At 41.9% G+C, this 57,671-nt stretch carries 63 protein-coding genes and 1 pseudogene (1 of these 64 running past the window's edge); 47 read left to right on the top strand and 17 right to left on the bottom strand.

Annotated features, from left to right (window positions below; genetic code table 11):
- The 46 genes and pseudogenes from Q5866_RS14450 to Q5866_RS14225 all read left to right on the top strand — a co-directional run.
- A protein-coding gene (locus tag Q5866_RS14450) for a GNAT family N-acetyltransferase (protein WP_099289773.1) crosses the window boundary here: on the top strand, window positions 1-87 show its final stretch. 528 nt of this gene lie to the left of the window's left edge; only the last 87 of its 615 coding nucleotides appear in the window; its start codon lies off the left edge, out of view; its stop codon occupies window positions 85-87.
- Between the two features lie 107 nt (window positions 88-194).
- Window positions 195-1,253, top strand: coding sequence for a serine hydrolase domain-containing protein (locus Q5866_RS14445; protein ID WP_176554840.1), 1,059 nt, complete (start codon window positions 195-197; stop codon window positions 1,251-1,253).
- 4 nt (window positions 1,254-1,257) lie between these two features.
- Window positions 1,258-2,400, top strand: a complete 1,143-nt coding sequence (locus tag Q5866_RS14440) for a TDP-N-acetylfucosamine:lipid II N-acetylfucosaminyltransferase (RefSeq protein WP_186977561.1) — start codon at window positions 1,258-1,260, stop codon at window positions 2,398-2,400.
- Between the two features lie 64 nt (window positions 2,401-2,464).
- A complete protein-coding gene (locus Q5866_RS14435) occupies window positions 2,465-3,199 on the top strand; it encodes an SDR family NAD(P)-dependent oxidoreductase (RefSeq protein ID WP_186977560.1) in 735 nt (244 codons plus the stop codon).
- A 26-nt stretch (window positions 3,200-3,225) separates the two neighbouring features.
- Window positions 3,226-4,263, top strand: a complete 1,038-nt coding sequence (locus Q5866_RS14430) for a ketoacyl-ACP synthase III (protein WP_255469578.1) — start codon at window positions 3,226-3,228, stop codon at window positions 4,261-4,263.
- A gap of 7 nt (window positions 4,264-4,270) precedes the next feature.
- Window positions 4,271-5,200, top strand: a complete 930-nt coding sequence (gene fabD, locus Q5866_RS14425) for an ACP S-malonyltransferase (RefSeq protein WP_186977558.1) — start codon at window positions 4,271-4,273, stop codon at window positions 5,198-5,200.
- 1 nt (window position 5,201) lies between these two features.
- A complete protein-coding gene (locus Q5866_RS14420) occupies window positions 5,202-6,446 on the top strand; it encodes a hypothetical protein (protein WP_186977556.1) in 1,245 nt (414 codons plus the stop codon).
- A gap of 30 nt (window positions 6,447-6,476) precedes the next feature.
- Window positions 6,477-6,707, top strand: coding sequence for an acyl carrier protein (locus tag Q5866_RS14415; protein WP_222621205.1), 231 nt, complete (start codon window positions 6,477-6,479; stop codon window positions 6,705-6,707).
- 12 nt (window positions 6,708-6,719) lie between these two features.
- The gene (locus Q5866_RS14410; RefSeq protein ID WP_099289779.1) at window positions 6,720-6,944 is read left to right on the top strand and encodes an acyl carrier protein; all 225 of its coding nucleotides are present in this window, start codon (window positions 6,720-6,722) and stop codon (window positions 6,942-6,944) included.
- Between the two features lie 4 nt (window positions 6,945-6,948).
- A complete protein-coding gene (locus Q5866_RS14405) occupies window positions 6,949-7,707 on the top strand; it encodes an SDR family NAD(P)-dependent oxidoreductase (protein ID WP_303180949.1) in 759 nt (252 codons plus the stop codon).
- A gap of 5 nt (window positions 7,708-7,712) precedes the next feature.
- The gene (locus Q5866_RS14400; protein WP_303180948.1) at window positions 7,713-8,471 is read left to right on the top strand and encodes an SDR family NAD(P)-dependent oxidoreductase; all 759 of its coding nucleotides are present in this window, start codon (window positions 7,713-7,715) and stop codon (window positions 8,469-8,471) included.
- Window positions 8,472-8,475: 4 nt separating this feature from the next.
- A complete protein-coding gene (locus Q5866_RS14395; protein WP_303180947.1) occupies window positions 8,476-9,876 on the top strand; it encodes an AMP-binding protein in 1,401 nt (466 codons plus the stop codon).
- Between the two features lie 10 nt (window positions 9,877-9,886).
- Window positions 9,887-10,126 (top strand): acyl carrier protein, encoded by a 240-nt coding sequence (locus Q5866_RS14390; protein WP_099289801.1) that lies wholly within the window; start codon window positions 9,887-9,889, stop codon window positions 10,124-10,126.
- Window positions 10,127-10,139: 13 nt separating this feature from the next.
- Window positions 10,140-11,198 (top strand): ketoacyl-ACP synthase III, encoded by a 1,059-nt coding sequence (locus Q5866_RS14385; RefSeq protein ID WP_099289783.1) that lies wholly within the window; start codon window positions 10,140-10,142, stop codon window positions 11,196-11,198.
- A 15-nt stretch (window positions 11,199-11,213) separates the two neighbouring features.
- Complete coding sequence (locus Q5866_RS14380; protein ID WP_303180945.1) at window positions 11,214-12,410, top strand: ATP-grasp domain-containing protein; 1,197 nt, start codon at window positions 11,214-11,216, stop codon at window positions 12,408-12,410.
- A gap of 18 nt (window positions 12,411-12,428) precedes the next feature.
- On the top strand, window positions 12,429-13,469 hold the full coding sequence (locus tag Q5866_RS14375) for a hypothetical protein (RefSeq protein WP_303180944.1): 1,041 nt from the start codon (window positions 12,429-12,431) through the stop codon (window positions 13,467-13,469).
- Window positions 13,470-13,479: 10 nt separating this feature from the next.
- The gene (locus tag Q5866_RS14370) at window positions 13,480-14,331 is read left to right on the top strand and encodes a polysaccharide deacetylase family protein (RefSeq protein WP_099289786.1); all 852 of its coding nucleotides are present in this window, start codon (window positions 13,480-13,482) and stop codon (window positions 14,329-14,331) included.
- A gap of 65 nt (window positions 14,332-14,396) precedes the next feature.
- Entirely contained in the window at window positions 14,397-15,026 is a 630-nt protein-coding gene (locus tag Q5866_RS14365) for a sugar transferase (protein ID WP_099289802.1), read from the top strand.
- Window positions 15,023-16,042 (top strand): hypothetical protein, encoded by a 1,020-nt coding sequence (locus Q5866_RS14360; RefSeq protein WP_186977545.1) that lies wholly within the window; start codon window positions 15,023-15,025, stop codon window positions 16,040-16,042. The genes Q5866_RS14365 and Q5866_RS14360 overlap by 4 nt, the downstream gene beginning before the upstream one ends.
- The gene (locus Q5866_RS14355; RefSeq protein WP_186977543.1) at window positions 16,039-17,100 is read left to right on the top strand and encodes a GNAT family N-acetyltransferase; all 1,062 of its coding nucleotides are present in this window, start codon (window positions 16,039-16,041) and stop codon (window positions 17,098-17,100) included. Before Q5866_RS14360 ends, Q5866_RS14355 begins: the two co-directional genes overlap by 4 nt.
- Window positions 17,101-17,132: 32 nt before the next feature.
- A complete protein-coding gene (locus tag Q5866_RS14350; protein ID WP_303180941.1) occupies window positions 17,133-17,726 on the top strand; it encodes an MBL fold metallo-hydrolase in 594 nt (197 codons plus the stop codon).
- A 9-nt stretch (window positions 17,727-17,735) separates the two neighbouring features.
- Window positions 17,736-18,905, top strand: coding sequence for a DegT/DnrJ/EryC1/StrS aminotransferase family protein (locus Q5866_RS14345; RefSeq protein ID WP_099289790.1), 1,170 nt, complete (start codon window positions 17,736-17,738; stop codon window positions 18,903-18,905).
- 31 nt (window positions 18,906-18,936) lie between these two features.
- A complete protein-coding gene (locus Q5866_RS14340; protein WP_099289791.1) occupies window positions 18,937-19,710 on the top strand; it encodes a polysaccharide biosynthesis/export family protein in 774 nt (257 codons plus the stop codon).
- Between the two features lie 24 nt (window positions 19,711-19,734).
- A complete protein-coding gene (locus Q5866_RS14335; RefSeq protein WP_303180939.1) occupies window positions 19,735-22,080 on the top strand; it encodes a polysaccharide biosynthesis tyrosine autokinase in 2,346 nt (781 codons plus the stop codon).
- 10 nt (window positions 22,081-22,090) lie between these two features.
- A complete protein-coding gene (locus Q5866_RS14330; RefSeq protein WP_303180937.1) occupies window positions 22,091-22,801 on the top strand; it encodes a tyrosine-protein phosphatase in 711 nt (236 codons plus the stop codon).
- Window positions 22,802-23,008: 207 nt separating this feature from the next.
- Window positions 23,009-23,215: a DUF6132 family protein gene (locus Q5866_RS14325; protein ID WP_186977537.1), complete on the top strand. Its 207-nt coding sequence runs from the start codon at window positions 23,009-23,011 to the stop codon at window positions 23,213-23,215.
- A gap of 1 nt (window position 23,216) precedes the next feature.
- A complete protein-coding gene (locus Q5866_RS14320) occupies window positions 23,217-23,564 on the top strand; it encodes a MarR family transcriptional regulator (RefSeq protein ID WP_099289795.1) in 348 nt (115 codons plus the stop codon).
- Between the two features lies 1 nt (window position 23,565).
- Window positions 23,566-24,603: a TQO small subunit DoxD gene (locus Q5866_RS14315; RefSeq protein ID WP_303180932.1), complete on the top strand. Its 1,038-nt coding sequence runs from the start codon at window positions 23,566-23,568 to the stop codon at window positions 24,601-24,603.
- A gap of 772 nt (window positions 24,604-25,375) precedes the next feature.
- Window positions 25,376-25,897 (top strand): UpxY family transcription antiterminator, encoded by a 522-nt coding sequence (locus Q5866_RS14310; RefSeq protein ID WP_303180931.1) that lies wholly within the window; start codon window positions 25,376-25,378, stop codon window positions 25,895-25,897.
- Window positions 25,898-26,008: 111 nt separating this feature from the next.
- Complete coding sequence (locus Q5866_RS14305) at window positions 26,009-26,758, top strand: hypothetical protein (protein WP_303180930.1); 750 nt, start codon at window positions 26,009-26,011, stop codon at window positions 26,756-26,758.
- 19 nt (window positions 26,759-26,777) lie between these two features.
- Window positions 26,778-28,088 (top strand): UDP-glucose/GDP-mannose dehydrogenase family protein, encoded by a 1,311-nt coding sequence (locus Q5866_RS14300; protein ID WP_303180929.1) that lies wholly within the window; start codon window positions 26,778-26,780, stop codon window positions 28,086-28,088.
- The gene (locus Q5866_RS14295; RefSeq protein ID WP_303180927.1) at window positions 28,089-29,105 is read left to right on the top strand and encodes an NAD-dependent epimerase; all 1,017 of its coding nucleotides are present in this window, start codon (window positions 28,089-28,091) and stop codon (window positions 29,103-29,105) included.
- Between the two features lie 58 nt (window positions 29,106-29,163).
- A complete protein-coding gene (locus tag Q5866_RS14290) occupies window positions 29,164-30,477 on the top strand; it encodes a flippase (RefSeq protein WP_303180925.1) in 1,314 nt (437 codons plus the stop codon).
- Window positions 30,478-30,536: 59 nt separating this feature from the next.
- On the top strand, window positions 30,537-31,379 hold the full coding sequence (locus tag Q5866_RS14285) for an ATP-grasp fold amidoligase family protein (protein WP_303180924.1): 843 nt from the start codon (window positions 30,537-30,539) through the stop codon (window positions 31,377-31,379).
- Between the two features lie 9 nt (window positions 31,380-31,388).
- A complete protein-coding gene (locus tag Q5866_RS14280; protein WP_303180922.1) occupies window positions 31,389-32,363 on the top strand; it encodes a glycosyltransferase in 975 nt (324 codons plus the stop codon).
- A complete protein-coding gene (locus Q5866_RS14275) occupies window positions 32,360-33,646 on the top strand; it encodes a hypothetical protein (protein ID WP_303180921.1) in 1,287 nt (428 codons plus the stop codon). Before Q5866_RS14280 ends, Q5866_RS14275 begins: the two co-directional genes overlap by 4 nt.
- Window positions 33,618-34,394, top strand: a complete 777-nt coding sequence (locus tag Q5866_RS14270) for a glycosyltransferase family 2 protein (RefSeq protein ID WP_303180920.1) — start codon at window positions 33,618-33,620, stop codon at window positions 34,392-34,394. Before Q5866_RS14275 ends, Q5866_RS14270 begins: the two co-directional genes overlap by 29 nt.
- A gap of 53 nt (window positions 34,395-34,447) precedes the next feature.
- Window positions 34,448-35,656: a glycosyltransferase family 4 protein gene (locus tag Q5866_RS14265; protein WP_303180919.1), complete on the top strand. Its 1,209-nt coding sequence runs from the start codon at window positions 34,448-34,450 to the stop codon at window positions 35,654-35,656.
- Complete coding sequence (locus tag Q5866_RS14260) at window positions 35,649-36,263, top strand: sugar transferase (protein WP_303180917.1); 615 nt, start codon at window positions 35,649-35,651, stop codon at window positions 36,261-36,263. The genes Q5866_RS14265 and Q5866_RS14260 overlap by 8 nt, the downstream gene beginning before the upstream one ends.
- 3 nt (window positions 36,264-36,266) lie before the next feature.
- Window positions 36,267-36,920, top strand: coding sequence for an acetyltransferase (locus Q5866_RS14255; RefSeq protein ID WP_303180916.1), 654 nt, complete (start codon window positions 36,267-36,269; stop codon window positions 36,918-36,920).
- Window positions 36,921-36,941: 21 nt separating this feature from the next.
- Window positions 36,942-38,102: pseudogene (locus Q5866_RS14250) on the top strand (DegT/DnrJ/EryC1/StrS family aminotransferase).
- A gap of 118 nt (window positions 38,103-38,220) precedes the next feature.
- Window positions 38,221-38,499, top strand: coding sequence for a hypothetical protein (locus Q5866_RS14245; RefSeq protein ID WP_099289814.1), 279 nt, complete (start codon window positions 38,221-38,223; stop codon window positions 38,497-38,499).
- Window positions 38,429-38,836, top strand: coding sequence for an RteC domain-containing protein (locus Q5866_RS14240; protein ID WP_141560852.1), 408 nt, complete (start codon window positions 38,429-38,431; stop codon window positions 38,834-38,836). Before Q5866_RS14245 ends, Q5866_RS14240 begins: the two co-directional genes overlap by 71 nt.
- 153 nt (window positions 38,837-38,989) lie before the next feature.
- Window positions 38,990-39,622 carry a hypothetical protein gene (locus tag Q5866_RS14235; protein WP_303180914.1) on the top strand — a complete coding sequence of 211 codons (633 nt, stop codon included), beginning with the start codon at window positions 38,990-38,992 and terminating at the stop codon, window positions 39,620-39,622.
- Complete coding sequence (locus Q5866_RS14230) at window positions 39,619-39,756, top strand: hypothetical protein (RefSeq protein WP_227217287.1); 138 nt, start codon at window positions 39,619-39,621, stop codon at window positions 39,754-39,756. Before Q5866_RS14235 ends, Q5866_RS14230 begins: the two co-directional genes overlap by 4 nt.
- Complete coding sequence (locus tag Q5866_RS14225; protein WP_303180913.1) at window positions 39,753-39,890, top strand: hypothetical protein; 138 nt, start codon at window positions 39,753-39,755, stop codon at window positions 39,888-39,890. Before Q5866_RS14230 ends, Q5866_RS14225 begins: the two co-directional genes overlap by 4 nt.
- A gap of 51 nt (window positions 39,891-39,941) precedes the next feature.
- Here Q5866_RS14225 and Q5866_RS14220 read toward each other — a convergent pair whose 3' ends face one another.
- The 16 genes from Q5866_RS14220 to Q5866_RS14145 all read right to left on the bottom strand — a co-directional run bounded on the left by Q5866_RS14220 (window position 39,942) and on the right by Q5866_RS14145 (window position 56,552).
- Entirely contained in the window at window positions 39,942-40,934 is a 993-nt protein-coding gene (locus Q5866_RS14220; protein ID WP_099289817.1) for an electron transfer flavoprotein subunit alpha/FixB family protein, read from the bottom strand.
- A 122-nt stretch (window positions 40,935-41,056) separates the two neighbouring features.
- Window positions 41,057-41,839, bottom strand: a complete 783-nt coding sequence (locus Q5866_RS14215) for an electron transfer flavoprotein subunit beta/FixA family protein (RefSeq protein WP_227217285.1) — start codon at window positions 41,837-41,839, stop codon at window positions 41,057-41,059.
- A gap of 12 nt (window positions 41,840-41,851) precedes the next feature.
- Entirely contained in the window at window positions 41,852-42,991 is a 1,140-nt protein-coding gene (locus tag Q5866_RS14210) for an acyl-CoA dehydrogenase (protein ID WP_099289819.1), read from the bottom strand.
- A 47-nt stretch (window positions 42,992-43,038) separates the two neighbouring features.
- A complete protein-coding gene (locus Q5866_RS14205; protein ID WP_227217284.1) occupies window positions 43,039-44,241 on the bottom strand; it encodes an acetyl-CoA C-acetyltransferase in 1,203 nt (400 codons plus the stop codon).
- Complete coding sequence (locus Q5866_RS14200) at window positions 44,241-44,900, bottom strand: 3-oxoacid CoA-transferase subunit B (protein ID WP_099289821.1); 660 nt, start codon at window positions 44,898-44,900, stop codon at window positions 44,241-44,243. Before Q5866_RS14200 ends, Q5866_RS14205 begins: the two co-directional genes overlap by 1 nt.
- A gap of 82 nt (window positions 44,901-44,982) precedes the next feature.
- The gene (locus Q5866_RS14195; RefSeq protein ID WP_099289822.1) at window positions 44,983-45,771 is read right to left on the bottom strand and encodes an OAM dimerization domain-containing protein; all 789 of its coding nucleotides are present in this window, start codon (window positions 45,769-45,771) and stop codon (window positions 44,983-44,985) included.
- A gap of 143 nt (window positions 45,772-45,914) precedes the next feature.
- The gene (locus tag Q5866_RS14190) at window positions 45,915-47,471 is read right to left on the bottom strand and encodes a lysine 5,6-aminomutase subunit alpha (protein WP_303180912.1); all 1,557 of its coding nucleotides are present in this window, start codon (window positions 47,469-47,471) and stop codon (window positions 45,915-45,917) included.
- A gap of 12 nt (window positions 47,472-47,483) precedes the next feature.
- Window positions 47,484-48,884: a DNA mismatch repair protein MutS gene (locus Q5866_RS14185; RefSeq protein WP_303180910.1), complete on the bottom strand. Its 1,401-nt coding sequence runs from the start codon at window positions 48,882-48,884 to the stop codon at window positions 47,484-47,486.
- A gap of 27 nt (window positions 48,885-48,911) precedes the next feature.
- Window positions 48,912-49,940: a hypothetical protein gene (locus Q5866_RS14180; RefSeq protein WP_303180909.1), complete on the bottom strand. Its 1,029-nt coding sequence runs from the start codon at window positions 49,938-49,940 to the stop codon at window positions 48,912-48,914.
- Between the two features lie 88 nt (window positions 49,941-50,028).
- Window positions 50,029-51,273 carry a lysine 2,3-aminomutase gene (ablA, locus tag Q5866_RS14175; RefSeq protein ID WP_099289824.1) on the bottom strand — a complete coding sequence of 415 codons (1,245 nt, stop codon included), beginning with the start codon at window positions 51,271-51,273 and terminating at the stop codon, window positions 50,029-50,031.
- A 67-nt stretch (window positions 51,274-51,340) separates the two neighbouring features.
- Window positions 51,341-52,378 carry a zinc-binding dehydrogenase gene (locus Q5866_RS14170; protein ID WP_099289825.1) on the bottom strand — a complete coding sequence of 346 codons (1,038 nt, stop codon included), beginning with the start codon at window positions 52,376-52,378 and terminating at the stop codon, window positions 51,341-51,343.
- Window positions 52,379-52,480: 102 nt separating this feature from the next.
- Window positions 52,481-53,524, bottom strand: coding sequence for a zinc-binding dehydrogenase (locus Q5866_RS14165; protein WP_303180906.1), 1,044 nt, complete (start codon window positions 53,522-53,524; stop codon window positions 52,481-52,483).
- A gap of 31 nt (window positions 53,525-53,555) precedes the next feature.
- Window positions 53,556-54,383, bottom strand: coding sequence for a 3-keto-5-aminohexanoate cleavage protein (locus tag Q5866_RS14160; RefSeq protein ID WP_186977520.1), 828 nt, complete (start codon window positions 54,381-54,383; stop codon window positions 53,556-53,558).
- 10 nt (window positions 54,384-54,393) lie between these two features.
- The gene (locus Q5866_RS14155) at window positions 54,394-54,780 is read right to left on the bottom strand and encodes a hotdog domain-containing protein (RefSeq protein ID WP_099289828.1); all 387 of its coding nucleotides are present in this window, start codon (window positions 54,778-54,780) and stop codon (window positions 54,394-54,396) included.
- A gap of 71 nt (window positions 54,781-54,851) precedes the next feature.
- Window positions 54,852-55,499 (bottom strand): CoA transferase subunit A, encoded by a 648-nt coding sequence (locus tag Q5866_RS14150; RefSeq protein ID WP_227217279.1) that lies wholly within the window; start codon window positions 55,497-55,499, stop codon window positions 54,852-54,854.
- A 516-nt stretch (window positions 55,500-56,015) separates the two neighbouring features.
- Entirely contained in the window at window positions 56,016-56,552 is a 537-nt protein-coding gene (locus tag Q5866_RS14145; RefSeq protein WP_099289830.1) for a flavodoxin family protein, read from the bottom strand.
- Between the two features lie 170 nt (window positions 56,553-56,722).
- Between Q5866_RS14145 and Q5866_RS14140 the strand changes: the two genes are divergently transcribed.
- Window positions 56,723-57,418 (top strand): hypothetical protein, encoded by a 696-nt coding sequence (locus Q5866_RS14140; protein WP_292270660.1) that lies wholly within the window; start codon window positions 56,723-56,725, stop codon window positions 57,416-57,418.
- Here the strand turns inward: Q5866_RS14140 and Q5866_RS14135 are convergent.
- A partial coding sequence (locus Q5866_RS14135) for an RNA polymerase sigma factor (protein WP_303180900.1) occupies window positions 57,380-57,671 on the bottom strand: 292 nt, incomplete at its 5' end. The two genes, Q5866_RS14140 and Q5866_RS14135, sit on opposite strands and share 39 nt — an antisense overlap.

Genomic DNA, 57,671 nt, shown 5'->3' with positions numbered 1-57,671 from the left:
TACCGTTTGTTGGAGGAAGGACAATATAGTTTGAGAGCTTTTGCACGGCAGATAGAAATTGTAAGAAAACGGTTGAGAAACAAGTAATGCATTTCATCGGAAGTTTTTTATTGATATTTTGGCTTGGTTTTTGGGGGAATCATTTTATTGCCACGGACAAGGATACCAAGGTGCAAACCGAGCTAAAAAAAATCATGGAAGAATTACACGCTATCGGTTTGTCTGTTGTTGTGGTGGATAAAGGGCAAATCGTGTATAATGAATCTTTGGGTTATAAGTCAATTGATACGTCCAATGGAAATGGTAAAGAACCGTTACGAAACGGGTATATCTTTAGAATTGCCTCAATCTCAAAAACGTTTGTGGCTACGGCTATTTTTCAGTTGATCGAAAAAGGTCAGTTAGCGTTGAATGATGATATAAATCGTTATTTGAATTTCAAGGTGTCCAATCCGAAGTACCCGGAAATCCCGATAACTGTAAAAATGTTATTATCCCATCGTTCGAGTATAAACGATAGTCAGGGATACCATTCTTTTGATCACATAAGCCCCCGAAAAGGGAAAAATTATCAATCGTGCTATAATGATTATGCCCCGGGAGAGGGATATCAGTATTGTAATTACAATTATAACTTGTTAGGAGCCATTATTGAGAAAATATCCGGAGAACGATTTGATGTCTATATAGAAAAGTATGTAACAGGGCCGTTAAATCTTAATTGTAGTTTTAACGTGGAGCAATTAGATAGTAATTTACTTGTCCCATTGTATAAATATAATGCAAGCACAAAACGTTTCAATTTGATGCCTGAAGCGTATAAATCATATAAAGATTATTTGAATAATTACAGGTTGGCTTCCTATACTCCTCTTTTATCCCCGACCGGTGGTATGAAAATATCGGCTGAAGATTTGGCGAAGTATATGATTATGCATATCCAAAGAGGCAGGGATAATAATAGTCGGATTATTACCAAAAAAAGTGAGAAGCTTATACGACAGGTGGTTACACCGGAATCCGGGTATGCTCTTTCATTTAGGGAATATAAAGGACTTATTTCCGGAGAAATATTGTGCGGGCAAACCGGTGGAGCTTATGGGTTATTTAGTGCGATGATCTTCCAACCGGAGAAAAAATATGGTTTTGTCGTTATTACGAATGGCTGTATTTCGGAATCCGCGGATGGTTATCAAGATCTTCACAAGAGAGTGATAAATTGTTTATACGATAATTTTATAAGGAAGAACTAAATATATGGGTATATTACATTTGTGTTTTGATGGTAATTTTATAAATAATAGCCTGAAAGTATTCGAGAAGTATTACCCGGGACAAAATCTGTTTATCGTAAATAAGGAAAAAAAGGATTTTCAAATGTTACAAGACGATGAACGTTTACTGGGTATTCCCTTGGAGGAAGAGGATTTTCCTAAAGTTCATCAATTGTGTATTGAACATCATATTGATAAAATTATTATACATGGCATAAAACCAAGTTTCGTGGATTGTCTTCAATATTTAAAGAAACATGGTGAATTTAAAGTTTATTGGATTTTTTGGGGATATGAACTTTATTTTGCGTTAGGGCAATTAGGGAAATATAAACTCGTGGATGGGGGTGTAAATCCATTTTTGTTACAAACCTATTATTCTTCGAATCGATATAGTTATTTCGTAAAACGGATATGGTATGGGAAAAAGGTATTCGCAGATCTATTGAAAAAGTTTTTACCTATGGTAGATTACTTTTGTTTTTGGAATTATAAAGATTATGAATTATTACAATCTTATTTTCATACTGATATAAAATATAAATTTTTTGCATATGCGGCTTATACCGGACAAGAGGAACCGGGGCATGGAGAAAACTTGCCTGCCAGAAGCTCGAGAACGATAATGATTAATCATCAAGCTTCTAATACAGGAAATCATTGTACTATAATGAATAAAATAGCTAGTTTGGATGCAAAAAATAGTTATAAAAAAATAGTACCACTTTCTTATGGCAGCCCTCGAGTAAGAAATCACGTTTTAAAAATAGGAAAGAAGTTATTTGCCAGTCAATTTCAACCGATATTTGAATATATGCCGCGGGATGAATATTTTGCATTGATTACTTCCGTGGAGGTTGCTGTATTTGGGGCAAGGAGGCAAGAAGCTTCTGGCAATATATCTACTTTACTTCGCAATGGTGTAAAAGTTTTTCTACGAGAAAATAATAATCTTTTGCAGTATTACAAAGAGAAGGGTTATATCCTTTTTTCGTTTGAGAATGATTTGCACTCGATGAAGGATTTAAAACCGTTAACGGTAGAAGAACAGAAACATAATAAAGAATGTAGTATCAAAAATAGAATCCTTTATGATCAATTTATGCCGTCTTTTTTTAATGAGTAGTTGATGAATTGAATGAAAGATATAAGCGGTTCATTCGTGTAAATTGATATTAAAAAAATAAAAAATGAATTCGGAATTTTTGTTGAATACTAAGACCGTACTGGTCACTGGGGCTTCTTCCGGTATTGGGAAACAAATTGCTTTGCGCTGTTCTGAAGCGGGGTGCTCTTCCATTGTCATAGGACGGAATGAAGATCGTTTGAATAATGTTTATCAAGCACTGGAGGGTGATAATAAATTAAAGTTTATTTGTGATTTATCTGATGAAAAAGAGATTGTTGCATTAGTGTCTTCTCTTCCCCCGCTTGATGGAGTTGTTTTGTGTGCAGGAATGGTAAAAACGTCACCTGTAAAATATAATTCACGAGCCGGCGTAGAAGAGGTATTTAAAACAAACACTTTTTCTAATATCACTTTGCTTCAATATTTACTGCGTCAAAACAAGATTAATAAAGGTGCATCAGTTATATTTATTTCATCGGTGGCTTCGTTAAAGCCTTATAAAGGAAATTCGCTGTATTCGGCTTCTAAAGGTGCGATAAATTCTTTTGCGAAAGTAATGGCTTTGGAATGCGGAGTTAAAAGTATACGTGTAAATTGTATTCATCCGGGTATTATTCGTACAAAATCTGAGAGTAATTTCTCCGAAGAGGATATGGCCAAACAGGCTGCTATGATTCCGTTAGGTTTTGGAACTCCTGATGATATTGCTTATGGATGTATCTATTTACTTTCCGATGCCGGTAGATGGATTACCGGTACCGACTTGATTATTGACGGAGGACAGGCAATTAGTTAATTACTTACATGTAAATATATAGTGTAATGAAAGTATTGATAAAGAATGTAAAGATCAAGGCTGTGGCAACTTGTCTTCCGGAGAAGACGTTTGAAATGGATTCCTTGAAAGGCGAGTACGAGGAGAAGGAGATTGATAATGTAAAGAAAACGACGGGTGTTGTCCGGGTGCACGTGGCGGGACAGAATCAAACGACCTCGGACTTATGCTTTGAAGCCGCCGAACTTTTGATAAAAAATGAAAAAATCGATCGGGATATAATTGATGGAGTTGTGTTTGTTTCTCAAACCTTTGATTATTTATATCCGGCTACCTCTGTGGTTCTACAGCATAAACTCGGATTATCGCAGGAAACCATTTGCTTTGACATATCCTACGGGTGTTCCGGATATTTGTATGGCTTATTTCAAGCGGCATCCATGATTCATTCCGGGGCATGTAAAAACGTGTTGCTAATGGCCGGAGATACGAATACAAAGATATTGAATCCGAGTAATCTCGGGGCAAGGATGGTTTTTGGCGATTGCGGTTCGGCAACGTTAATTTCAGAAGGTAATTCTTCAATCGGTTTCCATTTATGTTCCAATGGAGCGGGAGCCAAAACCGTGATAAATGTTAATGGTGGTTTCCGTCATTGGCCGGATAACGTGGGGAAATTGGATTATAGTAAGAATGCCAATAAAGGGGATGATGTTTTCGCGTTTATAGTATCGTGTGGTACCAAAAGTATTAAAACGATGCTGGAATTTATGGAATGGGATAAGGATGAAGTAGATTTTTACGCTTTGCATCAAGCGACTAAGTTTACATTGGATTTTATGAAGAAGAAGATGAAACTTGATCAAGAAAAAGCTCCTTTTAATATTAAGAATTATGGGAATACCGGACCTACGACAGTTCCTTTGGTGTTGACCGATTACGCGAATGGAATAACAAAACCGGATACACGTCAGTGGCACAAGGTCGTGTTGGCGGCCTATGGTGTCGGATTATCATGGGGAAGTGCCGCTTGTGATCTGTCGGAAACGAATATTTACAAACCGATTAACCAAGATTTGAGATAATTTTTATATGAAAGTTTTCATGTTTCCGGGGCAAGGATGCCAGCACGAAGGAATGGGAAAGGAATTGTATGACCGTTTTTCTAAAGCTAGAGATATTTTTGAAAGAGCAAACGATTTGTTGGGGAGAAGGATAACTGATGTCATGTTTTATGGTACAGAGTTGGAGTTGATGGAAACTCGAAATACACAACCTGCAGTTTTCTTGTATGAAGTTGCATTGGCTTTAGCTCAGGAAGAACTGAAGCCGGATCTGGTTGCCGGACATTCGTTGGGAGAGTTTGCCGCTCTTGTTGTAAACGGCACTATTAGTTTTGAAGATGGATTGAATTTGGTATTGCATAGGGCGTTGATTGCTCAAAAGGCTTGCGAAACAGTAAAAACAGCTATGGGGGCAGTTATCGGACTTCCCGATGAATATATAGCCCGAAGGATTAAAGAAATTTGGGATGAAACCGGAGAGCCGATTTATTTTGCCAATTATAATGGACCGGGACAAGTTGTTATTTCCGGTTCAAAAAAAGGTATTCGATTAGCTTGTAAGGCTTTTATGGCAGAAGGAGCCAAAAAGGCAGTTCCATTAATGATCGGTGGTAGTTTTCATACCCCGTATATGAAAGAAGCTCGTTTGGAATTAAAAGAACATATTGATAAAACAACTTTTCATACACCTTTTGTTCCTGTTTGTCAATGTGTGGACGGGCTATTACATTCGGAACCCGAACGGATAAAAGATAATCTGATAGAACACATTACGCATCCCGTGTTATGGACTCAAATGGTGCATAACTTGGCAAAAGAGGGGGCAATGGATTTTTATGAAGTGGGTCCGGACGATACTTTGCAAAAAATTGTAGCCCGTATGTACCCGGATAAGCGTGTATGTTCGATTTGGACGCTTCCCTTGTATGAATCCTACCAGCCATTAAGTATTCATTAATATGCAGATGAATCTTGTTAGCGGATTTTCATCTTTAGCCGGATTCCTTTGGATATTTACGGCTATAAATCCTTTTTATCTTTGGAATCCGCTTGAAAATAGATTGACAACACTCGTTGGGGTTTTGGTAGTTATAGCTACGTTGTTTTTGTATAATAGAAGAAAATTGTTTTTTACCTCAAAGAGATTATTGTTGGCTTTTTCTGTGTTTGTTTTTTTTGCTTATTTAACGTGGAGGTTGGATGATGGAATTTTAGCTACGGCAATTCGTTTTTTTATTTTTTCCCCACTGATACTGTTGGCTTTTTGGCGGAATGAGCTTCTGTACAAGGTGTATTCCCTATTTAGAAATGTAATCATTTTTTTAGCCATAGGTTCATGCGTTATCGCCATTTGTGCGGTAACGGGGATTATACAGTATTTGCCCTATTACGAGTTGGAAGCACAGTCCAACGTTCATGAAATGGCAGGTGTAACCTATCGGGTGTATGGTTGTATCGTTGTTACGGCTAAAGGAGGCTTTCTATCTTCTGTCATTCCGCGGGCGTGTGGCCCTTTGCAAGAACCGGGACACTTTGCCATTATTTTGGGTTTTATATTTTTGATAGATCGATTTGCCCGAAATAGTATCAGTAAGTGGATCGTGATCTGTGGTATGTTGACGTTTTCAATAAATTTTGTCATCCTTGCCGGATTGGGAGAGTTATATGACATGATGGTCAATAAGGTAGGATGGAGAAAGTTGAAAATTTACCTGTCTTTTTTGTTATTTTGTACGATTATCTTTTTTAGTTTAGATGAAAGTTTACAAGCACAGTTATCGTTTTTACTTTATGAAAGAAATCTAGAGCAAATTGTAGGTTCTTTTATCTCAACAAATTCTTTACAGGGGGCTTTGGATGAACGTATTAACCAAACAGGGGCTTATTACTACGAACAGTTTACTCATTCGTCCAAGGTGATATCGGGTTTAGGCAAACTTGACAGTGAAGTTGTTCTTTCTGATTATCGCGGATTAATTCTTCTTTTAGGATATATCGGTTTGATTTTATCTGTAATTTTAGCTTATACAGCTTTGTTAGGTGCTAAATTTAGACAGGGAATATTCCTGATTTGTGCGCTATTTCTGGTTTATCTTCATCGGGCATGGATGATGCACCAACCTTATATATATTTTTTGATATTTATTGCTATTTGCATGTATAATTATAGCATATATAGTAAACGAGTTTACGATTCAAAATAAAATTAGTATTAATATAATTGAGTATTTATTATGATTACATTAGATGAATTTGTGCAGAGATTTGCAGCAGAGTTTGATGAAACTCCTATTGAAACTTTTACTCCTGATACAGAATACAAAAAATTGGAAGAATGGGGATCTTTGGTAGCGCTTTCAATTATATCAATGATTGATGAGGAATTTGATAAATTCCTTACGGGAGCGGATCTGCGTTCCGTGTCTACGATTAAGGAATTATATAATTTAATACAAACTCGATAAATTGATACGGATATGCAAAATTTCATAAAACAATTTGCGGAGTTATTTGAAGAAACGGATCCGGAAGTGTTTAAGGCGGGAACAAAATTCAGAGAGTTGGATGAATGGTCTTCCTTGATTGCTTTGGCATTAATCTCCATGATTGATGAAGAGTATGATATTGTACTTAATGGAGAAGATATTCGTGATGCGGTGACAATAGAAGATTTGTATAATAAAGTGTTGGAGAAGAAATAATATCATGGGTTACAATCCATACTCTCTGGACGGGAAGGTGCTATTGATAACCGGGGCAGCCGGAGGAATTGGCAGAACTACTGCTATCGAGTGTTCAAGGTTGGGTGCGAGCTTGATTTTGACAGACATAAATGAAGAGGGGTTGAAAGAAACTTTATCTTCCCTTGAGGTTGTTTCCGGTCAAGAACATCGCTATTATAAGATTGATCTTACCGAGGAACAAGAAATAGCGGGCTTGGTCGAGAATGTACCTGCTTTGGACGGGTGTGTTTGTAATGCCGGAGTCATGAAACTTACCTTAACTCAATTTATTACAATAGCCGAGATCGAAAGGGTTCAGCGAATAAACTTGATAGCCCCGATGTTATTGACAAAATATCTCGTGAAAAGAAAGAGAGTGAAACGGGGTACTTCGATTGTCTTTACGGCTTCGGCGGGTGGTGTTTTTCGGGTTTCTGTCGGGAACGGGATTTATGCTACCACTAAATGTGGAATAGATGCGTTTATGAGGACGGTGGCACTTGAATTGGGACCTAAAGGTGTTCGATGCAATAGTGTTAATCCCGGTATGGTGGAAACCAATTTAGTGCGTAATGGACAATTCACGGAAGAAGATCACCGAAAAGAATTGCAAAACTATCCCTTGGGGCGATATGGGCAACCTTTAGATGTAGCCTTGGCCGTTATTTATTTGTTATCGGATGCTTCCTCGTGGGTGACCGGAACTGCTTTAAAAATAGATGGAGGGATGACTTTAAGTTAATACTTATGGAAAGATTGTTACAAGGTAAGGTTTGTATAATCACGGGTGCTGCCCAAGGTATCGGTAAAGCTATCGTTGAGCGTTTTGCCGGGGATGGAGCGGTGGTATATGCTTTTGATCGGCAGGTTGGAGTAATGGAGCAATGGGTAGGGGCTTGTGCTGGACGTTTCGGGACAAGAGTAATACCCGTTTGTTGCGATATTACGAATAGTGCAGAGATGAAAAGAGCACTGATGTCAATTCACAAGCAGGAGGGAAGAATAGATGTGCTGGTGAATAATGCGGGAGTGGTTTTCAACCGGAAGATGGGAATGATTGTTCGTGATGAAACGGAATTGATGTTTCGGGTGAATGTGATCGCCGTCTTGGAGTTGGTACAACTGGCCGCCCGATTTATGGCAAGAAATAAGACCGGTTCGATTGTGAATATTGCTTCTGTGACAGCTGTATTAGGATCGCCGGGACAAGTTGCTTATTCGGCAACAAAGGGGGCGGTTATATCCTTGACAAAATCGGCAGCGAAGGAACTTGCTTCACAAGGAATACGGGTGAATGCGGTGGCTCCGGGAATAGTGGAAACGGAACGCTTCACTGAGTTGTACGAAACCACGGGAAACAAGATTGATCAACGCATAGGAAAAATTGCTCTCGGACGTTTGGGGAGCCCGGAAGACGTGGCTAATGCCTGTGCTTTTCTGGCTTCCGAGAGGGCTTCTTATATTTCCGGACAGATTTTAGGAGTGGACGGTTGTGCGTCAATATAAAGGTATGGTACTGAATATTAATAAGCATGATGCTGATTCTTTGGCGGTAGTAGATTCTGCCGGAAACAAGTTGAGATATGGGGAACTGGTGGAGTTTTCAGAAGAATTGAAACGAGAACTCCCCAATCGTTCTCTGGTGTTCGTTTTTGCCGATAATGACGCGGGTGGGATTGCTTGGAGTATGGGATTCATAAATACCGGAATTGTCCCTTTGTTGTTGAATCCTAAGATAGATGGGGAATTATTGGAACAGCTATACTCAATTTACCAACCCGGTTATGTATGTGTTCCAAGTAGGGATGCTAAACGATTCGGTTTTGGACAGAAGTTGAGTCGTTTCGGTTATTCCTTATTGAAAACGGGGAATATGGCTTATCCGCTACATGAGAAGTTATCGCATCTTTTACCCACGTCCGGTTCCACGGGCAGCCCGAAATTGGTGCGGCACAGTTACGAGAACGTGGAGGCTTCCGCGTTGAACATCTCGACTTTTTTTCAATTAAAAAAAAGTGCTAGACCGCTACTTGTGTTACCCTTGTATTACACGATGGGGTTATCAGTTGTGTTCAGTCATTTGTTCGTTGGAGCGACTATTCTTGCCACGGATTTGAGTATGACACAGCGGGAGTTTTGGATTTTTTTAAAAGAACAAAAAGCGACGAGTTTCACGGGAGTACCTTACAGTTTCGAGATCTTGCGAATGATGCGTTTTTTCAGGATGGCTCTGCCCGATTTGGAGTTGTTGACACAAGGCGGGGGAAAACTGTCAAGGGAATTGAATCTTCAATTTGTGGAATACGCACAACAAACAGGGAAACGATGGATAGCCACTTACGGTCAGACGGAAGGAACAGCCAGAATGGCGTATTTACCGCCGGAATTTGCTTTGTCAAAGTGTGGTAGTATTGGTAAAGCTGTGCCTAACGGGGAATTGTACCTGACGGACACGGGGGGACAAGTGATTGAGGAAAATAATCGGGAGGGGGAATTGTGCTACCGGGGAAAGAATGTGACATTGGGGTATGCCTTGTGTAAGGAGGATTTGGCTTTGGGAGATACGCGAAACGGAAGTCTGAAGACGGGAGATTTGGCGTATCGGGATAGTGACGGATTTTATTATATCGTGGGGCGTACAGGGCGTTTCCTGAAGCTATACGGGACTCGGGTAGGGTTGGACGAGTGCGAGCATATCATTAAATCGAAATACCCGATAGAATGCGGTTGTGTGGGAACGGACGTGAAGATGATGGTTTACATTACGCGACCCGAACTGCAAGAACAGGTAAAAGGAGAACTGGTGGTAAAGACCGGGATTGTGGCTTCGGCTTTCGAGGTAAGGGTGATTCCCGAGTTGCCTAAGAATAACGTGGGGAAGATTTTGTATAGTAAATTGAGTAACCAATAAAATGAAAATAATAATAATGGAGCAGAAATATAACAAGGTATTCACGGAAGTCTTTGGTGTGGCAGAGAATGTTTTGAATGATGATTTTTCAAAGGATAGTGTAAAGGAGTGGGATTCCGTGCATCAATTGAATGTAATTGCATTACTGGAAGAAACGTTTGATATCATGTTTGAGCCGGAAGATATCATGGGTTTCACGTCTTATAAGACGGGCAAAGAGATATTGAGAGTGTACGGGGTGGAAATTTAACACGGTAAGACTTATGGCAAGGTGGGAGATAAAAAACGTGAGAGTGGCAGGAGTTGCGGCAGCTGTTCCTCGAAACGTGATTCATACGACGGATTTTGACTTTTTTACCCCGGAAGAAGCCGAGGTATTCAATAATACGGTTGGTATTAAGCAAAGACATCTTGCTTCGGATGATGTTTGCGCATCGGATCTGTGTTTTGCTGCTGCGGAAAAACTTTTAGCTGACTTGAAGTGGGAACGAGAGAGCGTGGATGTTTTGATATTCGAGTCGGTAACCGGAGATTATAAAACTCCGCCCACGTCTTGTTTATTGCAGGAACGGTTGGGATTTTCGGAGAATTGTTTCACGATGGATATCCCGATGGGGTGTTGCGGTTGTATGTATGCCATTACAACAGGAGGAAATTTATTATCTTCCGGTAGCGTGAAACGCGCCTTATTGCTTGTCGGGGACACGGCTTTAAGAATGGGATCCATGAAAGATAAAAGCCGAGTACCGTTGTTTGGTGATTGTGGTACGGCAATGGCGTTAGAATATGATCGGACAGCACATGACATCGTGGTTGATTTTCACTCGTACGGGAAAGGATACGAGGCGTTGATGACTCCCCACGGGGGATTTCGTCACCCGATCACGGAAGAGTCTTTCGTGTATGAAGATTTCGGGCACGGGATTGTTCGAGCACCCGTGCACACGTTGATAAACGGAATGAACGTGTTTTCTTTTGCGATTTCCAAACCACCCAAGTCGATAGAAACCTTTATGGCGGATTATAATATTGACAGAGATCATGATATAGACTATTTTCTTATCCATCAAGCAAACAAGATGATTGTTGATCGGATTGTTAAAAAATTGAAGTTGCCATTAGGAAAGGTACCATATAATTTGGAAGAATTCGGGAATCTGGGGGGAGCTTCTATTCCCTCGTTAATGGTGACACGTTTGCGGGAACAATTGATAAAAGAAGAGAAAACTTTACTTATGTCTTCTTTCGGATTAGGATTGACTTGGGGAACCGTGTGGATGAAGTCCCAACCGATGATTGTGCCCGAGTTGGTTTTGGTATAGTAATTTGGGAGTCTTGTGCAGAATAGATTTGATAAAGTTCCGGCAAACTATATGTATAATATTTTAGTACTTGATGGCGGAACGCAGGGACTAATAATAGTCAAGTCTTTACGTAAACTGGGTAACAGGGTCGTGATGATATATCACGGAAAACATTCGTACGCGGATGATTCAAAATATATTTCGAAAAAATATTTCTGTAACTTAAAAGACGATACTGTTTTATTCTATGACTTCGTTGTTGATGTTGTAAGAAAAGAAAAGATAGATGCGGTTATTCCGATGTCAGATATGGCTTCTAAGTTTTTAAGTAAAAATAAAGAGGCATTATCACAATATGTTAGGTTCCAAGTTCCGGATTATAATGTATTTGAGAATGGATATGATAAAAACAAATTGATGAGTTTATGCAAGGCTAAAAATTATCCACATCCATTTACAATCAATTCATTAGAGAATATAGAAAAAGTCGGTAAAGAGAAATGCGTGTTTCCGCTATTAATAAAACCTAATCATACCTGTGGAGGAAGAGGCATGACGCTGGTTCATTCCTATGAAGAGTTATTGGAAAAATATCCGATAATTTATGCCCAATATGGTGATTGTCATTTGCAGAAATACATAAAACAAGGTGGAGCTCAAGTGGAAGTTCAGCTATACGTGAACGAGAAGCAGGAGTTGGTATGTTCGTCTGTCATTTATAAATATAGATGGTATCCGGAAAATGGAGGAAGTAGTTGTTGTGCCGTAACTGTTGAGAATAAGGAAGTGGTAGAGATTTGTTATAATCTGTTGAAAGATTTAGGTTGGGTAGGCTTTGCTGATTTTGATCTTATCGAAGACCCGGAAGAAGGTGATTTGAAAATCATGGAGTTAAATCCAAGAGTTCCGGCTTGCGTTAAAGCGGCGATTGTTTCGGGTATAGATTGGGGAAGAATTATTTTAGACGAGTATATGGGAAATCCTCAACAAAAATACGAGTATCGCTATGGTAAATTTTTAAGGCATATCGGTTTTGAAATGTTATGGTTCTTTTATTCATCCAAACGTTTCAATACATACCCGAGTTGGTTCCGTTTTTGGGGTAAAAATTTGTATTTTCAGGATTTAGATATTAAAGACCCATTACCTTTTATTTGGGGAACCATGCATAATATAAAAAAGCAACTAAGCCCGTCTTTTAGAAAATCTAAAGATGGAACTAGAGTTTAATGGTTTGATATTTCTTGATTGGTAACACATTTGGGTTTCTACACGAAAATGACGGATATAAAGACAGTTTTGTATACACCGGAGTGGCACGAGAGGTTATTGACTTTCATGATTGCAGAATATCCTAATAGGAGTCGATCTTATCTGGATTGGTGGTTGACTAATTTGGATCATGGAAAACAGGAAAATTGGAATAAGACCGTGATCTTGATGAATGAAAATAAGATTATTGGTTGTACAACTGCTAATGAAACAAGAATGTCATTGCATGAAGGGAAAGAAAAGAATGTTTTTTTTGTTGCGAACGTGATTATTTCCAGTCATTTCAGGGGAAAAGGATTAAGTAAAATGTTATACGGTCATATAAATCAATTTACGAATTGGTTTTCGACAGGTATTACGGATATTGCGTGGAATATACAATCTAAGCTAATGGATGTATTCATTAAGCTTGATCCGGTGAGAGTGTATATTTCATTGAATCGATTTGTTGTAACTGCCGCTTTAAAGAAAATAGGACTTTTAAGGTATAAACCCGGAGAAAATTATCCCGATACATTTGAATTAAACAAGAACGAATTATTCGTGAAAGTCGATGATGTTGAAAAAACAGATATTCCTGAAAATGGTTATTGGATGGAGGATACAGTTGAGTTTGTTCGTGACAGGTCATTCTTGAAAAATAGATTCTTCAATATGTATAGGAAGGATGAGTATCATATGTATAATTATCTGATTGATGGAATAACGAAGGGGTATCTGGTCGTGAGAAAAACACGTCTTAGCGGGATTGATATGTTGTCCCTGGTGGATTTCAGGTGTAGCCGATCTATTTACGAGAGGAGAATGATGCTAGCTGTTGTAAAATTGGCAAAAATGAATAAAATAGGTATCGTTATCACCTTAACATCGAGAAATTATTCATGGATTTCATGTAACCCGTTGACAATAAAAATGAAAAAAAAATTGCATACTGCAACAGGTGATCCAAAGATGATGAGAAATGAAAATATTTTGATCACGTCAGCAGATTCAGATTTGGATTTTGTGTATTATTAAGTCAGGAATCATGAACATACTAACTTTTGATATAGAGGATTGGTGGGCATATGAATATTATAAACTAGGCAATAAAGTTGATTGGCTGCCTCGTTTAAATGATTATTTGGAGCGTATTTTGGATATTCTTGAGGAGCATGGTTATAAAGCAACTTTCTTTATTCTTGGCGAGATGGCTCGTTGTGCTCCGGATGTCGTTCGTAAAATAGATCGGGCAGGGCATCATATAGGAAGTCATTCCAATTCTCATACTTTTTTGTATAAATTTGATTATGCCGGAGCGGAAGAAGATACACGAGTGGGAATTGATTCTATCGAGCAGTTAATAGGTAGAAAAATCACGGCTTATCGAGCTCCTGCTTTTTCAATTTCGGATGAGAACAAGTATATCTTTGAAATTTTGCATAAGTACGGGATTGAAATTGATTCTTCGGTTTTCCCGGCTAATCGTTCTTTTGGCGGTTTTAATAATTTTCAGACAGATCGGCCTGCGATAGTAGAATACAATGGGATTCGTATTAAAGAGTACCCGATCCCCATGGTCACGTTGTGTGGAAAATCCGTGGCCTATTCCGGGGGAGGATATTTTCGATTGTTTCCTTATGGCATGATTCGTTCTTTCGTGAGGGAACACGATTACGTGATGACGTATTTCCACATGAAGGATTTTGATAATAAACAGGAAAGGCGTTATAAAGGATGGGAACGAGAACCCGCTGCAATACGTTATTTTAAAACTTATTACGGGCTTAAAGGGAGTTTTGGGAAGTTTCAAAAGTTGGTCAAAGACTTTGAGTTTATTTCTCTTCAAGAAGCTGATAATTTATTTGATTGGCAAAAACAACGAATCATAAATATTTGATTTTTTTTCTATCGTGTAATAGAAAATGTTTGTGTTTTTTCTTGTTGTTATAAAATTTCATGGTGGTGTATAAATATTTTTTTAAGCGTGTGATTGACTTTATCGCAGTATTCTGTGTATTGTCGGTTATTTGGCCGATTTTAGGAATTATTGCTATATGGCTTTTTTTCGCGAACAAGGGTGCGGGAATTTTCTTTGTACAAGAAAGACCGGGTAAAAATGGAAAAATATTTAAAGTCATAAAGTTTAAATCCATGACTGATGAGCGTGATAAAGATGGAAAGTTATTACCGGATGCGTTAAGACTTACAAGAGTGGGACGTTTTATTCGCGGGACTTCGATAGATGAATTGCCTCAGCTTTTTAATGTGCTGAAAGGTGATATGTCGCTTATAGGACCAAGACCGTTAGTTATCCAATATCTCCCTCTGTATTCCGCGGAACAAAATCGAAGGCATGAAGTACGACCCGGGATTACCGGTTGGGCTCAGGTTCATGGTAGAAATTTGCTTTTGTTGAGTAAAAAATTCGAATATGATGTGTGGTATGTCGATCACTGTACCTTAATGACTGATATAAAGATTGTTTTTATTACGATTAAAAAAATCTTTACCAAAGAAAATATCGGAGAAGGTGCGGGGAATATGAAGGAAGTGGATGATCTTCATTTTTTAGAGCGGTTAAAAAAACAATGATAGAATTTGGTTCTGATTTTCATGTGATAGATAATTTCCACGGGGAAAAATCTATCGTAAACTTTTATCCTAATTCCCAATTTTTAGCGGATGGAAGACAATGTATACTCTGGCTTATTGATTATTTTAAGTGGAAACGCATTTGGATGCCGGTCTATTTCTGCTATGAGGTTGTAGATACGATAAAGAATAGTCCAGTTGAAGTTGTCTTTTATGAAGATTCGCCTTTGGCTAACGATACATCCTTGATATCTAAAATAGACTTCAAAAAAGGTGATGTTTTATTAAGGGTAAATTTTTTCGGACTTCGGGGTTTTAGAAGTAACGTTGACATACCTGTTCCTGTAATAGAAGATCATTCGCACGATTTAATTGGAGAGTGGGCACAAAAAAGTGATGCAGATTGGTGTATCGCTTCTTTGAGAAAGACGATTCCTATTCCGGAGGGGGGGATTTTATGGTCACCGAAAGGATTCTTGGGAGAGAAAATTTTTCAACGTGTTGAAGAGAATGAAAGCCTTGCCCAAAAAAGGTGGCGTGGCATGGAATTAAAAAAGTTGTATTTACAGGGGAGCATTGATGATAAGAATTGTTTTAGAAATTTATACTTAGATACTGAGAAAGAATTTGAGCGGCTTCCTGTTTCTCGTCTGGATGATAGGAGTTTAGAATATATTGCAAGTTTTGATATCGTAACGTGGTATCTTCAAAAATCCGAGAATCAAAAAAATCTTGCCCGTATCGCCTCAGCTTATTTTAAGATACTTAACACGGAGAATAGTAAATGTAATCCATTTTCATACATCCTTTTATTCGAGGATACAAGAAGACGGGATGAGGTAAGAGAAAATCTTATAAAACGGCGTGTTTACCCTGCTATATTATGGAACATTTGTGATTCCCAGTCTATTGAGATACAAAATATTGGAGATAAAATTCTTTCTGTCCATTGTGATGGTAGATACACTGAAAAAGATATAGAGGAATTGAAACAGATAATAGAATCCGTGTTATGATAAACATTATTGGCTTGGAACACTCGGAACAATGGGACGAGATAGTTAAATCATTTAAAGAATATGATGTATATTATTTAAGCGGTTACGCTAAAGCCTTTCAAATCCACGGGGATGGTATACCAATTCTTGTTTATGTGGAGAGAAGCGAGTTGCGAGGAATGTGTGTGTATATAAAACGTGAGATTTCTCTTAACAAGCGTTCACGTGTATCCGAAAAAAATCAAATATTCGATCTGATTACACCTTACGGATACGGTGGTTTCCTTTTTGACGGGGCAGATAAATCAAAAATTGATGCAATGCTCGTCGAATTACAAGATTACTTCTTTAAAGAAGGGATCGTTAGTGAGTTTGTTAGATGGCATCCGCTTTTAAATAATGTGGATAGCCTTAGGGGTAAGATTGATATTATTGATTTGGGACATACTATTCATATGGATCTTACTTCTAAAGAAACTATTTGGCAGAATATTACGAGTAAAAATAGAAATACAATTCGGAGAGCGCAAAAGTGCGGAATTGTAATTCATCATAAACAGGAAAGATATTTCCTTTCAATATTTAAGGAAATCTATAATTCAACCATGCGGAAAGATAATGCTGAAGAATATTATTATTTTGAAGATGCATTTTATGATTCCATTCACTCTGATTTGAAAAATAATTACGAATTATTTTATGCGGAGATTGACGGAAAGATTATAGCAATGGCGATAATTCTTTTTGCTAACCGAAAAATGCATTACCACCTTTCCGGCTCATTGGTAGAGTACCGTAACTTAAATCCTACAAATTTACTTCTTTATGAGGTAGCATGCTGGGGGGCTGAACAAGGATTTGAAACTTTTCATCTTGGAGGTGGTTTAGGTGCTTCAAAAGACAACCTGTATAATTTTAAAGCGGCTTTTCATCGTTATGCGGCGAATCAATTTTCTATTTCTAAAATGATATATAATCAAGGCGTTTACGATTATTTAGTAAATGAACGTATAAAAGAATCGGATTCTTTTGATACAGGGTCACATTTTTTCCCTTTATATAGAAGTGGCAGTTAAGAAATACATCTCATTTTTCAGAAAAAACTTTGATGGATATTATTCAAGTGGTGAATGTTGTGTTTAATTCCAATACTTACATTTTATTGGAAGAGGGGCATGAGTGGTGTTGGTTAGTAGATGTGGGGGATGTAGCTCCGGTGTTGGATGCTATTCCCAAGGGGGGAACGGTACGGGGAATATTTCTCACGCATACGCATTATGACCATTTATACGGGATTAATCGTTTGGTCGAATTGTTTCCGGATTGTGTTGTATACACTTCGGAAGCCGGAAAAGAAGGATTATTTTCTGATAAATTGAATTTCTCCAGATATCACGATGACCCCATTTTATTCTCAGGAAACAATTTGTGTGTATTGCATGATAATGATGAAATAGAATTATTTCCGGGGGAGTTGTTGACTATAATGGAAACCCCCGGGCACGATAGCAGTTGTTTGACTTACTACACGAAGAAAGTAATATTCACGGGAGATTCCTTTATCCCCGGCTTGAAGATTATAACATCTTTTCCTCGTAGTGACAAAGAAGAGGCTGCCCGATCACTACAATTTATTCTAAAGATTGCAGAAGGTCGAAACCTGTATCCGGGGCATGGGGAGTTTTATATTTTTAATGAATAATATATTAGAATGAATTCAAGAATTTGGATGTCTCTTGCCCACATGGGGGGAAGAGAACAGGAATTTATACAAGAGGCATTTGACACGAATTGGGTTGTACCGTTAGGTCCAAACGTGAATGCTTTTGAAAAATCTTTGCAGGATTTTTTGACAGGAAACGGCGAATCGGGAGATGGGGGCAGAAGTGTTGTGGCGTTGAGTGCGGGAACGGCAGCATTACATTTGGGGTTGATTCTGTTAGGAGTGAAGATGGGGGATGAGGTAATCTGCCAATCGTTTACCTTTGCGGCATCTGCCAATCCTATTGCCTATCTTGAAGCAAAACCGGTGTTTGTCGATAGTGAACCGGATACGTGGAATATGGATCCGGTATTGTTGGAAAAAGCGATTAACGATAGAATTGCCATGACTGGTAAAAAGCCAAAAGCCATTATACCGGTTCATTTGTATGGTATGCCCGGAAAAATGGACGAAATACTAGCAATAGCCCGAAAATACGAAATCCCTGTTTTAGAAGATGCGGCAGAGTCACTCGGATCCGAGTATAAGGGAAAAAAGTGTGGAATGTTTGGAGAGTATGCGGTACTGTCTTTTAACGGGAATAAAATAATCACGACTTCGGGCGGAGGGGCTTTGGTGTGTCCTTGTAACGATACTGCCGGGCGGGCGTTATTCTATGCCACGCAAGCAAGGGATAAGGCTCCTCATTATCAGCATTCTTGTATCGGGTATAATTATCGGATGAGTAATATATGTGCCGGTATAGGGCGGGGACAAATGTTCGTGCTGGAAGAACATATTAATAGAAGACGGGTAATACATGATTTATATGCACATCTGTTTGAAGGAATGAAAGGTGTGCGTGTGATGAGTCAACCGGAAGGTGGGGATTTTGATTCTAATTACTGGTTGACATGCATCACGGTGAATTCGAATGAAGCAGGATTTACGAGAGAAGACGTCCGTTTAGCATTGGACGCGGATAATATCGAGAGCCGACCATTGTGGAAGCCGATGCATTTACAACCCGTGTTTGCAAATGCTCCATTTTATGGCAATGGAACGAGTGAACATTTGTTCGAGATCGGCTTGTGTCTGCCGTCGGGACCAACGTTGACCGACGAGGATATCGCACGGGTGGTAAACGTCATTCGTGATTTACAAAAAACAAATTCTTGAATTTAGATCAAAAAATAATAATATTGAATATATGTATACTTGGGGTAGAATTATTTTATTCCTGTTTGGGGGAATGTTGCTCTTTTCTTGTGGTTCCCGTAAGAAAGTCGTGTATCTGCAGGATGTTGAAGTTAATAAAAGAATAAAGGCAGAGTGTGAATACAAGACCGTGATTCATACGGATGACTTATTATCTATTATCGTGTCATGTGATGATCTGGAATCGGCATTGCCCTTTAACACGCCAATGATCGGTTTGGGCAGGGAAGTAAATACCACGACTACCCAACAGATTCCGCGTGGGTATCTGGTAGATAAGAACGGGGAGATTGATTTTCCGGTTTTAGGAAAAATAAAAGTAGAAGGCATTTCGCGGAATGATTTGGCGGAATTATTAAAAGAGAAGTTGTCGGTCTACTTGAAGAATCCTATCGTGACGATTCAATTCCAGAATTTTAAAGTGACCATTTTGGGTGAAGTAAAAAATCCCGGCAGTTATAAAGTCGCTAGTGAACGAGTTTCAATATTAGATGCCCTTGGTATGGCAGGAGATTTGGGGATTAACGGTAAACGGAAAAATGTACTGGTGATGCGGGAGCAAGGTGACGAAAAAATCTTTACTCGTGTAGATTTGACATCGAGTGAATTTATCGATTCGCCTTTTTTCTATTTACAACAGAATGATGTCGTGTACGTGGAACCCAACAAGGGACGGATTGCGGGAGGAAGTGTCAGTGCTTTCTTGCCCTATATATTGTCAAGTATGTCGACAATCGTGGCTTTAATTACTTTAATCGTGAAATAGTGTAAATGAAATCGTGTTAGGTGCATGAAAACGAATAATCAGGAAAACAATTTATTACAGACGGAAGAAGAAGAGTATTTTGATCTGCGGGCTTTTTTCTATAAACTTTTGGCACGTTGGTGGTGGTTCGCAATCAGTGTACCTTTGTGTGTGGGATTCGCCCTGTACATTTGTTTTAGTTCAACTCCGGTATATAAAGTCGGGGCAAAAGTTATGATCAGTGATTCCAAAAAAGGAGAACTGGGAGTGAATCCCATGTTGAAGGAATTGGGATTTTTGCAAGGGAATATGTTAGTGGAGAATGAGATTGTTGAACTCATGTCCAAAAACTTGGTTATGGATGTGGTGAAAGAGTTGGAACTGAACATTGATTATACCCGGAGGAAGATGTTGCGGGATGAGAAATTATATAGAAGTACTCCGATTAAGGTACTGGTAGATATTCCCCGGAATATCAAGGACACGACAATCTATGTGATGCTCGAAAGTGCGAATAAAATAAAAGTGTATGATGCTGATAAAAATCTTGCATTCGAAGGGAAATACTCTACAGCCATCCCGATGGGAGGTTATAATATAGCAATAGAAAAAAGTGACTCTTTGGCTTCGGTAGGCGATGAGATCCGGGTGGATATTATATCATACGAGTCGGCTACAACTAAATTTCACAAGCAATTGGAAGTTGCTTTGCTTGAGAAAAACACGAGTGCTGTTCAGGTTTTATTGAAAGAAACAAATCCGGAGAAAGGGAAGGATTTTCTTTACACGATGATTCGTCGTTATAACGAGAACGGGATCGGTGACAAGCAACTTGTTTCGGCTAAAACGGTAGATTTTATCAACGAACGTTTACGGGTGATCAACCAAGAATTGGGCGACATTGAAAATGATGCGGAGAGTTTTAAAAAGGCACATCAATTGACTAATATCGCCTCTGATGCGGCGTTCGTGATGGAACGTAAAAAAGTCACTGAAGCAGAGTTGTTAAAACTTGAGATGGAGATGGAGGTTGTAAAAAGCGTGAGGGCTTATCTCGAGGGGAATGAAGGAGAAGAGTTTAGAATATTGCCGGAGCGTTTGGGATTATCAGACGAGGCATTGAATAGTGGAATCAGTAAATACAACGAGTTGGTATTGCGGAGAGGGAAGTTATTGCTGTCTGCCCGCGAGAGTAATCCAATCGTAACAGGATTGGAAATGCAACTTCGGGAGTTAAAGAAAAGTATTCTCTCGGCTATCGCGAACGTGGAAAAGGGAATGGATATTAAAATTGCTAATTTAGAGCGGGAAAGCCAGCAAGTGGAGAAAAAATTGACATCTGTACCAACGCAAGAAAAACAATACCGTTCTATCGCTCGTCAACAAGAATTAAAGGAAAATTTATTCTTGTTCTTGATGCAAAAACGAGAAGAAGCCGAGATCGCTAAATTGATGTATGTGCCTATGGCGAAGATTATTGAAAATCCGGATCCGGGAGAACGACCGGTTGCACCGAGAAAAATGTTGATCTTGTTATTCGGTATGTTCATGGGGATAGCGTTGCCTGTCGGTGTGTTGTTTGTGATGGACTTGTGGGATACGAAAGTAAGGGATGCATCGGAAGTGGAGAAAGTTATACATTCACCCCTGCTGGGTACATTGCCTCAGTTACAAGATGGTAAGACTTCCGTTGATCAGGATGATTTCATGATGTCGGAATCCATGCATTTGATTCGCGAAAATCTGAATTACCTGATCAAACAAAAAGCGACTCCTGTGATTATGGTATCGTCCACGATCCCGAGAGAAGGGAAATCTCTGGTTGCGGCTCATTTGGCGAATGCTTACGCTAAGGCCGGCAAAAAAGTGGTGGTTATCGGTTGCGACTTGCGGAATCCTCGGCTGAACGAGTATTTCAAACGGGAGAATAGAAAAGGTTTGTCTGCTTATCTTGCCGGAATGGAAGATGATCCGGGTAAAATCATGGAGAAAGTGGATGATAATCTGTACGTGATATTCGGGGGAACCGTACCGCCGAATCCGACACAGTTGGTTGCTAGTCCCCGGATGGGTGAGTTGCTGGAAAATTTGAAGAAAGAGTTTTCGTATGTCATCATGGATACCCCTCCCTTGGGAATTTTAGCTGACGGTTTCTCGTTGAGCGGGTACGCGGATGCTTGTGTGTACGTGATTCGGGCAAATGTATTGGACAAAAAAGGATTGCGAGTAATTTCCGATTTGGAGAAAGGAAATCGTTTGGAAAATCTGGGAATCGTGGTGAATGGAATCAAGTTGAGTCGCTCCGGAGGCTATGGATACGGATACGGTTATGGCTATGGGTACGGTTATGGCTATGGTCAGGAAAATACAAAGAAGAAGAAGTCGAAATAATTTCTTTCCCATGGCTTGGTTTCAAAAAGAGAATAAACAGTATTTTTTTTACGAGCATGATATGCATTCCCATATATTGCCGGGATTGGATGATGGCGTGAAGACGATCGAGGAGTCGGTCGCTATCGTGAAAAGGATGTTGGCATTGGGAGTCAGGAGATTTTCTTTTACCCCTCACATCTCTTTTCCTTCACCGATGAATACCCCGGAGATCATACGGGACAGGTTGGACTTACTAAAGGAATGTCTTTTGAAAGAAGGGATTTCTTTGGATGTGGACGCGGGGGCGGAATATAAAGTGGGAGAATACATGCTGGAGTTGATCGAGAGGGATAACATCGCTTCGTTTCAAGGAAGAAGAGTTTTGATAGAACATAGTTTTGTATCTCCTTCGCCTTCTTTTGAAGAGGTCGTTTTCCGGTTACAGGAGAGAGAATATATCCCGGTGCTGGCTCACCCCGAACGATACCCGTTTTACGCGGGATGTATACTGGAACGTGCGAATACGTTGAAAAACAGAGGGTGTAAAATGCAGGTGAATTTGTTGTCCTTTACCGGGTTCTACGGGAAAGAAGCTACGCGTGGTGCGCAGATACTGTCGGATGCAGGGGTGATAGATTACCTTTCAGGGGATATTCATTCCATGCGACAAATAGAACATTTGGAGAAATTTATGAAATCAAAGAATTCTGCTTTTTTGTTCAAACGTATGAATACTTAGCTTTATTGAAATAATAGATGATTAACAAGGAAAACCTCGGGTGAGAAAACCCGAGGTTTTTTTGTGATGTATTTTTTATCGAGAGAATTTAAATATTTTCCATTGGAAAATTGTTTTGTTGGAAAATATACGATACTTTTGTATATGTGTTTCATTAGAAAAGTGAATTTATAAATTATGAAGTAATTAAAAGCAGGAGGATTGATTATGGCGAAAGTATTTTTCAAACGATATGGTTTAACTTTGTTGGGGGTTTTATTAGGGGCGTTGGGTGGTTTCTTGTATTGGCGGTTCGTGGGATGTGCGAGCGGGACTTGTCCGATCACGTCCTCACCGCTATATAGTTCTTTGTGGGGAGCCGCGATGGGAGGCTTGTTGTTGAGTATGTTTATCCCAAAAAATAAACGCGATTAGTATGGATACCTTGTGTAAGATACGGGATATGTATCGGGCAATTGCAGAATTTGAAGCTCGTTTCGAGAAAGTTTATCAATTGGGTTTGAACGAGGGGATGGTCTTGTGCTGTCTCTCCAGAATGGAAAAACTTTCTTCCGGGGAGATTGCCGAGCAATTGAATTTAACAAATTCGAATACCTCGAAAGTGATTAAATCCATGGAAAGTAAAGGTTTTATCCGACGAACCATCGGGGATAATGACAAGCGGCAGATGAATTTTTCCCTGACGTCCGAGGGAGAAATGAAAATTAGGGAAATAGAGGGGGGAAGCATTGAAATACCGGAATTACTAAAAAAACTATTATAATATGGCTTCTCTGGATAAACAAAATGTTACAGGCTCGTACGCGTTAACGGGTTTGTTCACGCTGGCTTTGCGTTTGGTGGTAGGTTGGACTTATTTTTCGGCCTTTTGGCGTCGTTTGGTGCTGGAAAACAAATTGATACCCGATACCGCCGGGTATATCGGAGAAAAGTTTAATCACTTTCTCCCGAATTCGATAGGTATAAAATCCGTTATCGAATACTTGGTTACTCACCCGGAATTGTTATGGTGGGCGATGGTTGTTTTCACGTTGGTGGAATGTATTGTGGGATTGTCTTTTATGCTCGGGTTCTTTACACGTCTGATGAGTGTGGGAGTGATGGCGTTGGCAGGAGGTATTCTACTCGGTTCCGGTTGGTTGGGAACCACGTGTCTGGATGAATGGCAAATCGGAATACTTGGTGTCGCGGCGGGATTCACGATTTTCTTGTCCGGGGGAGGGCGATATTCGGCGGATCACTTTCTACTCTCCCGAATAACGTGGTTACGTGATCGCCAATGGTCGCGATGGTTGACTTCCGGTGACTTGCCGTTATCTGTAAAACAAGTGAATCGAGTGGTCATGGTTGGTTCTGTTGCCATCTTGTTCTTGACGCTCTTCACGAATCAGGTTTTTCATAATGGTGTTTGGGGACCTTTACACAATAAATCTGTGAAACCGAAGATTGAAATTTCTGATGCAAGTATCAAACAAGGGGAATTGCAGTTTACGGTCTATCGGGTAGAGGGGGTTGATGTGTACGGCTCATTCTTGATCGGGATTACGCTAAAAGATACAGCGGGAAATATTGTGTTTGATAAAAATGGGGAAGAGTTGTCCCGTTTCCCGGGAACAGGCATTCAAAACAAGTACGTTGCGAAGGTGCAGCCCGGCAAGCATAGTCTGGTGCTCCCTTTGGGGGGAAAGGCGGAGTTGACGATCCGGGATGAGGCTATCACGGGATTACCTGTCGGAAAATACGAGTTAATCCTTACAGATATAAGCGGTATCACTTGGAATCAGGATGTTTTTGTGAAATAAGGAAGATTCTTTGATATAACTTTTAAGAGGTCGACCGGGAAGTAAAATTCTCGGTCGTTTCTTTTTTAGTTTCTTGTGTAGCTGTTTTTTTACTGTTTTGCCGGTGATATTCAACCGTGAAGTCATGCGGGCAAGACGTTCATGTAATTTGTGTGACCTATAAGAGGACCCAATATAATCCTACCGAAGAACTAGGGTAATCAGTACATGGGGCTGTGTTTGCTATTGTGCATCTTCGGTGTTTCTATATGGAAGATAATAGGATATACGGGGTATGAACGGAGGAAGACCGGAGATGGGGTATGATTACGGTATTACTTGGGTAGGATTACAATGGGTTCTCTCTAGGTTCAGGTATTGGATTAAATGGAATATTCTTGTTTGTAGAAGAGTGTTTAGCAATAATTTAGAGCGTATTATTTATCGATCGTTTATTGCGTTGCAAATATACATCATTTTTGTTTATCGCAAATTTTCATGACAATATTTTTTATTACTCGCAATTAGATGATTGCGGATTTGCAGATTTGATTAAAGAGTAAATTTTATTAATGTCAATAAACGATGGTTTTTTCATATTAAAATGTCGTTTGGCGAAACAGTTTTCGTGTACCTATAAGAAATATCACTGTTTAAGTGGGGTGCGTGAAACACATGGCAATAAATAATCTAAACCCGTGATAGGGTCAGTGCGCGAAGCGCATCCGGACGTAGTGTGCCGGGAAAATGGCGAGAAGGTGGAGAATCGCTTTTTAACAGAATCAACAATTACATGATCGAGGAGAAAAAAATACACTGGTATGTCGCTTATACGCGGGTAAATCAGGAATTATTTATCAAGAAAAAGTTGGACGAGTTGGGGATCGAGAATTTTCTCCCGCGTGAGGAGCAGGTTCGGGATACCCCGCTGGGTCGTAAGACTATTCGTGTACTTTTGCTCCATGGTATGATTTTTATCCGCACGGATAAAGCCACGAGTTTCTCCTTGATTAACGAGTATTCCTTGAATATTGTTTACCTGAAAGATATAGAAGGGCGTTGTTCTTTGATTGTTCCTGACAAGCAGATGGAGAATTTCATGTTCTTGTTGGATTTTTCGCCGGGTGGCATCGAGATATTGAACAAGGACCTCAAGCGAGGAGACCGGGTGCGGGTGCTCAAAGGTCCCTTGCAAGGGTTAACGGGAGAGTTGGTACGTTTGAGAGGGCACAAACGAGTGGTGATCCGTTTGGACGGTGTGGCATCGATAGCCACGTCTTATATTCCGGGTTCCTTCCTTGAAAAAATAGAGTAGAATAGAACAATCGAATTAATTTAAGATTCATGAATTATGATTTGCGATTAAAAAAGTATCGATAAGTACAATTGAAATCATAAATCTAAAATCATAAATCAAGAAATATAAATGGAAAAAGGTTTATTTCACGATTTGTACAAGCGATTGAACATGCTTGATATCCGGGCGTATCCCCCGGGGCAATTGTCTGGCTTGTTACACGGTTACTTAACAGTGTATTCTATGGTACGGGTGTACCCGTGGTTGGAGGGGACTTTCGGTCACCCTGGTGATATTCACGAGCGGGCGAAAGAGATTGCACGGCTATACTCGGGGCAGTTGAGGAATGAGGATATTCCCGTGGATACCCGGGTGGGGTATGCGGCGGATATGATGGATGTTTATCAGGTGTACTCGGACTTGGGGTACTTGAAAAATGGTGTGGATGCGGCTTACCAGATACTCTCGGTGCGGGAGAATGGTAAAATCGCTTTGCCTTGTCGGACACCGAATGTTTGTCGGTTACTGTGTAATTGTTACTATTTTGCCGGAGATGAGATGTGTGGTGAATTGGCGGGGAGACTGGTGATGGAGGCATTGGGATATATTCGAGGCGGGGATCGTGATGTGTTGTTGGCGTGGTGGAGTGCTATTTGTTTGTACGATGATGTGGTTGGGTCAATGGAATTGCCAAAAGAGGAACAAGAGCGGTTGAACGAGGAACGGGCTCGTCTACAGGTCAGCGTGGAGCGGGAGGAGGACGGGATAATCGAGCGTTTTCGGCAAATGGGACAGGATGCGGATATTGGTTTAGTGGCGGGGGGCTTTTATGTTTTGGCGAAACGGGAATTTGAAAAATTGAATAAAACGTGTGGGTAGAATTATTTAATTTATAATTATGAAGATAGCGATAGTGGGAACCGGTTACGTGGGCTTGGTATCTGGAACGTGTTTTTCGGAAATGGGAGTTGACGTGACTTGTGTTGACGTGAATAAAAAGAAGATAGAACAGTTACAACATGGGATGATCCCGATTTACGAGCCGGGACTGGAAGAGATGGTACACAAAAACGTGAAGGCGGGAAGGTTGCATTTCACGACGGATTTGACCGAGGTTTTGGACGAGGTGGAGGTCGTGTTTAGTGCAGTGGGGACACCCCCTGATGAGGATGGGTCGGCGGACTTGAAGTACGTGTTGGAGGTGGCACGAACCGTGGGACGCAACATGAATAAATATCTGGTGGTGGTGACCAAAAGTACTGTACCCGTGGGAACGGCAATTAAGGTAAAACAAGCAATTCGGGAGGAACTGGAGCAACGTGGTGTGACGCTCGAGTTTGACGTGGCTTCTAACCCGGAGTTTTTGAAGGAAGGGGCGGCGGTAGAGGATTTCATGCGTCCGGATCGTGTTGTAGTGGGAGTGGAGAGTGATCGGGCTAAAGAGATCATGACCCGTTTATATCGTCCCTTTATGTTGACTAACGACCGGATGATTTTTACCGATATACCTTCTGCCGAGATGATTAAATACGCCGCTAACTCGATGTTAGCAACCCGTATTTCTTTTATGAACGATGTGGCGAACTTGTGTGAACTTGTTGGCGCAGATATTAACATGGTGCGCAAGGGGATCGGTGCGGACACCCGTATCGGGCAGAAGTTCTTGTACGCCGGTTGCGGGTATGGCGGGAGTTGTTTCCCGAAGGACGTGAAAGCGTTGATCAAGACTGCCGAGCAAAACGGTTACGAGATGCAGGTGTTGAAGGCGGTGGAAAGCGTGAACGAGCGTCAGAAGTCGGTTCTGTTCCGCAAGTTCGTGAGTCATTTTGGCAGGGAAGTGAAGGGGAAAACTGTAGCGTTGTGGGGTTTGGCATTCAAACCGGAAACGGATGATATGCGGGAGGCGCCCGCTTTGGTGTTGATTGATTTGTTGTTGAACGCAGGTGTGACGGTGAAAGTGTACGATCCTATTGCCATGGACGAATGTCGTCGCCGAATCGGGGATACGGTAGTTTACTGTAAAGATATGTACGAGGCAACGGTGGATGCGGATGTTTTAATGCTTGTCACGGAGTGGAAAGAGTTCCGGGTTCCGAGCTGGAGCGTGTTGAAAAAATCGATGAATGGTCGTGTGGTGATAGACGGGCGGAATATATACGATGGGCGAGAACTCTTGGAGAACGGTTTTGAGTACTATAAAATAGGATAAATGAAAATACTGGTGACAGGTGCTGCCGGTTTTATCGGGTTTCACGTTGCCCGGCATTTGCTGGAGCGTGGAGATGAGGTTGTGGGGTTGGACAATATCAACGATTATTACGATGTAAACTTGAAATACGCTCGTCTGGCAGAAACGGGGATTGATAGGGAATGCGTTGAATACGGGAAACCGGTACAAAGTGTGAGATACTTGTTATACCGATTTATTAAATTAAATCTCGAGGATCGGAAAGAATTACCGAGATTGTTCGAGCGAGAGAAGTTCGATTGTGTGATAAACCTTGCAGCTCAGGCGGGAGTCCGTTACTCAATTGAGAACCCGTTTGCTTATGTGGATAGTAATCTCGTGGGATTTGTCAATGTTTTGGAGTGTTGCAGGCATAATCGTGTTCAGTATTTGGTTTATGCTTCTTCAAGTAGCGTGTACGGGGCAAATGATAAAGTGCCTTTCTCGGAAGACGATAGGGTGGATGATCCCGTGAGCCTGTATGCAGCCACGAAGAAGGCGAACGAGTTGATGGCGAGTTGTTATTCCAAACTTTACGGGATGCCAGCCACGGGATTGAGATTTTTCACGGTTTACGGCCCGTGGGGACGACCGGATATGGCGCCCATGCTTTTCGCGAGAGCGATTGTAAATGGAGAGCCTATCAAGGTATTTAATCACGGGCATATGATGCGGGACTTTACTTACATTGATGATATCGTGGAGGGGGTGATTCGAGTGTTGGATAAGGTTCCGGGGGTAAATAAAGATCGTCAACATAACGTGTATAATATTGGTTGTTCATCTCCCGTGAGATTGATGGATTTTATAGAGTGTCTGGAACGGGCTATCGGGAAAGAAGTAGAGAAGATTTATTTGCCGATGCAGCCGGGTGACGTGTACCAGACTTATGCAGACACGTTGAGGTTGGAGCGAGAGGGCGGGTATAAACCTCGGGTGACGTTGGAAGAAGGAGTAGGAGAATTTGTAGCATGGTGGAAAAGGTTTTATGATTTTTGAAACATTGATATAAGCCTAAAAAGAACAATAGAAATAAGAGTAGGAAATTGGCAAGTCCGTGAATGATTTTGATATGGATTTTTACAAAAAGTTACGTGAATTTCATAGAAGTAAAAATGTAAAAACTCTTTTGGAAAATTTTGCTTATTTATCTTTGCTTCAAGTTGCGGGTTATGTATTCCCATTATTAACATATCCATATTTGGCAAAAGTAATAGGAACTGAAGGATTTGGTAAAATAGCTTTTGCTTCAGCGGTAATGATTTGGTTGCAAACAATCACGGATTGGGGGTTTAACTATACTGCTACGCGAGATGTTGCGGTGAATAGAGATAACAAGGAAAAGATTTCTCAAATATTTAGTTCGGTTACTTGGGCTCGTGTAATATTGATGAGTATTTCTTATATTATTTTGGTCGTCTGTGTACTTGTAATTCCTATGTTGAGAGAAATGTGGGTGGTGTTATTAATGACTTCATTAATATTGCCAGGACAAATATTGTTTCCAGAGTGGTTATTTCAAGGAATAGAGAAGATGAAATATATCACGTGGTTAAGTTTGATTTCAAAGATTTTTTTCACGGCATGTGTATTTGTATTTATCCGAGAAAAAGATGATTACATTTTGCAACCATTATTTGTGTCACTTGGTTTCATGGTTTCTGGATTGATAAGTCTTTATTTCATAATGGTACGTTATGGTATTCGTTTGAAGCCTTTTTCAAGACAAGATACAATCATGGCAATAAAGGGAAGTGGAGATGTTTTTTTGAATCATCTTATGCCCAATTTGTATAATGCTTTCTCTGTTTTATTATTGGGGGTTTGGGGAGGTAGTGTAAGCAATGGTATTTTTGACGCAGGGAAGAAATTGGTAGATGTTAGCAATAGTTTTTTCGCAATAGTTTCACGAACATTTTATCCTTTTCTTTCTCGGAAAATAGAAAATCATACTTTTTATGTGCGTATAAATGTAATCTTAGCGCTAGGGGTATCTGTTATTTTGTTTTTGTTAGCTCCTTTTTTTATCGATTTATTGTTTACAAGTGCTTTTACAGATGCTGTTGTAGTGATGCGAATAATGTGTATAGGAATATTCTTATTAACATTGAGTGATATTTATGGAAAGAATTATTTAATTCTTATACATAAAGAAAAAATGTTGCGTAATATAACCTTCTTTTGTTCTATACTAGGTTTTTGTATTTCTATCCCCTTGGTTTATTATTTTGATTACATAGGAGCAGCGGTAACATTGACAATATGCCGAGGTCTTATAGGTATAAGTACTTGGAAATTTGCTACTAAAATCAAAAAAGAATATTATGAGCAAGTTCGTGAATGTGGCAAAATATCCGAGAGTAGGATGTAACAATATTTTGATAAATGTTTTTTCTTGAAGAAAGATTTTTATGGATTAGAGAAAATTATATGAAAAATATTTTGTGTTTTTTGTATCTTTTTATTTCAGATAAAAGATACGTGATTTATCGGTTTAAAAAAGCATTTGGACGAAAGCCAGATTTGAGGAACCCAAGCACTTTTAACGAGAAATTGAATTGGCTACGTTTGTACGGGGATCACGAACGTTGGAATATGTGTGCTGATAAGTATAGGGTAAGAGAGTTTGTTAGACAGAGGATTGGAGAACGGTATTTGATTCCGTTGCTTGGTGTATATGATAAAGGGGAAAATGTAGATTGGGAGGTGTTACCAACGTCTTTTGTGCTGAAAGCGAATCATGGGTCGGGATGGAATATTATTTGCACAAACAAGGAACAATTGGATAAAAAAGAAACGGTTTGTCGGTTGAACGGGTACTTGCGTAGAGATTATTATATCGTAGGTAGAGAGATTCAATACAAGGGAATTGTTCCCAAGATTGTTTGTGAACAATTTATAGGGACAAATGACGTTGTACCGGAGGATTACAAGTTCTTTTGTTTTCATGGAGAACCTTATTTTATCCAGATTGATGAGGGACGACAGAGCAAGCATACCCGAGTGATTTATGATCGCGATTGGAATTTGCTGCCGATGGAATATGGGTTTCCGAAAGGAGAAGCCCGTGAGCGTCCTGAACAATTGGACGAGATGCTAGAGATTGCAGCTAAATTAGCAGAGGGGGAAGTGTTTGTGAGAGTGGACTTATATATAGTGGGGGAACGAATTTATTTTGGCGAGATGACTTACACTCCAGAAAATGCAACTGGTAGGTTTTCGCCGAATAGTTGTGATGAAGAGTGGGGAAAATTGATAAAATTACCTTTGTGAAGAATTGAGATGAGTCCTGTTGTTTCTGTTATCATGAGTGTTTATGGCGAACCGGAGGAGTGGCTGCGGGAGTCTATAAATTCTATTTTAGAGCAAACGTTCAGGGATTTTGAATTTATTATCGTGAATGACAATCCCGGGCGGGAAGCTAACCGGAGGGTGCTTGGTGAATACGTGAGGAGAGATGGACGTGTTGTCGTGCTCCACAACGAGGAGAATATAGGATTGACGCGATCTTTAAACAGAGGGTTGGAAGTAGCCCGGGGAAAATATGTTGCGAGGATGGATGCCGATGATATTTCTTTGCCAAGACGTTTCGAAAAGCAGGTGGCTTTCTTGGAAGAGCATCTGGATGTGGGGGTGTGCGGGGCTAATATCCGACTTTTCGGATGTAGAAAAGGAGAACAAAAATATCCGGAGCGAGATGAGGATTGTTTTTTGTTTCAAGGTTCGCCTTTTGCGCATCCCATGGTGATGATTCGAGCAAGCGTCTTGAAAGATAACGGGTTGTTTTATAACCCGGATTTTCGCTACGCGCAGGATTACGAGTTGTGGAGTCGGATGAAGGGAGTGACTTGTTTTCATAATTTGCAGGAGGTGTTGCTGAAATACCGGGTAACTAACAAGCAAATTACAAGTAAAAACCATCAAAGTCAACAACGGCTTGCCGCTAAAATTAGGCGCAAAGGTTTTTGTAGTTTTTGCCAACGGAAAAGTATTGCTTATGAGTTGACGGAAAAATTGGCCTTGAAGCAACTTTTGGAATTTAAAAAGGTGGTTTTGCCTGCTGCTATTACACCTGGAGAAAGAAAAGCAATCAAGTATTTTTATTATTACTTGTATCGCTCCATTACGGCTTCGTCGGGTTTACAAGTTTTGTTATATTTAGTGTGTAGTGGGGATTTTAAGCGTTTTTCTATTATGGAGAATGCAAAAATTGTTGTTTATAATATTTTCCGTAATCGGATAATACCTATGTTATGATACTGGGGATACATTTGGCTAAATTTGAATGTTTTGTCTATTTGTTCTTTTATATATTCGGGTTGCAGTTACCAGTGGTTAGAACTTCTTCTTTGCTGTTGTTAGTATTGCTGCCCATTCGCTTCCTGTTTTTGAGAGGAGGATTTGATATAGCAAAACGGATGTTTTTACACCCTTATGTAGTTAGATTGCTTGGGATGTATTTATTCGTGATGTTTTACATGATATTATTGACAACGATGCATTTAGAGTTGGATTTAACATTGTTGCCGACGTTGATTAATGTCATGTTGCATTTTATAGTGGGAATATTTTTGGTGAGTTTACTGGTTTACAGGAAATATACCTTGGACGAGGTGTTAAGTTTGTTAATTGGAATTTTTGTGGTACAGTCGGTGATTCAGATCATGGCTTTTTTCTCTCCTTCCTTGCAGGGTTTTATCCAGTTGTTCCAAGGTAATAGTACAATAGAAGTTGCATCCAAATTTGCGGGTAGGCGAGGATTGGCTTTAGCGGGTACAGTATTTTTTGGTTTGGCGATTTTATACGGGTTGATTTTTCTCTTTTTTATCAAGAGGTGTGTAGATCGGGAAAAGTTTACTTACCGTGATGTTGTATGTGGTATTATTTTGTTTATTGGTGGATTTTTCACAGGACGGACATTTTTTGTGGGGGTAGGTGTTGCCGGTTTGTATTTTTTGTGTTCTTCATTTTCTTTCCTTTATAAGGTTAAGACATTGTGCAGGATATTTTTATTCATAGTACTTGGGGCGATGGTTATTTGGATGTCTTTAACGGATAGTCTGCAATATAAAGTTTATAATTTACTTTTATATGCTTTTGAATTTTTATTCAATTACTTGGAGAAAGGAACTTTAGAGACAACGTCTTCCAGCACGTTGTTTGATGATATGTATTTTTCGATTTCTTTACCTACTTTTTTTGTGGGAGATGGGCTATACACAGGTTATGATGGTGCTTACTACTTACACACAGATGCTGGGTATATGCGTAATATTTTGTACATAGGTGTTGGGGGATTTGTGTTATTGATTTTATTAGATGTTTTTTTGGTATTTGGTAGACAGGTATTGAGAGAGGGGAAAATGTTAAAATTTGGTTTATTTATTTTGTTTTATTTGGGGATTATTCATGTGAAAGGAGAGGTATTCGGTTATTCCGTGATGTTACATTGTTTCCTTTTTATCTACTATTTGTCTTACGTGTTTATAGAACAGCGAATATTGTATATACATGATCAGTGTCATAATTCCAACTTATAAATTTCAGGATTATATATGGGAATGTTTACAGTCTTTGGAGAAACAAACCCTGAATCCGGATGAATTTGAAGTAATTATAGTTTTGAATGGTAGTAGTCCATCTTATCATTCTTTATTGCAAGAATATATTGCTTGTAAATGTTCTATTGCAAGTAGAGTAAGAATTTTATATATAGATATTGCGGGAGTTTCTAATGCTCGAAATATAGGGTTAGATGCGGCATGCGGGGAGTATATACTCTTTTTGGACGATGATGATGTTGTATCTTCCAATTATTTGGAAAAACTTTATTGTTTGGCTGCGCCGCATACCGTTGTCGTGTCTAATGTCCTTGCTTTTAAGTATTCTATAAGTGAAAAAATAGAGGATTACTTGACGTTTAAAAGGAATAAAAGATATGGTTTGTTTTTTAATCGCTGCTATTTGTCCAATGCTTGTTGCAAATTGATACCTCGTGTAATCATTGGGAATAAAAGATTTGATGTAGGATTTTGCAATGGTGAAGATGCTTTATTTATGTTTGCTATTTCTGATAAGATAGCACATCTTGTAAAAGCTAGTGAAGATTGTATTTATTATCGGAGATTGCGGGAGGGATCCGCTTCGAGGGGGAAGAAAAAAACGAGCCAAAGGGTTAAAGGCATTATTCAACAACAACTTGCTTATACTTCTCTTTATATATGTGGTTTTTATAGATATAATTTCTTTTTGTATTTAAGTCGATTATTAGCCGTGCTAAAACAATGAATAAAGCACGAGAAGCGTTGTGTTAGGTTAAATTATGATTTTGGATTGATTCAATGAAAGTTTTATATATACATCAATATTTTGTTACACCAGATGAGCATGGAACAAGTCGCTCGTATTGGTTTGCGAAGAAGTTAATTGAAGAAGGATTTCAAGTTACGATGATTACTTCAACGAATGAATATAAACATAAAAAGCCCGAAATAATAGATATAGAAGGTATTCATGTTATTTATTTAAAAAATGAATATAGTCAATATTTTAGCAAGATAAGGAAAGTATATTCGTTTGTCACATTTGTTGTTAGAGCGATAAGGCAAGCCTTGAAAGAGAAGAATGTCGATTTGGTTTTCGCAACATCGACACCTTTGACAGTTGGTTTTATAGCTTTAGTGTTGAAGCGAATAAGGAAGTGGAAATTTGTTTTTGAAGTTCGGGATTTATGGCCGGAATTTCCGATACAAGTCGGGGCAATTAAGAATTCATTATTGATTAGAATATTGAGAAAGTTAGAAAAGACGATATATCAAAAAGCGGAACATGTTATTGCTTTGTCACCGGGAATGGCAGAAGGTGTATTAAATTGTGGGATTCCGGAGAATAAAGTTACAATTATAACTAACATGTCTAAAGGGGATTTGTTTTATCCGAGAGTGCAAACAGATGAACAATTTTTGAAGTATGGAATAGATAAAGCTAAATTTAACGTGGCTCATGTGGGGGCAATGGGGGTTGCTAACGGGCTGGATTCTGTTGTACAAACTGCGCATTTTTTGCAAGAGGAAAGGCGGGATGATTTGATAAATTTTATTATTGCTGGAGATGGAGCTACTTTGCCCTCTTTAAAGCAGCAAGTTGAAAATTGGAGATTGGGAAACGTGAAATTTATAGGAGAATATAACACGTATGAAACTTCGGAAATATTGAATTGTTGCGATATGAGTTTGGTTAGTTTTAAAAATTTGCCAATTCTTTATACCAATTCCCCGAATAAATTGTTTGATTCTTTATCGGCAGGGAAACCTATTATAGTTAATTCGGCGGGTTGGACTAAAAGACTTGTGGAGGATTTCGATTGTGGTTTTTACGTGAATCCGGAGGAACCGGGTGATTTAGCGGATAAGTTATTAATGATAAGTAAAGATAGTGAGAAATTGGAAGAATACGCTCGAAATTCAAGGAAGGTTTCGCTTGAGAAATTCGATAAATCAATACTTACATGCAAATTTGTTTCAGTTATTAATTCAGTCCTTCATGTATAGATCGTTTTTTAAGCGAGTTATTGATTTTGTCATAGCTCTAAGTATATTATTGTTATTTAGTCCATTGTTGTTGATAATAATAATTTGGCTTCATTTTGCAAATAAAGGAGCTGGTGTGTTTTTTAGACAAGAACGTCCGGGGAAAAATGGAAGAATATTTGAAGTGATAAAATTTAAATCAATGACTGATGAACGAGATCGTCAAGGATATTTGTTACCAGATGAGGATAGATTAACACGAGTGGGAAAATTGATACGCTCAACGTCTTTAGATGAATTACCCCAATTAATCAATGTTCTAAAAGGTGATATGTCATTAGTTGGTCCTAGACCTTTATTAGTACAATATTTGCCATTGTATAATCAAATTCAGGCTCGGCGTCATGAGGTGCGTCCCGGAATTACAGGGTGGGCACAGGTAAATGGACGGAATACTATTTCTTGGCAACAGAGATTTGAATACGATGTTTGGTACGTGGAGCACATTTCTTTTTATTTTGACTTGAAAATATTTTTTTTAACTATAAAGAAAACTCTTGCCCGAGAAGGGATAAATTCTCAAACTTCTGCAACAATGGAGGATTTTGTCGGAAATGATAATAGATAAATTATGGAAAAAATAATTATAGTCGGAGCAGGACAACATTGTCGTGTAGTTTTGTATAATGTAAAAGCACAAGGAGTTTATCAAGTAGCTTGTATTTTGGATGAAAATGAAACGTGTTGGGGAAGTTGTATTGATGGTATTGTCGTGGAGCCTTACAAGAATTTCGATAAGGATATACTTGATTCTTTGAGAAAGAAATATAAAACAAATAAATTCTTTATAGGTTTTGGTGCGATGAAGTTTCGGAAGAAGGTTTTTGAGTTTTTTCGAGAGCAAGGGTGGGAGGCAGTGAATATTATTCATCCTGAGGCTGTTGTTGCTGCTACCGCTCAGTTGGGTGAAGGTATTTTGATTGAAGCGGGATGTTTGGTAACGCCGGCTCCGGTTATTGGAAACAATGTTGTCGTGAATACAGGTTCACAGATTAATCATGATAATATTGTGGAAGATCATGTATATATTGCTTCGGGGGTTATTTTGTCTGGAGGGGTTAGAGTGAATGCAAATACACTTTTGGATGATGGGGTAGTTGTAACATTAGGATGTTGTGTCGGAGCGAATTGTATAATAGGTGCGGGTGCTGTTGTAACAAAAGATATTCCTGATAATGTTGTTGCTTATGGTTCTCCTTGTAAGGTGGTAAGAAATAATAATTGATTCTGTATTAATTTCCTATTTATGAAAGATAGAATTTGGCTTTCTCTCGCTCATATGGGTGGACGAGAGCAGGAGTTTATACGTGAGGCATTTGAAACGAATTGGGTGGTACCGCTGGGACCGAACGTGAATGCCTTCGAGAAATCCTTGAGGGATTTCTTAATTGAAAATGGAGAATTGAAAGTTGAAAATGAGGATAAGTGTGTGGTGGCGTTGAGTGCGGGGACGGCGGCGTTGCATTTGGGGTTGATACTTTTAGGTGTTGGCGAGGGGGATGAGGTGATTTGTCAGAGTTTCACGTTTTCGGCATCGGCGAACCCGATCGCTTATCAAGGGGCAACTCCGGTGTTCGTGGATAGTGAAGTGGATACTTGGAACATGGATCCGGTGTTGCTGGAGGAGGCGATAAAGGATAGATTGCTAAAGACGGGGCGATTGCCGAAAGCGATTATTCCGGTACATTTGTACGGGATGCCGGGGAAGATGGATGAGATTTTGGAGATCGCAAATAGATACCGGATATCCGTGCTAGAGGATTCGGCGGAGGCGTTGGGTTCGGAATACAAGGGACGGAAGTGCGGTACTTTTGGGGAGTATGCGGCGTTGTCGTTTAACGGGAATAAGATTATCACGACTTCGTGATGCGGGGCATTGGTTTGTCCTTGTGAAGAGAGGGCGAAACGGGCGTTGTTTTACGCCACGCAGGCGAGGGAACAGGCTCCGCATTACCAACACGAGAAGATCGGTTATAATTACCGGATGAGTAATATATGTGCGGGGATAGGTCGGGGGCAGATGTTTGTGTTGGAAGAGCACGTGAGGAGAAGGCGAGAGATACATGATTTGTACGTGAGGTTGCTGGAGGGGGTGAAAGGAGTGAACGTGATGTGTCAGCCGGGGGGGGGAGATTTTAAATAGAATTAATGGTTAAAGTTTATAAAATTTGAAACGGAAAAGGCGGGCTTCACACGTGAGGACGTGAGGTTGGCTTTGGATGCGAATAATATAGAGAGCCGCCCGTTGTGGAAGCCGATGCATTTGCAGCCGGTGTTCAAGGATGCGCCTTTTTACGGGAACGGGACAAGCGAGAGATTATTTGAGGTAGGGTTGTGTCTGCCTTCGGGACCGATGTTGACGGATAAAGATATTGAGAGAGTGGTTGGGGGGATTTTAGATTTATGATTTATGATTTTGGGATTTAGTGATTGCTGACGATTTGATTAATTGATGAAGATAGAGGATACGCCTCGGGAGATGAGTTCCCGGGGCTTTTTTGTTTTATAAATTAAAATATAGAATTATGAGAAATTTAATGAAAGCGAGGTTATTCTCTTGGTTGGAGGATACTCAAGAAGAGATGACAAGGGAAGAGATTGGTTTGATGGTACAGGAGTTCATGGGGGATTTGGAGAGGTGGCTTGACGAGGGACGGGATTACAAGGTGGTTGCCCGTGGGTTGGAGCGGGTACGGGTCCGATTGGCGGTTTCGTGCGAGATGTTCCGGTCTGGTGACGGGATGGAAAAAAAAGAAGATAGTCGGTCGGTGTGCGGTTGCCGTGTTGGAATTGGTGGAACGTGAGATCCAGCTGGTGCGGGAAGGATTGGAATACCCGGAGTGGTTTGGGGCGAGGTTGAAGGGGGGACCGCTTGCCGTTTGGCGTTCGGGTTCGTTTAAGATGGAGATTGTTGAATTGGCCTTGGGGCTTTTCTTGGCAAAGGTGTTGTGGACACCGGGTGGCAAGTTGATGGAATATGACGAGATTATCAAGTTGATGGAGTCTGTATTGGGAATAGAGTTGCCTAATTACCGGGAATTGAAGCGGGATATATTTAACCGGAAAAAAGAGTTGACGGTGTTCTTGAAGCGGTTGATCGTTTTGATTGAACGGGAAAGAGATGAGAAAGATGGTTTGTAGGGGTAAAAAATAGTGCTGATAAATAGAGCGTTATAAAGAAAGTTACTACACGTGTGCTTCACGTGTAGTAATGAAGTATCGGGGCGGGTGTAATTTTGCATTCAGTAAAATGAGAGAGAATTAGAATTAGTATTCATTTAAAGCGAGAGTATTATGGCAGAAGTAAAAAATTGTTTGGGAATTAGGGGACGGATAGGGGATTATGTTCTGTTCCAGTTGGGGGGCAAGACGTTTTTAAAAAGGAGGGTGAAAGAGAATAAATCCAACACGGAAAAACAACAAGCGATGAGAGCAAGATTTCGGGCGGCAGTGTGTTTTTACCAGCGGTTGAAAGAGACGCCTTTGAAACAGGTGTTGAGTGTGGCGGCTAGAGGGAGATGTGTTAGCGGGTATGCTTTGTTCATGAAAATGAATCTGAAAGCTTTTGGGGCAGACGGGAGAATTGCGGACTTCGCATTGTTACAGTTCACGGTGGGAAAGCGTCAACGGGCTTATAGTTTGGAGGGATGGATTGATCCGGCGGGGAGGGTGACGTTGGAATGGAGAAACGGGTGGATTAGCGAGTTGAGAGAAGGACAGGATCGATTGGAAGTGGTGGTATTGAAAGAGGAGTGTTCGTTTTCTCCGGAGTTGGTGAGCGAAGGTGTTACCCGGAATGACAGAGGAGCGTGTTTTTGGGTGGCGCATAAGCCGGGGCGGAAGGTACACGTCTATTGTTATTTTGTTTCCCCGGACGGGAAGGAGTTGTCGCAGAGTCAATATGTTTGTTTAAAAGAAAGAGTATGAATCCGGTGCAAGGTATGGTTAGTGCGGTCAGCGAGTTGATTGGGCGGCTGACCCTCCCGGCGAGGGAGAAGAAACAATTGGAAACGGATCTGTTGAAGGTTTTTATTTTTTTACCGGAATATTTTTCACGTTGAGTTTGAATGCATTTTTCACGCAATTGGCGGATAATTTGGTGGCAGGAATTTTGAGCGTCGTGGGAGGTGTGAGCAGTTCGGTTGTGGTGACTTGGTGCAAATACCGATGGGAACGGAAGCGTTCCGGAAGGTGAGAAAGGGAGAATGAAAATGGAGCCCGTTACAGGCTCCATTTTTTATCGGTTTTATTTTTTCAGTCTTTCGGTGAGAAGAGGAACGATCTTGCGAACATCGCCAACGATACCCAAGTCTGCCACGTTGAAGATCGGGGCAAACTTGTCTTTGTTGATGGCGATGATGAAGTCGGATTCTTCCATACCGGCAAGGTGCTGGATGGCTCCGGAAATACCCATAGCGAAGTACAAGTCGGGACGTACGGTTTTACCGGTTTGTCCTACCTGACGTTCGTGACCGAGAACTCCGGCGTCAACCATTGCACGGGAAGCGGATACTTCCGCACCGATGGTACCTGCCATTGCACGCAACATATCGAATCCTTCGGCATTACCTACTCCGCGACCTCCAGAGATAAGAACTTTAGCCTCGGTGATGTCGATCAGATTTTTGGATTCTTTCACGGTTTCGATAACACGTACACGGAATTTAGATTTGTCGAAATTGATTTTCACGTCTTCAATGTTGCCTTTCCGGTTCAAGTCACGTTGTGCCATGCGCATTACCCCGGGACGTACGGTTGACATCTGCGGGCGGTGTTCTTTACAAATGATGGTGGCCATGAGGTTTCCCCCGAACGCGGGACGAGTCATTAACAGACCGCCGTCCTCGGCTATTTCCAATCCGGTACAGTCTGCCGTCAATCCGGTTTCAACCCGTGCGGACAGGCGGGGACCCAAGTCACGACCGATCGTGGTGGCTCCGATTAACACGATGCTCGGCTTGTTCTCGATGATGATTTGGTGGATTGCTTGGGCATAAGGTTCCGTCGTGTAGGTTTCGAGTTCCGGTGCGTCTACACGCAACACGGTGTCGGCACCGTAAGCAATACATTCTTGGGCTTGCGTGGAAAGGTTATGACCTAATAGCATGGCATACACTTTCTCGTTCAAGGCATCAGCTAATTCTCTGGCTTTGCTCAACAATTCCAGAGCCACGTTTTGGATAATGCCTTCTCTTTGCTCGATGAAGACATAAACGTTTTTATATTGTGCTTTATCCATCTTTCAATTTTAGATTTTAGATCCTATTAATTTCTTGATTTATGATTTTAGATTTTAGATTCCGATCGCACAAATTCAACGTTTTGTTCAATCGTAAATCATAAATCATAAATCCGAAATTTTTAAATAATAAATTTCTCTTTCAACTTGTTGATAATGATATCTGCGGCTTCCGCGGGCTCTACCTCGTAGATTTGTCCTGCTGCTTTCACTCCTTTCGTGAATGATTTGAATACACGGGTGGGAGAGCCGTTCAGACCGATCTTTTTCTCGTCAACAGTGATGTTGTCGAAGCCCCAGACTTCTATTTCTTTGTCGTAAGCTTCCACGATTCCTTTCACGGACATATAGCGGGGTTTTACGCCTGATGCCAAGGCGGTTAACACGCACGGGGTGTCAACTTCCACCATTTGGTAACCTTCTTCCGTTGACTTTTTCACGGTAAGGGTTTTGTTACCGTCGAAAGTCAGTCTTTCCACGTAGGTTACTTGCGGTAAATCGAGGTGCTCCGCGATTTGCGGTCCTACCTGTGCGGTATCACCGTCGATTGCCTGACGTCCGGTGATTACCAGATCAAAATCCAAAGTTTTTAAAGCGGCGGCAATGGTATTGGAAGTTGCCAATGTATCGGCTCCACCGAATTTCCGGTCGCTTAACAAGATGGCACGGTCTACCCCCATGGCGTAAGCCTCTCTCAAGATAGCCTCTGCCTGTGGCGGTCCCATGGTAAGAACTGTCACGTGTGCATCGTATTGGTCTTTTAATTGAAGGGCAAATTCAAGTCCTCCTTTATCGTCAGGATTCATGATACTGGGTACCCCGTCTCTGATAAGGGTTCCTGTAACGGGATCCAGTTTGATTTCCGTGGTATCCGGAACTTGTTTAATACAAACAACTATCTTCATTTCAATCTTCTTTTACTTTAATAAATTTGCAGCGATCACCATTCTTTGAACTTCTGATGTTCCCTCGTAGATTTCGGTGATCTTGGCATCTCTCATCATTCTTTCAACCGGGTATTCGCGGGTGTACCCGTATCCCCCGTGGAATTGTACCGCTTTGGTGGTAACTTCCATGGCTGTTTCGGCTGCAAATAATTTACACATGGCAGCATCCGTGGAATAAGCCTCTTTTTGGTCTTTTTTGTAAGCGGCTTGTCTTACCAGTAAACGGGATGCTTCAATTTTGGTCTGCAGGTCTGCCAGTTGGAATTGTGTATTCTGGAACTGACCGATGGCTTTCCCGAATTGTTTCCGTTCTTTCACGTATTTCACGGTTTCGTCCATAGCACCTTGTGCGATACCCAATGCTTGAGAAGCGATACCGATACGTCCGCCATCAAGTGTTTTCATGGCGATGCCGAATCCTTTACCTTCTTGCCCTAACAGGTTTTCAGCCGGAACGATGCAGTTTTCCATGATCAATTCGCAGGTTGCAGAACCGCGGATACCCAATTTTTTCTCTTTTTTACCCACGGAGAATCCCGGGAAATCTTTTTCCACGATAAACGCGGAGATTCCTCTGGTACCCTTGGATTTGTCGGTCATAGCCATGATGATGTACACGTGAGCGTAACCGGCGTTGGTAATGAATATCTTGGAGCCGTTAAGCACGTAATGATCTCCCTCTTTCACGGCAATGGTCTGTTGTGCGGACGCGTCCGTACCGGCGTTTGGTTCGGTTAACCCGAATGCTCCGATCCATTCCCCTGAAGTCAGTTTGGGAAGATATTTGGCTCTTTGCTCGTTGGTTCCGTGTTCCATAATCGGGGCGCAGCACAATGACGTGTGTGCGGACACGATTACTCCCGTGGTGGCGCATACGCGGGACAATTCCTCTACTGCCATCGTGTAGAGTATGTTACTGCCTCCGGCTCCGCCGTATTCCACCGGGAATGGAATACCCATGATACCCAATTTCGCCATTTTTTCAACGGTTTCTATGGGGAATCTTTCTGATTCGTCCACTTCTGCCGCCAAGGGTTTTACCTCTTTTTCCGCGAACTCTCTTATCATTTGTAAGAAGAGTTGCTCTTTTTTTGATAGACTGAAATCCATTATTATTAATGTTTTTTTAGTTGAACGAAGCTAGTTGTAATTCTAAATCAGCATTTTTTTAGAATCAATGCCGTCCCCATGCCACCCCCTATACAGAGAGAGGCAAGCCCTACTTTAGCTTCACTGTTTAGCATTTCATATACAAGTGATACGATGATACGATTGCCGGATGCTCCGATGGGGTGCCCCAGAGCAATGGCACCACCGTTGACGTTTGTACGTTCGTTTATCCATTCTCTCGTTACGCCGTGTTGTGCCATCAACTCGTGAATTACTCCCAGTGATTGTGCCGCAAATGCCTCGTTTAGTTCAATCACGTCGATGTCGGATAATTTTATTCCGGCATTCTTCAACGCGTTGGCGATTGCGGGCACGGGTCCCATGCCCATGATAGCAGGATCCACACCACCCTGTCCGACACCGATGATCTCGCATAGAGGAGTCAGGTTGTTTTGTTTAACAGCCTCTTCCGAAGCGATCATCACGAAGGATGCACCGTCGTTGATTCCGGACGCGTTACCGGCTGTGACGGAGCCCTCTTTTTTGAAAGCGGGACGTAAAGTCGATAATTTTTCCAGAGATGTCTTTCTGTTGGGAAATTCGTCTGTGTCGAATTGTAAAGTCTCTTTTTTGACTTTATACTCGATAGGCACAATTTCAGCTTTGAAGTTACCGTTATCGATAGCAGCTATAGCACGCTTCTGCGATTCCATGGCAAATTCATCCTGTTCTTCGCGGCTGATAGAATATTTTTCCGCTATATTCTCTGCCGTTATTCCCATGTGGTATCCTTCGAAAGCATCCGTGAGGCCATCGAATACCATGTGGTCGATAACGGTTACATCTCCCATGCGATGTCCGTCACGGACATGCCCGGGGAGAATATATCCCGCTTTGGACATGGATTCGGTACCTCCCGCGATGATCAGATTCGCCAATCCCGCTTTGATAGCGCTTACACCGTTTAACACGGCTTTCATTCCGCTACCGCATATCATGTTGATACCATAGGCCGGTACTTCCTGAGGGATTCCCCCTTTGATAGATGCCTGACGGGCTACACCTTGACCCTGTCCGGCGGATAGTACGTTACCCACGATTACTTCATCGATATTTGCAGGGTTTACTCCGGTTTCCGCGATTATATTTTTGATTACCGCTGCACCGAGGTCTGCTGCTGATAATGAAAGAGTACTTCCTAAAAATTTGCCGATCGCTGTTCTTTTTGCTGCTACGATATATGTCTTCATTATTGAGGCATGGGTTTTAAGTTTTTAGAAACGATTAATTCACAGCCTGTTGCTGCTTTGATGTCATCTAATGTAAATTCACTGTTCAATTCTACCAGTTCGATTCCTGCCGGGGTTACGTTCATCACGCCCATCTCGGTGATGATCATGTCAACTTCGCCCGCGGCGGTCAACGGTAGGGTACATTCTTTTAGTATTTTGTGATTTCCTTTTGCCGTGTGTTCCATGGCAAGGATTACTTTTTTAGCGCCTACCAGAAGGTCCATGGCTCCACCCATACCCGGTGCTTTTTTGCCGGGGATAATCCAGTTTGCCAAGTTTCCTTTCTCGTCTACCTGTAAAGCACCAAGGATAGTTACATCCACGTGTCCGCCCCGGATGATGCCGAAAGAAGTGGCGCTGTCAAAGCTACAAGCTCCGTCTACAGCCGTGATGTATCCACCACCGGCATCCGTCAATTCCGGATTTTCTTTTCCTGCTTCCGGTTTCGGTCCCATGCCTAACAATCCGTTTTCGGATTGCAGCACCACGTGTACGTCACTTTGCAAGTAATTAGGAACCATTGTCGGTAATCCGATACCCAAGTTTACTACGTCGCCGTCTTTTAATTCGAGAGCTACCCGTTTGGCGATAACTTCTCTTACTTGATCTTTATCCATAACCGTTTTAATTTTTGATTTCAGATTTCGGATTTTAGATTAATGGTAATCATAAATCGTAAATCTCAAATCGTAAATGTAATTATTTATTTTTTCTTCTAACAAATTCCTGTGCGATAAATGAAGCCACGTCATCGGCATAAGTATTCATACCGAATCCGGCATCATAACCCAGTTCTTTCGCTAATTCGTGGGAGATACGGGGTCCCCCGCAAGCCAAGATTACCTTGTCCCGCAAGCCTTCCGCTTCGAGCATTTCCACGAGTTCAATCAAGTTTTGGATGTGAACGTCTTTTTGCGTAACGGTTTGTGAAACCAGAAGAGCGTCCGCTTTCAACTCGATAGCCTTGGCGATAAACTCTTCGTTGGGTACTTGACTTCCCAAGTTGTGAGCCTCTACCATCTCGTACCGTTCCAAGCCGTAGTGTCCGGCGAAGCCTTTCATGTTCATGATGGCGTCGATTCCCACGGTATGGGCGTCGGTTCCGGTACTGGCACCCACGACAATCAACGGGCGTCCGATGTTTTCACGGATAAATTCGTCCGTTTCGTGCATATCCCATTTCGTCCCTTCCACTTTAGGCACGTGAATATTCGTGAAGTCCACAGTGTGCGTGCAACTTCCGTAGCAGTTGAAGAAGGTGAATCCTTCGGTCAATTCCTTGTGGAATACGACTTGCGGGTTCTCGAATCCCATTTTCTTCAATAATTGTTTAGCGGCTTCGATAGCCTCATCCCCGGCAGGTACGGGTAACGTGAAACTCAATTGAGTTTTCCCGTCGTTCATCGTGTCGCCGTAGGGTTTTATTTTTTTCAGATCCAGTGTCTGGTCAAAATCATTTTTATCGGTAGAATATAATCCTCCACTCATAATTAATTGAAAATTGAAAATGCAAAATTGAAAGTTATCAATTGCATAATTGGTTAAATTTTATTTTATTCACTCTTTTGAAAACTTGAAATTAAAAATGATAGTCATAGGACACCTCATTTTCAATTTTCAATTCTCAATTTTCAATTGTTATTAAGCATTAGCTCAATAAACGGGTTATAGTAATTGGCACCCTTGGCGGCAACTCCGTCAAGTCCTTTACCACCATTCTTCGGGCGTTTCACGTCACCGAAGATACCTTTTTCCAGCGCGGTGAAAAGTCCTTCACGCTCGATGTTTTCGAGTAGAGCGATTGCGTTGTCCAATACTTCTTTGGCACGACTCTGGATGATACCGTCCTTTTTAAATTCTACCTCGTCGCCGATGTTTTTCATGTTACTGAAAATGTATTTGGCATTCTCGATAGAGAGGTAACGGTCGGACATGAAAGGCGTGTGGATTGCTTCTGTTGGCATTCCCAACAATTGGATACCTTGTGAAGTCCATATTCCGATCATGTTGAAGAGTGCATCCTGTATGTGTCCGCGGAAGATATTTCCCGTCATGAACTTGGTCGGAGGCATATATTTTAACGTTGCTTTCGGGAAAATTTCACGAGTCATTTGTGCTTGGGAAAGCTCCAGCAGGAATCCGTTTTCCAGCGACGGGTCCATCTCAAAAGCGTGTCCCAATCCCATTTGTTCTTCTTTCAGTCCCGCGAGTAAAGCCAATTGTTCGTTGATAAGGTCGGAAGCCAGCACGGTATGCGCTTGCTCCACGGCATCGGCGGTAGTCAGATAGTTGTCCTCACCCGTGTTGATGATCACTCCGGCAAACCCGTTGATTACACGTGACATGAACTGGTCAACCAGCGTGCGTTGCATGTTGATGTCGCGGAAAAGAATCCCGTAAAGAGCATCATTCAACATCACGTCCAAGCCTTCCAAGGCTCCCATGGCGGCAATTTCCGGCATACATAACCCGGAACAGTAGTTGCACAAGCGGATGTAGCGTCCGACTTCTTCGCCCACTTCGTCCAGTGCTTTACGCATGATGCGGAAGTTTTCCTGTGTCGCGAAAGTTCCCCCGAATCCTTCTGTTGTTGCTCCATAAGGCACGTAATCCAACAAACTCTGCCCTGTTGTACGGATTACGGCGATAACGTCAGCACCCTGCCGTGCGGCTGCTTGAGCCTGTACCACGTCTTCGTAGATATTTCCGGTAGCGACGATCACGTACAGGTAAGGTTTCGGGCCTTCGCCTATCGTTTTCAGGTAATGTTCTTTTTTCGCCCGCCGGTCACTGATACGCTTGATACTTGCATCCACGTATGGTTTCAAGGCCGCTTTGATCTTCTCCATCGGGTGAACGGGTAATGTGGTCATATCCAGCTGTCCCTCCGCGACTTTCTCTGCTATTTGTTGCGGGTTCATTCCGGTTTCCACGATGGTGTTCCCGAGGAAAAAGAGAATACCTTGTCCTAATACTCCTTTGTCTTTGAGCTCGTCTACCAACACGTTGGGGAGCGGTACCGTGTTGGCGTCCACGCCATCAATGCCGAGCAAGCGGCATAAAGTACGCTCAACGGCAACGGTAGAGTACTGCTCCACGAATTTCTGTACGTCGTCGGCTATCTTTCGTGACACTTCTTTCGCGTGTGCCACTTTGTTGAAATCTAACCCTAATTTACTGTTCTGCATATTTTTGTTCTGTTATAAATTCTGTTCCAAATAGTTCTCCGCTTTGTCCAACAATTCCTCGTCTACACCCAGAATACGGGCAATTCTCATCGCTTCATGCGGCACGGAGTCTTGAGTCTCCTCGATTAGCGAATAATCGATAAACTCGTTTATGTTATTGATGGTCAATCGACCGTCTGTTTTGTCTTTAATAAATCCTTTTACCCGCATCTTTTTGCATCCGGCTTTGATGCCGCTGTAATGTGAGGTAATCAGGGAACGGACACCTTTACCCGTGAGGAAGTCAAGCACTGCGTTGACGATGGCCTTTCCTTCCGTGGGATTGGTTGTTCTTGCCAGTTCGTCAATCAAGATAAGAGCGTTTTTACCTGCTTTTACATCTTGAATGATGGTATTGAGCCTTAGCATCTCCGAGGCAAATGAAGAGAGGCCGCTAAGTTCCGATTGTTCGTCACCGATGCACAAAAGAACCTCGTCTACCAAAGCGATTTCAGCGTGTTCTGCCGGAACGTAGAAACCGAATTGGAATAAGGTTTGTGCCAGAGCCACGGTTTTGAGGATGACACTTTTACCTGCCATGTTTGCCCCGGTAATCAAGCATGCCCCGGGGGCGATGTCAATGTCGATAGCTTGAAATTTCTTACCTTCCGTCTTCAGGACTTCTTTTACCTGCGGGTTGAAGATGTTTTTGTAACGGGTGACTGTTTCCGAAATCTCCGGTTTACACAATTGCATCTTGATGGCCTGCTTTGCTTTGGCGAGCAATATGTCAAGCGTGGCAATATTGGCGAGTGCTTCGTTGATTTCAAGTTTATACGGGTGTATTCGTGCGGACAATTCTTCCCGGATGCGGTCTTCCAGCACGGTATGCTCGAATTGTAACTGCTCCAGCACCTTGCTGTCGGTTCGCTCGTTCATTTTTAGCGTTTTTATTTTTACCCGCAAGGCTGCCAGTTCTTCGGAATAAGCATCATAAACGTAAAAATGAGGTATACGCATTCTTTCCGGGTCCAGCGTGTTGACTACCGGTTCCAAGTCCGGAAGTGATACCACGTCTATACGGGCGGCAATGAGCAGTTGCCGGATATCCATAACGAGTAAAGAGAATGCCTTTAATTCAAACAGTTCAATGTCGTCCAATGCTTGTGCTTCTGTTATCTGGTTTGCTGTACCCCGGATATCTTTCACTTGCATGAGCTTTACATTGATCTTGGTAATGGTGTCCGTCAACAAGGAATCACGCGAGATGTTGATTGTCGCTTCCGTTTTATCCAATTCGGCGATAATCTCTTCCCTCGTGTGTAAGTACGGTAGTGTGTTCAATACACGTTTTGCCAGACCGGATTGAATTTCCAGTTTGTCTATCATGTATCTGAACCCGTTTACTTCTTCTATTGCGCCGCGTAAAAACACCTTAATTCAATTTTAGATTTAATGATTTTAGATTTTAGATTGAGAATTATTTTCAATCCTTTTCACATCGTATACCGGGATGCCCAAGCTCGTTTGCATGGCGACCCGTAGTTCGTCCGAATCCAGACAATATCCATCCGGTGATTGGGGATTTATACAGACTGCCAGTAGTTTACTTTTTTGCAAAACCTGTATGGTACCGCCTTTTTTCACGAAGGCGTAATAGTTTTCCATGGAAGCGAACATTTTCGTGAAATCCCGCATGATTAGAGTGATTTCCCGGATTTGTTTTTGCTGCCGCAGGAATTGCAATAATTTGTCACTTATGGCGCCTGCCGCGTATAACGTGTTCCCGTGCTTGAAAATATCGTCTTTTTTATTTTCAAGCATAAACACGGAGGGAATGTCTAAATCGTAGATGTTCCCTTCGTCATCTATCGACCACACACCTTGCTCGATTGCCATCAGCTTCCGCACGATGTCGGGTGCTGCTTCATTCAGGCAGATGAGGTCGTAAACGTATTTTGTTTTTCTTACCAGTTGAGGAATATTACAGGATAAAGCTGCTCCCGTGGCAAGTACCATCGCTTCAGTCACTGCCGGAGAGCTTAGACTGAGGCGGGAGAGAGCCCCGTCCACGATTGTCGTGTCGACATCCCAACGCTTCATATCATGAATCAAGGTACGCAGCGAACCCGTGTCAGCGGGTCCGGATAGCAACACTTTTCCCGACGAAACGGCTCTGGCGGTAACCAAGCGTCCCAAAGAGGTTTGTTGTGTGCTGACATCCATGATTTCTGCCACCAGCCTTTTGTCTCGGTAGTGCATCTCGGACGTGATGAATATCATATCCTCGAATACCTCTATTTCCGGTTTGGGCATTTGGCAGACCTGATCTCTGCTTTCCCCGTCAATGCCTATGGAGGTGAGGGCAAAACGCTTCCCCGTATTCTTCACTCGCCGAAGAATGTAGTTCAAGCATTCTGTCTTACCGGCGTTTTTTGCCAGTCCCACGATTGCAATACTGTTGTATTTTAATATTTCCTCGATAAACACGGTTTCAATTTTAGATTTTAGATTTTAAATTTTAAATTTATTATTCCGTGAAGAATTTAAAATCTAAAATTTAAAATCTAAAATTAGTTTATTCGTGGTGATTTCTCTCGTTACGTGCCAAATGTTTCGGCTCGATAGAGAGGGCATCACCATTTAACAGGGCGGCTACCCCTTCTTTGCGAGCTTTTTCGCATTCCGGGCAGTGGCACTCTTCTTCGTATCTTTCCGGTTCCGTGTAAGTGGTAATAACACCCTCGTAGTTTCTCAACACGATGCGTTTGGGTGATTGAGAAAGGATATACGTCGGCATTACCGGGGTTTTACCTCCTCCTCCGGGAGCGTCAACCACGAACGTGGGAACGGCATATCCGGAAGTATGTCCCCGCAAGTTCTCGATGATCTCGATACCTTTGGATACGGGAGTACGGAAGTGTTCGATACCCATGGAAAGGTCACATTGGTAGATATAGTACGGGCGAACACGCATTTTCACCAATTCGTGCATCAATTTCTTCATCACGTAAGTGCAGTCATTGATACCTCTCAGTAACACGGTCTGGTTTCCTAGAGGGATTCCGGCGTCAGCCAAGCGGGCGCATGCTGCCTTTGACTCTTCCGTAACCTCGTTCGGGTGATTGAAATGAGTGTTCAACCAGATCGGGTGATATTTCTTCAGCATGTTTACCAGCTCCGGGGTAATACGTTGCGGTAATACAACCGGGGTACGGCTTCCGATACGGATAATCTCCACGTGCGGGATAGCTCTCAATTTGCTGATGATGTATTCCAAACGGTCGTCGCTAACCAACAGGGCGTCACCTCCGGAAAGCAATACGTCGCGTACTTGCGGGGTTTTCGCGATGTAATCGATACATCTGTCGATGCGCTCGGTCGGGGATGCACAGTCATGTTGTCCCGCGAAGCGTCTGCGGGTGCAGTGACGGCAATACATGGAGCATTGGTCGGTAATCAGGAATAATACCCGGTCCGGATAACGGTGTGTCAATCCCGGGACAGGAGAATCGCTATCCTCGTGTAACGGATCTTCCAGATCGGCTGCTGATTTGTGCAATTCGAGAGCCGAGGGTACGGATTGTTTCCGTATCGGGCAATGCGGATTGTTCTTGTCAATCAAGCTCAAATAGTAAGGGGTAATCGCCATTCTCAGCGTCTTTAAAGACTCGCGTATACCATCCTCTTCTTCTTTGGTCAACTCGATGTATTTCTTTAATTGATCGAGTGTTTCAATTCTGTTTTTCACTTGCCATTTCCAATCGTTCCATTGTTCGTCGGTAACTTCCGGGAAAAACTCTTTTCGTCTGCTTTCTGACATCACTTTATTTATTTTAGATTTTAAATTTTAGATTTTAGATTCCAGCCGCACAAGGCTGGCACTTTATTTATTTTACATACAGTTTTTCAAATAACTCGCGAATTTCTGCGGACTCCCGGATAATATTCAGGGTTAGTTCCGCATGTCCTTTTGCGTATCCGTTTCCTACGATTAAATTTATATCTTTTCCTACTCCCTCGGCTCCCAACGCCGCTTTCGTGAAGCTGGTCGCCATAGAGAAGAAGTAAACACATCCTTGTCCTTTGGTGACTAAAATAGAGGTCATTTCTGTCGAGGGCACGTTCACGTTGTTGATTGTCACCTCACAACCTCTTTCGCCCGCTATGGCAGTCACTTTCTTGTACACGTCCATCACTTTTGTCGCGTCGGCGACAATCACGTGAGTGGCGAGATTCATTTCTTTTATTCTTCGGGCGTTCTCTTCCGAGTATTCCACCACGATGACCTTTCCGTAAGGTCCCACGTTTTTCATTGCCTGATAGCAGCAAAGTACTCCCGACTTGCCGCCTCCCCCGATGATACATACCGTATCACCTTCTTTTACCAGACGAGCCACTTGAGCCGGGGCTCCTGCCACGTCCAACACGGCTAATGCCAGTTTTTCCGGTATATCGTCAGGCAGTACGGCGTACAAGCCGCTTTCGAAAAGAATGGCTTGCGCTTCCACGTCAACCTGATCCGATGCCGGGTCAAGATTCTTGATTTTATTAATTTTCAATGGGGTAAGGGAAAGAGAAACCAACGTGGCGATTTTGTCACCCACTCTTAATGATTTATCCGGGAATGCCGGACCTATTTCGTTTACCGTACCGATTAACATTCCCCCCGAACCGGTCACCGGGTTTTGCATCTTGCCCCGTTCTTCCACGATGGAAAGAATCATTTCTTTCATTTTTGACGCATCCTTTCCGCAAGCACCTTTGATCTGCGTGTAACTGGCAGAGTCTATATTCAGTGTTTGCACGTCTATCAACAACTCGTTGTCATAAATGCTCATCGTGTTATCCAGCTTTTGTGCCGGTTGAGGAAGTGTTCCTTCCGGGATAATTACCCTGTGTGTACCGTATCTACAACCCTTGTCCATCGAATAATTTTAGATTTATGATTTTAGATTTCAGATTATGATTTACGATTGATAATTACCGTGAAAGCAATCATAAATCGTAAATCATAAATCGTAAATTAATTAAGCGTAAAGTTCCGTAAAGATCTTTCTTAAAGCTTCTGATTCTCTCAATTCTTGAAGAGTGATCTCGGCATGACCTTTCGTGTAGCCGTTACCCACGATCATGGTTACGTCGCTTCCCACTCCTTCAGCACCGAGAGCTGCTTTCGTGAAGCTGGTCGCCATAGAGAAGAAGTAAACGACCCCCGTGTTTTTCGTGCAAAGAATAGAGGTCATTTCCGTGTCGGTGATGTTCACGTTGTTGATGGTTACGTCGCACATCTCGCCATTCGTCAATTCCTCGATTTTTTCCATCACGGGAACGGGTTGAGTCGCGTCTGCGGAGAATACATAGTCGCAGAAACCGAGTTTCTGTAAACGTTCGGTACTCTTCTGGCTGTGGCACAATCCGATTACTTTACCGGTAACTCCTGCACGTTTTTTAGCCTCGTAACAGCACAACATACCTGATTTACCACCCGCGCCGATGATTAAAACGGTATCACCCGGTTTAACCAATTTGGCAGTTTGGGCGGGAGCTCCGGCAACGTCCAATGCTGACAATGCCAAATTCTCGGGAAGGTCTGCCGGAATCTTGGCGTAGATACCGCTCTCGAAAAGGATTGCTTTCCCGTCGATGTCAACTTGGTCAATGTCCGGACGGATATCTTTAATCTTGTCGATGCGTAGCGGAGTTAAAGAAAGAGAAACCAAGGTTGCGATTTTGTCGCCTTCCTTCAAGTCGATTTTACCTTTCAATGCATCACCTATTTTTTCAACCGTACCCAACAACATACCGCCTGATCCGGTTACCGGGTTGCGGTGTTTACCTTGTTTTGACACGATGTCCAACATGATTTCGGCAATCTTGGCTTTGTCGCCGCCTGCTTGTTGCTCGATCTGGGTGAAGCTGGCTGAGTCGATATTCAAGGTTTGTACATCAATCAAGATCTCGTTGTCATAGATCTCGTCCATGTTGTTGTCAATCTTGTTAGCGGGTTGGGGTAACACACCTTTCGGTTCAATCACACGGTGAGTTCCGTATTTGTTTCCTTTCTTTTGCATAGTATTTAAAATTTATAAGTTTGAAAATGAATTACTTTAAAGGTTTTAATCCTAAAATTTCTCTTGCTTCGGCTGGAGTAGCGATTCCGCGGCCTAATTCTTTGGCTATGCGAACCACTTTTTCTACCAATTCGCCATTGGATTTAGCGAGGACTCCTCTTTCGAGATACAGGTTATCTTCAAAACCTACTCTCACGTTACCGCCCATGGCAATAGCCGCGGCAGCAAGAGGGAAAGCGTGACGTCCGATTCCGGTTGCCGTCCAAGTAGAGCCTGCCGGAATAGCGTTTACTAACCAGCAGAGATTCGGTACAGTGGCAGGGGTACATCCGGGAACGCCGAGAACGAAATTGAATTGCATGGGAGCCCCGGGAACCTGACCTTTTCTGGCCATGGTTAGTATCGTGTCGAGATGTCCCATTTCAAAACATTCGTATTCCGGTTTGATATTGTTTTCTATCATTCTCTTGCCAAAATCCCGCATCATGGGCATGGTGTTCTCGAAAACATCGTCACCGAAATTGCAAGTACCGCAATCGAGGGTAGCCATTTCGGGGAAAAGTTCAGTCGGTTGAAGACGTTCTTCAGCGGTCATACCTACGGCGCCTCCCGTGGAGGGGATAAGGATCACATCGGGGCATACCTTGTAGATAGCGTCGATGCACTCTTTGAAGCGTGCTTTGCTTTGGGTAGGAGTACCGTCGTCTTCACGAACGTGAATGTGAACAATGGCTGCTCCCGCGTCCACTGCTGATTTGGCTTCTCTCACGATCTCTTCTACCGTGTATGGAACGGCGGGATTTTGTTCTTTGGTTACTTCAGCCCCGCAAATGGCTGCTGTGATAATTAATTTCTCCATAAATAGTCATTTAATTTTTTCTCTGGTCTTCTTTTTTGACAACGCAAGTCCCACTGGCACGGCACACCACGATCGGTTCTTCCAGCACGTCGGCGGCGGAAGCCGAGATGTCCGGACGGGCTACAACCACTTTCTTTGCCTCGAAAACCATCTTGCGAGAAGTGTTTCCTACTTTCACGATTTCTCCGGTAGCCTCGATGTAATCCCCGGCGTAAACCGGCGCAAGGAATTCGATGTTGTCGTAAGCAACAAACAGGCCTTCGTCCCCGTCATGCATGATTAACAATTCCGTGGCAACGTCACCGAACAAGTGAACCATGTGTGCACCGTCTACTAAATTTCCACCATAATGAGCATCTTTAGCACTCATTCTTAAACGTATCATTGTTTTTTCCATCTTTCTTGATTTTAGATTTTAAATTTTAGATTTTAGATTTTAGATTGAGAAGCATTTTCAATTTTCAATTCTCAATTTTCAATTATATAGTCTACCATGATAGACGGCGTCTTCACGTTTTCGGCAGCGATTTCTCCTACTTCCACGAGTTCATTCACCTCGGCAATCACCAAATCGGCGGCGGCAGCCATCAGCGGGTTGAAGTTTTGCGACGTTCCCCGGTAGACCAGATTTCCGGCTTTATCCCCGAGGCTCGCGCCCACGAGGGCGATGTCCGCTCTCAACGGTTTCTCGAGCAAATAATCTTTGCCGTCCACGTTGATCACTTGTTTTCCCTCGGCAACGATGGTTCCCATTCCGGTTTGAGTCAGGATACCACCCAATCCGCAACCGCCTGCACGCACGCGTTCAGCTAAAGAACCTTGCGGGCAAAATTCGATTTCCAGTTCGCCGCTATTCATTTGCTCGCTCGTGCAAGGGTTTGTCCCGATATGTGACACGAAAAGTTTTTTTACTTGCTTGTTAGCGATCAACTGACCTACCCCTCTGTCCGGGAATGCCGTGTCGTTGCAGATTAACGTAAGGTTCTTCACGCCGGACTTTGCCAAGGCGTCAACGAGCTTGTTAGGGGTTCCGTTTGCAAGGAATCCGCCAACCATAATGGTCATACCATCCTTTACTTTTGATACAGCCTCTTCGATAGAAATAAATTTACTCATAAGGAAGCATTTTTATATTGTTTCAGTTAAATATTTAACACATTCACATTGATTTGTCAAATTTATATCGTTTTCGGGAATAAATGAAATATTTTCAACACAAAAACGGAAAAAATTCTTTATTGAGAATCATTTTACGTAGTCGAAAACATCCTTTACCCGTTCTCTCACACTTCACGGCTATAAATTTACACAATTTGTAACGTGTTTCCAATTTTTTTTCGCGTATTATTTTATTCGAGCAAAAAGGGAGTAATACGGAAGAAAGCAGGATAATAGTAGGATAACTTACGGGTATTTGGCATGTCGATAGGATATATTCTAGTGCGAAGATACAGTAGCAGGTAGCGAATTTCCAAATAACAGGCATGAATATTTTATGCTGATAGGAGGTTGATAGGGGTTTCGTGGGAGTATCATAGAAGTATTTCCCACGAAACCCTAATGGAAATGTATTTTATATTGTGCGAAAAGGTATTTCTTCTCCTGTATATCCCTTGATTGTTGGTAGGAATATCAGCATCGCTTGCCCATCGTCAAGGCTTGTTCCATGGCTTTCGTTTGTTTGATTTCGCCGATTTGCCAAGCTCCCACGCCATAGATTACTCCTTTTTCTTTTGCCTCTTCCAGACAATCGGTAAAGCCCCGGAAGCCTTCGACGGTGCGTTCCATGGCGGGGATGCTCGTGTCGGCAGCTGTCACGATAAAGTAGAATTCCTTGTTACTGATTTCGGTGTAACGGGAACATGTCCGGTCTATCAGGGTTTTCATCTGGGCATCCATCGTGTAGAAATAGACGGGAGTGGCCATTACGATGACATCTGCGGCGATCATCTTTTCCAGAATTTCGGACATGTCATCCTTTTGCGGGCACGGCTTTCCCGCGTTACAGATGCCGCAGCCCGTGCAATAATGAATCGTCCGGTCTTTTAGAAATATCTTTTCTACTTGGTGTCCGGCCTCTTGTGCGCCTTGCATGAATTGGTCGCATAATAAGTCGGAGTTTCCGCCTTTCCGTGGGCTTCCGGATAAAATAAGTACTTTCTTGTTCATGTCGTTTTTGTTTTTTACAAAGATATGGAAAAATAGGGTGTCGGTTGTTATATATATTACGGGTATATATACCCTAATTACTGATTCCTGTTAATAATAAGGGGATGAGTGATGACATCTTGAAACGATTTCTTAGATTTGCATGGTTGATTAAGAGTTAATGAAACGATATGCGAGAAGTAATGGTTCAATATTTACAACACCGTCTGTTACGGTGGTTTGATGAGAATCAGCGGGTGTTCCCGTGGAGGGAAGCTCGTGCGACGAAGTATCAGCAGATCGTATCCGAGATTCTGTTGCAAAGGACGAAGGCGGAGACCGTGGCGAGATATTATGATACTTTTTTCTCGAAATATCCGGATTGGGAAGCTCTTTGCGGCGCAACGCTGGAGGAATTGGAAGAGGTGATGAGGCCGTTGGGATTATACCGGCATCGAGCGCGGAGGCTTTATAAGCTGACGGAAGATTTGCGTCGCAGGGGAGGGCAACTTCCGGGGGACGCGAACGAGTTGAGGGATTCCGGTTTCGTGGGTTTATACGTGACGAACGCTTTCGAGTTGTTTATATTGAGAAATCGTAAACCGTTGCTGGACGTGAATATGTCCCGTTTATTGAAGCGTTATTTTGAACCGGGTGATTTTATCGACGTGCGTTTTGATAAAGAAGTGCAGGAGTTGGCGAATGACATAATCGAGGTGCGGCGCTGCAAGGAGTTGAACTGGGCGATACTGGATTATGCCGCTATGGTATGCCGGAAAAGAAACCCGTTGTGCGGGGGGTGCGTGTTGAATAAGTATTGCAAGTATTACGCCCAGAGCCGGGAGAGGTCAGATCAGTCCGGTCGTGGTGAACACGAAGCAGGATAATGCCCCGAGTGATTTTTTTAGCTTCTCGATACCGAGTGCTTTCAATCTTTTCACGTTGGCGACGGTGACTTCCATTTGTTCGGCAATTTCCTCTTGTTTCAGTCCTTCCAGACTGAGCCGGATCACTTCTGCCATGCGGGGTGGCAGTTGTTCGATGGATTCATTCAAGAGGCGCAAGGCTTCTTCCTGTATGATATAGTTTAACGTGGACGATTCGTTTTCTTCCGTGAGATGTTTATAGCGTTCGTTTTCT

The sequence above is a fragment of the uncultured Butyricimonas sp. genome (assembly GCF_959596855.1).
Classification (GTDB): domain Bacteria; phylum Bacteroidota; class Bacteroidia; order Bacteroidales; family Marinifilaceae; genus Butyricimonas; species Butyricimonas muris.
Note: the sequence above shows the minus strand (reverse complement) of the source record. Positions and strands in the feature narration are given on the sequence as shown.

Bases quoted from the DNA above. Each gene is read 5' to 3' on its own strand.
- Q5866_RS14230 (WP_227217287.1), top strand. From the start codon at position 39,619: ATGAATCCGGTGCAAGGTATGGTTAGTGCGGTCAGCGAGTTGATTGGG.
- Q5866_RS14300 (WP_303180929.1), top strand. From the start codon at position 26,778: ATGAAGATAGCGATAGTGGGAACCGGTTACGTGGGCTTGGTATCTGGA.
- fabD (WP_186977558.1), top strand. From the start codon at position 4,271: ATGAAAGTTTTCATGTTTCCGGGGCAAGGATGCCAGCACGAAGGAATG.
- Q5866_RS14150 (WP_227217279.1), bottom strand. From the start codon at position 55,499: ATGAGTAAATTTATTTCTATCGAAGAGGCTGTATCAAAAGTAAAGGAT.
- Q5866_RS14395 (WP_303180947.1), top strand. From the start codon at position 8,476: ATGGTACTGAATATTAATAAGCATGATGCTGATTCTTTGGCGGTAGTA.
- Q5866_RS14320 (WP_099289795.1), top strand. From the start codon at position 23,217: ATGGATACCTTGTGTAAGATACGGGATATGTATCGGGCAATTGCAGAA.
- ablA (WP_099289824.1), bottom strand. From the start codon at position 51,273: ATGTCAGAAAGCAGACGAAAAGAGTTTTTCCCGGAAGTTACCGACGAA.
- Q5866_RS14220 (WP_099289817.1), bottom strand. From the start codon at position 40,934: ATGGATAAAGCACAATATAAAAACGTTTATGTCTTCATCGAGCAAAGA.
- Q5866_RS14270 (WP_303180920.1), top strand. From the start codon at position 33,618: ATGATCAGTGTCATAATTCCAACTTATAAATTTCAGGATTATATATGG.
- Q5866_RS14200 (WP_099289821.1), bottom strand. From the start codon at position 44,900: ATGGATAAAGATCAAGTAAGAGAAGTTATCGCCAAACGGGTAGCTCTC.
- Q5866_RS14355 (WP_186977543.1), top strand. From the start codon at position 16,039: ATGATAAACATTATTGGCTTGGAACACTCGGAACAATGGGACGAGATA.
- Q5866_RS14265 (WP_303180919.1), top strand. From the start codon at position 34,448: ATGAAAGTTTTATATATACATCAATATTTTGTTACACCAGATGAGCAT.
- Q5866_RS14245 (WP_099289814.1), top strand. From the start codon at position 38,221: ATGAGAAATTTAATGAAAGCGAGGTTATTCTCTTGGTTGGAGGATACT.
- Q5866_RS14410 (WP_099289779.1), top strand. From the start codon at position 6,720: ATGCAAAATTTCATAAAACAATTTGCGGAGTTATTTGAAGAAACGGAT.
- Q5866_RS14370 (WP_099289786.1), top strand. From the start codon at position 13,480: ATGAACATACTAACTTTTGATATAGAGGATTGGTGGGCATATGAATAT.
- Q5866_RS14330 (WP_303180937.1), top strand. From the start codon at position 22,091: ATGGCTTGGTTTCAAAAAGAGAATAAACAGTATTTTTTTTACGAGCAT.
- Q5866_RS14430 (WP_255469578.1), top strand. From the start codon at position 3,226: ATGAAAGTATTGATAAAGAATGTAAAGATCAAGGCTGTGGCAACTTGT.
- Q5866_RS14235 (WP_303180914.1), top strand. From the start codon at position 38,990: ATGGCAGAAGTAAAAAATTGTTTGGGAATTAGGGGACGGATAGGGGAT.
- Q5866_RS14360 (WP_186977545.1), top strand. From the start codon at position 15,023: ATGATAGAATTTGGTTCTGATTTTCATGTGATAGATAATTTCCACGGG.
- Q5866_RS14280 (WP_303180922.1), top strand. From the start codon at position 31,389: ATGAGTCCTGTTGTTTCTGTTATCATGAGTGTTTATGGCGAACCGGAG.
- Q5866_RS14145 (WP_099289830.1), bottom strand. From the start codon at position 56,552: ATGAACAAGAAAGTACTTATTTTATCCGGAAGCCCACGGAAAGGCGGA.
- Q5866_RS14160 (WP_186977520.1), bottom strand. From the start codon at position 54,383: ATGGAGAAATTAATTATCACAGCAGCCATTTGCGGGGCTGAAGTAACC.
- Q5866_RS14195 (WP_099289822.1), bottom strand. From the start codon at position 45,771: ATGAGTGGAGGATTATATTCTACCGATAAAAATGATTTTGACCAGACA.
- Q5866_RS14405 (WP_303180949.1), top strand. From the start codon at position 6,949: ATGGGTTACAATCCATACTCTCTGGACGGGAAGGTGCTATTGATAACC.
- Q5866_RS14190 (WP_303180912.1), bottom strand. From the start codon at position 47,471: ATGCAGAACAGTAAATTAGGGTTAGATTTCAACAAAGTGGCACACGCG.
- Q5866_RS14305 (WP_303180930.1), top strand. From the start codon at position 26,009: ATGGAAAAAGGTTTATTTCACGATTTGTACAAGCGATTGAACATGCTT.
- Q5866_RS14275 (WP_303180921.1), top strand. From the start codon at position 32,360: ATGATACTGGGGATACATTTGGCTAAATTTGAATGTTTTGTCTATTTG.
- Q5866_RS14155 (WP_099289828.1), bottom strand. From the start codon at position 54,780: ATGGAAAAAACAATGATACGTTTAAGAATGAGTGCTAAAGATGCTCAT.
- Q5866_RS14350 (WP_303180941.1), top strand. From the start codon at position 17,133: ATGGATATTATTCAAGTGGTGAATGTTGTGTTTAATTCCAATACTTAC.
- Q5866_RS14165 (WP_303180906.1), bottom strand. From the start codon at position 53,524: ATGCAAAAGAAAGGAAACAAATACGGAACTCACCGTGTGATTGAACCG.
- Q5866_RS14295 (WP_303180927.1), top strand. From the start codon at position 28,089: ATGAAAATACTGGTGACAGGTGCTGCCGGTTTTATCGGGTTTCACGTT.
- Q5866_RS14340 (WP_099289791.1), top strand. From the start codon at position 18,937: ATGTATACTTGGGGTAGAATTATTTTATTCCTGTTTGGGGGAATGTTG.
- Q5866_RS14215 (WP_227217285.1), bottom strand. From the start codon at position 41,839: ATGAAGATAGTTGTTTGTATTAAACAAGTTCCGGATACCACGGAAATC.
- Q5866_RS14420 (WP_186977556.1), top strand. From the start codon at position 5,202: ATGCAGATGAATCTTGTTAGCGGATTTTCATCTTTAGCCGGATTCCTT.
- Q5866_RS14140 (WP_292270660.1), top strand. From the start codon at position 56,723: ATGCGAGAAGTAATGGTTCAATATTTACAACACCGTCTGTTACGGTGG.
- Q5866_RS14255 (WP_303180916.1), top strand. From the start codon at position 36,267: ATGGAAAAAATAATTATAGTCGGAGCAGGACAACATTGTCGTGTAGTT.
- Q5866_RS14205 (WP_227217284.1), bottom strand. From the start codon at position 44,241: ATGAAGACATATATCGTAGCAGCAAAAAGAACAGCGATCGGCAAATTT.
- Q5866_RS14260 (WP_303180917.1), top strand. From the start codon at position 35,649: ATGTATAGATCGTTTTTTAAGCGAGTTATTGATTTTGTCATAGCTCTA.
- Q5866_RS14445 (WP_176554840.1), top strand. From the start codon at position 195: ATGGAAGAATTACACGCTATCGGTTTGTCTGTTGTTGTGGTGGATAAA.
- Q5866_RS14170 (WP_099289825.1), bottom strand. From the start codon at position 52,378: ATGGACAAGGGTTGTAGATACGGTACACACAGGGTAATTATCCCGGAA.
- Q5866_RS14325 (WP_186977537.1), top strand. From the start codon at position 23,009: ATGGCGAAAGTATTTTTCAAACGATATGGTTTAACTTTGTTGGGGGTT.
- Q5866_RS14385 (WP_099289783.1), top strand. From the start codon at position 10,140: ATGGCAAGGTGGGAGATAAAAAACGTGAGAGTGGCAGGAGTTGCGGCA.
- Q5866_RS14315 (WP_303180932.1), top strand. From the start codon at position 23,566: ATGGCTTCTCTGGATAAACAAAATGTTACAGGCTCGTACGCGTTAACG.
- Q5866_RS14415 (WP_222621205.1), top strand. From the start codon at position 6,477: ATGATTACATTAGATGAATTTGTGCAGAGATTTGCAGCAGAGTTTGAT.
- Q5866_RS14210 (WP_099289819.1), bottom strand. From the start codon at position 42,991: ATGGATTTCAGTCTATCAAAAAAAGAGCAACTCTTCTTACAAATGATA.
- Q5866_RS14345 (WP_099289790.1), top strand. From the start codon at position 17,736: ATGAATTCAAGAATTTGGATGTCTCTTGCCCACATGGGGGGAAGAGAA.
- Q5866_RS14440 (WP_186977561.1), top strand. From the start codon at position 1,258: ATGGGTATATTACATTTGTGTTTTGATGGTAATTTTATAAATAATAGC.
- Q5866_RS14400 (WP_303180948.1), top strand. From the start codon at position 7,713: ATGGAAAGATTGTTACAAGGTAAGGTTTGTATAATCACGGGTGCTGCC.
- Q5866_RS14310 (WP_303180931.1), top strand. From the start codon at position 25,376: ATGATCGAGGAGAAAAAAATACACTGGTATGTCGCTTATACGCGGGTA.
- Q5866_RS14285 (WP_303180924.1), top strand. From the start codon at position 30,537: ATGAAAAATATTTTGTGTTTTTTGTATCTTTTTATTTCAGATAAAAGA.
- Q5866_RS14435 (WP_186977560.1), top strand. From the start codon at position 2,465: ATGAATTCGGAATTTTTGTTGAATACTAAGACCGTACTGGTCACTGGG.
- Q5866_RS14335 (WP_303180939.1), top strand. From the start codon at position 19,735: ATGAAAACGAATAATCAGGAAAACAATTTATTACAGACGGAAGAAGAA.